This is a genomic window from Pseudomonas sp. 313 (assembly GCF_000316965.1).
Taxonomy (GTDB): Bacteria; Pseudomonadota; Gammaproteobacteria; order Pseudomonadales; family Pseudomonadaceae; genus Chryseomonas; species Chryseomonas benzopyrenica.
The window spans coordinates 1-54,407 of the sequence record NZ_ANBZ01000046.1 but is presented as its reverse complement, the minus strand read 5'-3'; the positions used below and the strand labels follow the sequence as shown (position 1 = coordinate 54,407).

Below are 54,407 nucleotides of genomic sequence, written 5' to 3'. Positions count from 1 at the left end.
GGTGGCGAGCAACGATGCGGCCGACTCCGGCCGCATCAACCCTTTCGGGAGGTCGGTGGCGGGTGCTGGCGACGGCGCGGCAGCGACCGGGGGCCGTTTTCGCTGGAACAGGGAGAGCATGTCGGTGTCCTGATGGCGGGCCGGGCGGGAGGCCTTTTGGCCTTTTCAAGGTAGGGCCTTTCCCCTTGCACCCCATTCCCTTGCCGTTTCGACCCTTTGGCCTTTAACCGTTTCGGTATAGCGGGGCCTGGGCTGCGGCTCCAGCGTCAATGCGGAACCCGCACGAATGGATTAGACGGCGACCTGGCGCTGGGCCCCGGCCTATGCTGCCGGGGCGCTACACCGCCAGGTAGGCTCCCACCCGGGCGACTAAGTTGACAAATGCGACAAAGGAGACTAGAGTGAATCCTGTCTCAAACCTACCTGGGAGCTGACCATGCCCACTGCGATCGAATTCATTGCCGACCGGCTGCCGCGAGTCACGGTGGAGGATGTGCGACGCTTCGCCGATACCGTCGAAATCCGGGATGCACCGGCGTTCGCGGCTGAGTTGCAGGCGTTCATCCACGAGCGCGTGGAGGCGGTGACGCTGCCCGCCAACCTGGAAGGTGAAACGGTGGCGCAGGCCTTGCAGCGCAAGGCGGCCGCGTTGCGCTCCGACACGCGCTGGACACCGGCTGAAACCGATGTCCAGCGAGGCCGCGCCTTGCTGCTGGAAGCCTTCAACCAGCCGGACAACCTGCCGCCTGCCGAGTTCGCCAAGCTGGCGGACAAGTCGCGCCAGCAAATCTACAAGGACATCCTCGCCCGTCGGCTGCTGGCGCTGAACGTGGGGCCGCGCGGCCAGAAGCTGCCCGACTGGCAGCTCGACCCGGTGAAGCAGCAGTTGACCCAAACCGTGCTCCAGGAGGTCGAGGGCATCGACCACTGGACGATCTACCGCGCGCTGTCCGAACCCCTCGAAGGCCTGGGTGGTCGCTCGCCCGTGGATGCGGTGACGCATGGCACGATCGATGACGTGGCCGAGGCCGTGTTCAACGTGCTGGGCGTCCAGGTGCATTGAAGCGAGACCGCCATGAGCCACGAGCTGCCTTCGTTCCTGATCGATGCCGGTGAACTGCTCCAGCATGTGAGCCGCGTCGTCTATCGGGGCAGCCCGCTGTACTATGGCCGCAGCAGCACGAATCGCTACGATGACCCAGCGGGGGCCTACGGCGTGCTCTACCTGGGGCGCGACCTGCCCACGGCGCTGATGGAGTCGGTGTTTCACAAGCACCAGTGGCTTGCGGACACGCAACGCTCGATCGCGCTGAAAGAAGTCCAAGCCCGGATGGTGCGCGCAGTAGGCGTGATGGACGACGTGTTTCTGGCCGATCTCACGGCGCAGGGCGTCATGGCGGGCTACTTCGGCCTGAACCTGGAGCAGTTGGCCAGCCGCGACTACACGCACACGCAGCGGGTGTCCGCCCAGGTGCATGCGATGCTCGGAGATGATGGCCAGGCGCTGTTCGACGGGGTGCTCTATCCGTCGCGCAACAACTATCCCGCCAAGAGCATCGCCCTGTTCGAGCGTGCGGGAGCGAAGGTTGGCGTCATCGAGGACATCGACCTGGTGGACCATGTGGACTGGCCGCGTTTCGTTGTTACCTACCGCATCGGCGTTGAACCCGACCCCGGCCCGGTGGGGCCGGATGACGAAGCGTCCTGAAGCAGCAAGAAAACACATTGAAGCCGCAAACCGAATGAAGTGGAGCAAACTGGAATAGGCATTCCTCAACAGCAGGAGACGACCATGAACACGACGACCCGCACCAGCACCGCAGAACGCCTCGGCCGCGCCTTTGGCCGCGGATGGCGTGCCTATGCGCGACGCGAACGGCGGGCGTCGAACTGGTTGGTGTCCAAGGGCATGCCGCGAGCTGGCGCTACCGCGCTCGTGTGGGTAGCCAAGCTGGCTGTACTGGGGGTGCTGCTCTACGTTGCGTTTTGGTTTGCACTCGTGATGCTGGGCGTTGCGGCGGCGGGATGGGCTGCTGCTGCAAATACTTCGGATGAGGACGAGTGGCCTTTCACCGACCTCACCGAGCTGCGCAAGACGCCGGGCTACGATCCCAACCTGTACAACGACACGTCGCACGAGTTGTACACCGACGACTGACCGGCCTCGCGCTATTTCAGTTTTCCTCCGGTGAGCGCCCCGGCACCCTTGCCGCCAGCTTGGCCGGCGCTCTTGCTGCCATCGGAAAGTCCCTGGATGACGTGCCCGGCCCGAATCCCAACCCAGGTAAGGCTCGCCAGCCAGAATCCCGGCAGAACCAGGAACATCGTGCCCATGACGAACATCAGGAGCATGTCGCCGAAGGCGTTGTTCAACCCTACCAGCGGGTCAAAGTTGGTGTGCGGCCGGTTCCAGCCAAAGCCCCAGCCATAAAGCGCGTCCAGAATCGTTGAATCGATCCAGCGTGCGAGCTGGAACCAGAAGTCCGTGAAGAACAGCGCGAACTGCACGACGCTGACGGTGACGACCGTCTTCAGGTCGTAGGTGCCCACAACCAGCACGAGCGGGATGCAGATGACCAGCGCCATCTTCAGTAAGGCGAGGATCATGGGCAGGGATTGGCGCACGACATCCATGGCAGGAAACGCGGCAATCGCGCCGACTGCCATCCCCACGTCGCCCGTGGCGCGCGTCACGATGTTCGGCAGGGTCTTGTCGATCTGGCCGCCGTAGTCCGTATAGACGCTGCCCTGGTTCAGTTTCTGCTGCCGCGGTGACGCGATGGCGCGGATCACCGAATCGTCCACCTCGGCCCGGCTGAGGAACCCGGCCCAGCCCGCCAGGCGATTCAGCAGGGTCGGGTCCACTTGCCCCAGCAGCCGCGCGCGCAGGCCGTTGCTGCCGTCTGACCACCACTGCCTGCAGGTCGGGTAGCCGCCACCATTGGCAACCTGCGCGAGGCCTGCATCGCGGGTGTCGTCATAGGGCCATGCCTCGCGCGCCGTGCTGGAGCGGTAGCTGTCGTAGTAGCCACCCGTGTCCGTGAAAAAGCGCGAGCCGATCCAGGTTACGTCGTGCATCTGCTGCTCATCGAGATCCGGGCGCTGCATGAACAATTTGGCCCGCGCAGGCCCATAGCAATCCCGCGAGAAGTCCGCGACCTCCTGAGCCAGTACCGGGTCGTCAATGCGGGTCGCGTCGATCTCCATCCTCATCTGCCGCAGGTCCGTACCGCACGGGATCGCCGCTACCGAGGCGCTCGTGACGGCGCGCGAGAGCGCGTGCATGAAAGCCCACCAGACCGGCACCTTCGCCGACTGGTTGTTGATGGTGCTGAAGGACTGCGACCAGCCGGTTTCCGTGGGCTGCGGCACGCTGACCTGGCACTGCGCCGAGCGCGAGCTGTCGTACTGGATGGTGCTGAGGTCCACGTCGATGAACGGAATGCCCGCGAACATCACCACCACGATCGCGACGAACACCCGGTTCTCGATACGGGCGGCACTCAGAACGCCTTTGTTGCCCTCGTCAGCGCCTTCCGCGCGGGCCTTCAGCCACTCCTGCACGACGATGGCGACGAAAGGCAGCGCGAACACCCCGCTGGACACCAGCACGGCCCAGATACCGTTGTTGACGATCCAGGACACGAGGGTGAGGTAGTACTCCAGATAGTCGGTCGTGAAGAGCGTCATGGCCCCGATCTCCCCTCAAGCGGCCTGCATCAACAGGCTGGCTTCCAGCGCGACGATGGCGACGACGCCGGCGACCTCGGTACGGATCAGCCGGCGCCGCGCCTGCCCATCTGTCCCGCTTTGGTCTTCGCGGGCCAGCACCCGGCGGCGCATCCAGAACCATCCATAGGCCGTTGCCGCGTACACGCACAGCCGCCAGATGAAGAAATACCCTGCGGAGGCCGCCAGCCACCGTTCCCAGCCTGCAACGCTGCCGACCAGGTTGATGCCCGCGACGTTCGCCCCCACTGCGGCGGCAACGATAAGCACCAGCCACAGCAGCGTCTTCGCCGCGCGCCGGCTGAACAACCAGCGCAGCGGCCGCCAGGCCATGCGCGCCGGGCTCATGGCCGACTCCCCGGATTGCCCTTCTGGAGCTGGTCGAGACGGTCCGGCACAGGATCGCCCTCGTAGATGCCGCGCGAACCGGCCGCGCGCGCGCCGTGGCGCTGGATGATCGCCATGGGCGAGTTGTTCGCCAGTTCGCGCCGCAGCTCCAGTTCGGTCTTGAGGTTGCGAATCTCACGGTCGAGCGTGTCGCTCTCGTGGTTCACCGCCTCCACGGCAAGTTCGTTCGCCGCGACGTTGGGCTCCTTCTTGCCCGTGAGCAGCGTGCGCTGCAGCAGCAGCGCTTTCTCCAGCACGGATGCCAGCGCGACCTCGGACGCGAGGCGCTGCGACAGCAGGTGCTGGTCGGGCTCGTCGCGCAGCGCCTCGATCACGCCGCGCGTGATCGGCAGCGACGCACTGCCAGCTTCGCGCAGGTTCTCCGGCGTCGTGTTCTTGGCCTTGGTTACCAGGTCCTGGAGCGCCTGCAGCTTGGCGTCGTACTCCTCCTGGATCAGCGGCGTGAGCCCGACGCCCGGCGTCGTCTCGGTCTTGGTGCAGGCATCGCACGTGCGCTGCTCCTTCTCGCCGAGCACGCGCGTGGCCCACTCGACGGCAGCCTGCGGCGAGGTCCAGGTCTGGCACGAGAGACTGCTGCAACTGGCCGGCGCAATGGACGAGGTGTCGGTCACGCCGCGGCCGTTGACCAGGTTGTAGCCAGCGCGGGTGACATCGCCGACGACCTTGATCGCGGGCTGGCCGGAGCCGCCCGCGTTGCTGCCCCCGACCCACGGCACGCCGTCATTGCCGCGGCGCGTCTCGGCCTGCTCGATGGCCGAGACCGCATCCGTGCTCGACACGGCATCGCGCAGCGCCAGCCCTTCGGCCATCTGGCTCCAGCCGAGTTGGCCGCCCGCCGTTTCGGCCATCTTCTCGGCCATGGCACGGCACGTCAGCTTGCTGCGGTCGAAATCCAGCCGCGCCTGCAGCACGCCATTGGTGAGCAGGTTGTACAGACCGGGATCGGCCCGCTGGATGATCAGTGCGGGCAACGATGCCACCGCACTGGTGGCACTCTGGATCACCGACGACATGATTTGCTGGAAGCCGTTGGTAATGCCGTTAAGTTGGTTCTTCAACGTGGTCTGGATGCTCATGTCGCCGCAGATCAAGTTGCTGTTCCAACCCACGCCGACACCGATGGAGCGCATGCCGGCTGCACGTCCCATCGACACGGCGTTGCCGCCACCGATCGAGTACATGACGTCATCGCCGATGACGCTGCCGCTGGTCTGGTATCCCAGTTGACCCCAGGCCACGCCGCTGCCCAGCGCGAGCGCGCCGGCCAGTGCCAGGACGATCTCCGTGCGACGTACCCGGCGGGAGAACGGATTGAATGCAGGACGGAACTTCATGGCACCCCCTCAGAGGAAATCGACGCTGCCCAGGAACACCTGGCCCCGGCGCTCGCAGCAGGCATACGGCCGCCACAGCGCCCATGCGTAGTCGCCTTGCTGCGCCTGGGTAAGAAAGCCGCTGCGCGGGAAGACCGTGCAGGACGACGACAGGACGGGCGTGAGTTCTTGCCACTTTCCGGTCGAGGCATCGCCCTCCATCAGCGCGCCTGCCGGCCAGTAGCCGTCGCGGGAGTTGGCAAGCAACGGCTGATAGACGTGGATCTGCCCCCGGCGCGTGACCACATCGCCTGCACGCTGGGCCACCACTGCGCCGGCCTTGAAGTCGTCGGTCTGGTGCAGGAAGCCGCCACGGGGATACACGTTGCCCCACAGGTTCATCGTGGTGCGTGCGCCGACCTCACGCCGGCCCGGAATCAGCGCTTCCGGGTAGGCCATCTCGGGCACGTTGTAGCGCCAGGCCAGCGTGTCCAAGGTGCTGAGCAAGTACGGCATGAACGCCGTGCCCGCGCCCTCGCAGAAGTAACCCGACGACGAGACGAACTGGTTGAACACCTCGACGCCGGGGTGGCCGATAACGTCCGAGTTTTTGAACTTGGCGAGGTTGTTTTCGTGATCCTCGTTCGTGGTTCCATCGCCGCCCGCTTGGGCGGACGGGTTGGGCGTGCTCATTGCCCGGACCTCGACCCAGGGGTTTTCGCCGGTATTCGAGTACGACGACACCACCGCATCGGGGATGTAGTGGCGCACCTTGATGGACGTGCGCACCGTGCAGCCGGTCCAGGTGCAATAGAGCCAGTAGCAGATGCCAACGACGCGGTATTCGAGGCAGTCGGGTGACGCTACCGAGCCGACGATGGTGGCAGTGTTGAGGGCGTAGCTGCCCGTGGCGCTGAGCAGCAGCAACGAAGCCACGCCAGCATGCAGACGGCGCATCAGGTCGAATGGTCGGGTCACGGCTGGGTCCTCCGGTGCTGCTCGATGCGCGCGACAGCGCGAGCCACATCCGACTCGCCATAGACCACATAGCGCCTGTCCACCACCACGGCCGGGAGGCTGGTGATGCCGAGACTCCATGCGTCGGTAACGCTTTGGTATGCGGAAGCGATGCGTCGCTGCAGATCGGCACCGCCGCCATTCAGCCGGCGCTTGACGATGGCCGTCGCCTGTTCGGGGTCGGTGGGCAGTCCCGCGGAAAGCTCCGCTTCAATCCTGTGGGCTTCGTTCAGTTCGATCAGCCGCTCGCCGCCCATGGTCTTGACCGGGTGGCGGCTGTCGGTGACGACCACCACGTCGGCGGCGAAGGTGGCCGGGCTGAAAACGGCCAGGGCTGCCGGCAGCGCCACGGCCAGGCCGAGGGTTCGCCAGCCCGGCGCGAACCTGGAAAGAGATGCTGGCATGTCGCGTGCCCTTGAAGTTGATCAGAGCAGTAGTCAAACGCGAAGCCGACGCGGCCCCAACAAACAATGCGCATCGCGCACTGCCCGCATACCTGCTTGTCTCGCGCCCATGAAAAAGCGGAGGCCGAAGCCTCCGCGTGGATCAAGGAGCGGGCTACAGCAGACCGGATTCCGCGAACGAGTATGGAGCGCCTTGGCCGACGATGATGTGGTCCAACACTCGCACATCGATGAGCGCCAACGCAGCCTTCAGTCGGTCGGTCAAAGCGCGATCCGAGCTCGACGGCTCAGTGCATCCCGAGGGATGCTGGTGCGAAAAAATCACCGCGCCGGCATTCAGCTCCAATGCACGCTGCACGACAGCGCGCGGATAAACTGCAGTCGAATCGAGCGTGCCCTTGAACATCGGCTCATAGGCCAACACCCGGTGCTGGCTGTTCATGAACACGATGGCGAACACTTCGTTCGGTTCTGCGACGAGTTTCAGACGCAGATAGTCCTTCACGGCCTGTGGCTGGCCAAGAAGCGGCCCGGCCTTGAAAACACGTTGTTCCAGCAGCGCGATGGCCTGCCGGATGATCCAATCATCAGATTGGGACGCTGGGGCAAAACGTGGCTCCACGCAGGAGTCATTTACGACGAGAGACATGGCGGACCTCCAGAATGTGAACGGAGGACGCCACCCCAGGAGGGCAAGCCCTCCTGGGGATGGAAACAGCGGAACAAGGTGCATCCACCACCGCGCAGCGGTGATTGTTCGCAGCCAGGATGCGAAGCGAACGGGTAGCGGTCAGTGCGGCAAGCCGCGCCGTAGCCTCCAAGACCGAGGGCTACCTGGGCATGTCGCCGACAACGTCGGCAGGCATTTCGGATGTGGGGATGGTGGGTGCGGCCGCCGTGTCGCTGGCCGAGTTCCCGGTCGCCAGCATGTCAATGGCCGACAGCAAGGCATCGCCCTCGATCGGCCCCTGCAGCAGGATGGTCTGACCCGTCTGGCGATCGAGCAGCCGCAGCGACGGCGTGGCGGTCACACCGCTCTTGGTGGCTTCAGCGGCCTGGGCGCGAATAAGCACATCTGGCCGCTCGCTCGCCAGGCACCGCTCGACGGCCGGCGTCGATGCGGGGTAGCGCAGGCCATCGGGCAAGCCCTGGCCGTCGCTGCGCGTGTGGGCATAGACCCATTCGATCGCCTGCCAGAACGCCGCATGCCCGCCACCTTCGGCGGCGCACTCGGCCAGACGCGCCTCGGCCGACGCGGCGGGCTCGTGTGCGGCCAGCGGCTGGTGGTGCCATTGCAGGGCCACGTCGGTGTTGTTGCCGACCCAGCGCTTGAGCTGCGGGAAATACTCCCGGCAGAACGGACATTCCAGGTCGGCATAGAGCGTCAGCGTGAAGCGGCCCTCTGGGTTGCCCATCTGCCAGGGTGACCCCGGCGTCTGCGTCATGCTGACCGGCGAGGGCGACGGCGCTGAGGATTCATCGGGCGACCGGGGGACGAGCCAGATCAACAGCAATGCGACCAATGCAGCGGCCAAGGCCCAGGGCCAGCGGGGACGCCCGTTGCGACGGCGGAACACCTGGACCTGCATCGGAATGGAAGGACGTTTCGGTTCCATGGCGTTCTCCGGCTTAGTAGGGCAGTTCCAGGGCTGGCGAATCGATGCCGCGTGCCTGGTCGATCTTCTCGGCCACCTTGAAGGCCGCCTCCAGTTCGGAGCAGCCGTATTGCTGCATGAGCTGGTAGCGCTCGGCCTTCTCTTCGGGTTCGGTCTGCGCGAGCGCGAGGTACAGGCTCGGCGGCACGGCACGGAACAGCACTTCCATGCTCTTGGAGAGGATGACGCCCTCGGTGAATTTCCCCGCCTCTTTGCGCGCCGACAACATTAGCGCCTTCTGTGCTGGGCTGAGTTCGCGGAACCGCGCGATCTTCTCCACCTCATCCGGGGGCATCGACAAGCAGATCCACCACTCGATCATGTTGAGCATGGGCTCAGCTGCGCGCGGCAGATCGTCGATGTTCTGCGTGGCCAACCAGAACCATGCGCCCAGCTTGCGCCACATCTTCGTGATCTTGACCACGTAGGGCGCGAGCAGTGGGTTCTTCGTGATGATGTGTCCTTCGTCGGTGACGTTGATGATCGGGCGTCCAAGGTATTGGTCGCGCTCGGCGATGTTGTTCACCGTGCTGATCAGGCTGATGTAAGCGATGGAGAGCTGCGCGTTGTAGCCCTCGCGGGCGTATGTCGCGAGGTCAACCAAGGTGATGTCGGCTTCGGGCCACGGCGTGCCGTCGCGGTCGAACATTTCGCCGTCCGTGCCTTGACAGAACATGTCCATCGCATCCGCCATCTCCAGCAGCCGCACGCGGCGCATTTCGGGCAGCGTCGGGTCCTGGCCGCGGGCGCGCAACGCGTTGCGCACGTCGCGCGTAAGCACCGTGCGTTTGTCGGCCACGCAGTGCTCGGCGGCGTCGAGGATGCACTGACGGATCAGCGAGCGGTCAGCCCGTGTCATCCGGGCTTCCTCCTTGTCCTCTCCGCCCGTGATCATCAGCCGCGCCGTGATCTCCAGTTCGCCGAGCACGTCGCGCTGCTCGTCCGCCTCCATGGCCGAGGCATCTGGTGGCGGGTCTTCATCCAGCGCGTCGGCGTCGAGCGTCTGCACGTCGCTGGGCGTCTCGATCAGCCGACGCGCGTCTGCGAATGGCGCGAGGCTGATGCCCGAACCTGGGGCCAGCTTGACCCGGTTTACCGTCAGCCCGAGCCTGCGTGCGAAGTCGCTGAACAGGCCGAAGCTGTTGCCAGCCTCCACGATGAACAGCCGCGGTCGGTAGATGGCCGTGACCTGATTCAAGAGGTTGTTGAGCGTGGCGCTCTTGCCGGAGCCGGTGGGGCCGAACAGGAACAGATGGGCGTTCATCTGCCGATCCAGGCGGCTGAGCGGGTCGAAGGTGATCGGCCCGCCACCGCGGTTGAACATCGTGATGCCCGGGTGCCCCGTACCTTGAGCGCGGCCCCACACCGGCGACAGGTTCGCCGCGTGCTGAGCGAACATCAGTTGGGTGTACCACTTGCGCCGATCCTGGCCGGGGTTGTAGCAGCATGGCAGCCACCGCAAGTAGCTGTTGAGCGGCGCCACCTCGTCGTCCTCGCGCACCGGCTGCAAGCCAGCATTGAGCATCACGTTCGCCAGGTCCAGGCCGCGCCGGTCCAGTTCCGCTTCGTCGCGTCCGCGCAGGTAGAATGCCAGCGTCCCCCGGTAGAGCTTGTGCGCGCTGCCGATGAGGGAGCGGGCTTCCTGCACGTCCTTCAACGTCTGCTCCGACGCCAGCGTCTCGCCCACGGCCTTCTTCGCCAGGTGGTTGAGATCCGCTTCCAGGACATCCTGCGGCGTGGCGACCATCGTGAGACACAGCAAGGTGTCTTCCGGCATCTGGTCGAACAGCGTGTTGATGGCATCCCCTTTGCGGGTCTCGCCGGTCAGGTGTCCGGTGCCGGGCGGCATGCGCAGCCGGTCGGTGATCAGCACGCGGTGCGGCATGCCGTCGAAATACCAGGTGCCGTGCTCCACGTCGGAGCGTGGCTGGCCGAAGAACAGCCGCTGACTGAAATCCCGCCCGCTCGCCAGCTCGATTTCGCCGGCCTCGCTTTCTTCGGTGCTGTCGGGGTAGCGCGCCAGTGCATAGAAGCGCTCCTGATCCTCGGCTCCAGGCCCGAGCATCGCGGGGCGCGGATTGAACCACCGCAGCAGCCAGTCGTGGACGTCGGCTGCGACCATGCGCCGTGCCTGGATGCCGGCGTTCGCCAGGCCGCCGCACAGGCGGTCGCAGACGATGTTCAGCATCTGCTCGGGCGTCTGGCCGCGGCGGCTTGCCTGCCCGGTGGCACGGCGATAGATCACCATGCGCACCCGCCGCGTCTGGCCGCGCCAGCGCAGCCGCGTGACCACCGTGTCCTCGAACAGGCCGCCCGGCTTGGCGACCGCGCGCAGATGGTGGCCGAAGAAGCGCAGGTAGAACTCGGTGAACGCAGTATCGCGGGCGCGCGGCTGCACATAGTCGCGCAGGGTCTGCATGTACTGGTCGAAGCTGGGCTCGTCCTGGGCGTAGAGCTGGAGCACCCAGGGGTTCTCGTCCAGCTCATCGAACGAGTCCTGGAGCGCGTTCTCCAAGGCATCGCGGGCATGCGCGAGCCAGCCGGGCTCCCGCCCCTCGGTGCCCAGCGGCACCAGCTCGTAGAAGGCAGCGACCGACTGCCCATCCTCCAGCAGCATGGACTTCGACTGCGGCAAGAACTCCACCCAAGGCAGCAGTTCCGCGAACGACGGCGCGACGTCGTACAGCGCCTGCTCGTCGGCTACCGTCGCCGGCCTGCGGCCCTGGACCGCTGCGCCGGGTTCAGGGACGCCGGCCTGGCGCAAGGCCTCGACGTGGCGCTGCCAGCCGTCCGGCTTCTCTTCGTCGCCGGTGCCGGATGCGGCCAGCTTCGGCCAGGGAAGTTTCCAGCGCATCAATAGTCCTCCAGCCGTTCACCGGGCATGGCGTACTGCACGCGCTGGTACAGCGGGAAGACCGTCGTGTAGCCCGGAACCGGCACGGGGTCCGTGCCCGCTAGGTGCGGGTACACATACATGACGAGATCGGGGTTGGGCAGGCGCTGGAACTGGCGATAAACCTCGTTGCGCGCCAAGCGCGTGTAGCGCATCTGCTCGACGGGCGCAGCCTGCACATCGGCGTCGGTCAGCGGCCGGCGCAGGCTCTGGCGCGCGTCGAGCAACTGCCGGCGCGCGACCTGGCCGGTGCCACTGCCGCCGCCACCCGTTTCCTGCTGCCAGATGTCCATCATGGTGCGGTCGCTATGGGTCAGCAGTTCTTCCTTGCTGGTGGCGCAACCGCCGAGCACGGCGACGGCCGCGGCCAGCGCGAGGCCCTTAATCGAGTTCGAGCGCATGGCTTTCTCCTGCACGGTGATCGACGCGCCGGCCTTCGGGGTCGTGATCGATGGCCAGCGGCTTTTCGAGGTGGACGGCAACCGTGGCACCAGGCTGGACATAGACGGAGGCGAAGGCCTGGCCGTAGAGCTTGTTGACCCAGGCCGACATGTCCCGGACGCCGCCCGCGAGGATCTGGCCGACTGCTTCCTTGCCGCTGATGCCCACGGTGCCGATGGCGCCGTCCGAGCCGACGTAGGACATGCGGCCGCTGTCGCTCTCGATGAGCGAGGCCACGCCGGCACCGGCCGCCGTGATCAGGGCCTGCGAGCCGAGGTACTGCTGGGCGTTGCTGCGCCGTTCGCCACTGACGCAGGGGATGCCGTGCGGATCGCTGATCCAGCCCAGGCCGTCGCGCTGCTGGTTGTTCTGCTGGTTGCCTTCGCGGTCTTCGGGGATGGTGCGGATCGTGCCGTCGTTGAAGACGAAGGTGATGCTGCGTACCTGGCCGCGCACGCACGAGAGCGTCCAGTCACCCGATGCGGTTCCGCTGAACACGGCGCCGGCCACGTCGGGAATATCAATCCCGTTGGCCGTGAGGTTGTCCGGGCCGACCAGCACCTTGAAGGGGTACGGATCGTTCACCGTCCCGTCGATCGGCACACGACCGATCAGCGCGGTCATCGCGACCGACCCCATCAGCGTTGAGTTGGTTGGCACGGTATAGACCGGCTTGGCGCTCTTGACGCCTGCCGCACGTGCGCCGGCGTTCGCCACGGTTTCCGCGGTCGTTTCCAGCGTGCTTTGCGCCGGGCCGAAGCTCGTCGGGAAGCTCATGCCGCTGCCCGTGCCACGACTGCCGTTGCGTCCCTCGGCCTTCTTCGCGTCGTCCGGTTCGACCCAGCGCATGCCGCCTTCCATGTCGGCCTCGTCGCCATCGCGCAGCCCCAGGCCCACGGGCAGATCGGCATGGCCGCCGCCGCGCCCGCCGATGCTGTCCAGACGCCGCTGCAGGTCGGCGAGCAGCCCTTCGGTCTGCTGGCGCGCGCTGGCCGCCTGTTCCTGGTCGCGGCGCAGGTTGGAGCGCTCGGATTCGAGGGCCGAATTGATGCGCTGATCGATGGAGTTCTCGCGCTGGCGCAGCCGCTGGTTTTCCTCGCGCTGCGACTTGTTGTCGGTCAGCGCGGTCTGAAGCTCGGTGCGCAACTGCTTTACCTGGGCGACGAGCGTTGCCACTGTATCGCGGGGGGTATCGCCTTCGATGCCCAACGCCTTCATTTCCTCGGGTGTGAGCTTGGCGCCGGCATCCGGGGCGAGCGGCGCCGACGAGCTTCCACCCGAAAACAACCGGATGGCGACGAACAGCACTAGCAAGGCGACCGGGATCATCAGCCACTTGAGCAAGCCGTTACTGCGCATGGCGGGCCTCCTTGCCGTCGCCGGCTTCAGCTTCCGGTTGCGGCAGATGCACGGCCGGGTCGAAGCGGTGGATCGCCGGCAGCAGCGACTGCGCCAGGCCGTGCCCTCGCGTCACCAGGTACAGGACGGTCGTGTCCTCGGGCGTTCCGCGCGGGCCGAGCGCCTCGTGCTGGAAGGTGGCGGTGAGGAAGTCGCCTTGCAGCACGCGCGGGTCGAGCGTGATCCTGCCCGCGCCGGTGTTGGTCAAGCGCACGGCAGTGACCCACTGGTCTTCCAGACGCCACGACGCGAGCGCGACCGCGCGCACCGGCAGCGTCGGCATCAGCGTGCCGAGGTCGAGGTCACGGCGCAGGTTGACCCGCATGACACCCGGCAGCGGCTCCACGGTGCGCAGCGGCGCATAGAGGTTCTGCGCAGCGAAGCGCGTCAGGACGACCGGCACGGGGGTTTCGCGCCGCGCCGCTTGAGCGCCTGTCTGATCCTGGGCGCGTGCCGGGGCCTCATCGGCACCGCCTGCCTGATCGCCGTAGCGCGCCGGGGTGCTGCTGCCCTCGACGATGCGCACCGGCTCCAGCTCGGCCTCGCCGTCCTTGGGCGGCTCGGCCGCGATGTCGAGCAGGATCAGCGCGCCCGTGTCGGCGTCCTGCAGTTGCAGCCGCGTGGGCTCGATCGGTTCGCTGGCGCGCAGGTACACCGCGCCGCCCGCGCTCTGCACGCGCAGGCGTTCGCCCGCGCCCGCAGGCACGCCCACGCGGACGTTCCGGTCGATGAACACGATGCGCTCTTGGCCCACCCTCAGCGGCACCGCGAGCGGCATGCGTTCCCAGCGCAGAATTTCGACCGCCTGGACAGCGGCGGGCATGGTGGCCGAGGCAGCCACGGCTAACAGCCCAAGCAGCGTGAATACAGGATGCTTCATGGGGTGTTTCCTCCTTGGGGCGCTTGCGGAGACAGGCCGCCAGGCGCCGGGCGCGACGGCTCCGGGGCGCTGATGCGCTGGGGGGCACCGTCGTAGCAGTCAAGCGCCAGACCGAACGGGTTGCGGGCGGGATCAACGTCCACCCGCGTGACCTTCACCGGGTAGCGCACCAAGGCCCGCTTGACCTGCTCGGCGCCGTAGTACTCGTCGGCGGTGATGTCCAGCCTCACCACCCAGTCGCGGTCGGAGACCACGCGCACGCGCGCCGTGGGGTCGTCGCCGTAGCCGCGGCCGGGGATTTCGTAGATACCGCGCACGCGCTGGCGCAGCTCGCCCGTGCTGCGGCGATAGTCGTAGTCCGCCCGCAGGAAGGCCTGGCAGGACGGGGTGAGGTACGGCGAGAGCGTGTGGAGGTTGCGCGCGTAGTCCTCTTCGCCGTTCGTCGGCCAGCGGTTGAGGGTCTGGAACACGTAGAACGTGAACGCATAGACCGATTCGGGCGGAACTTCCCACCACTTGCGGGTACTGCCGGAGCGCAGGTCGGGCGGGACGTGGATGGTTAGGTCGCGCGGCGCGCTCCACCAGCCGCCGCCCATGACCAGAGCGACGATGACCAGCGCGCCGGCACCCAGGCGGAGCGTCTTGATGTGCGCCTGCAGATGGGTGATCTCGTTCTTGAAGCGGCTCATCGTGCCCCCCTTGCAACAGACCTTCGGGTGGTCCAGAAGCCGGAGCGTGAGATCAGCACATGGCCGCCCACCCAGCCCGCCGCCAGCGGGTGGCGCGTGGCGATGCGCCATTGCAGTTGCCGGTACAGCCAGGTGTCGGGGCGCCCGCGCTTGAGGCGACGCAGGATGCCGCCCCCGATGAAGACGCCGAAGGCCACGCCCAGCACGACGAACGTGGGCGCGAGCGCGATCGTGCGGAACACCCAGGACAGCGGCGCACCGACCAGCAGGCCGGCGGCGCCGGACAGGCCGCAGCAGATCCACAGCTCGTCGGCGGTGAGGCCGCGCACAACAACGGGATGGCGGTTGAGCCGGTGCGGAAGGAACGTGACCGTCCCGTCCGCACGGACGTGCTGCTGCTCGGACATACCAGCCTCGCCTTACAGGATGCCGGTGGCTTCGGTGAGCAGCCAGATGCCGATCACGAGCAGCACGGCGCCGATGGCGACCGTGAGGCCGAACTGGCCCCACGTCTTGCGGCCGGTGTGGATCTCCGCGTAGGTGCCGTAGGCGTGGTAGCAGACGCCGATAAACATCGACGCCACGACCAGCAGGGCCACGAGCATGATGATGTCGTAGCCGTAGTTGCGGATCGTTTCCATGATGCCGTTGCCGGTGCCGCGGGTCGGGTTCTCCAGTTGCGGCAGCCCCTGCGCGAACGACAGCGCGGGCAGCGCGGCGGCGCCCAGGGCCACGGCGGCACGCTGGGAAAAACGGGACGTGAGGATGCGGTTTTGCATGGTCAGGCCTTTCAGGTCAGGAGAGGAGGAAGAAACTCAGGACGAGGTACATCGCGACAAAGCGGATGCAGACGCCGAGGAACTGGCGCTGGTTGAGGCGGCTCTCTGACCACCCCACGTAGGCCGTTCGGATGGCCCAGACGCCCCAGACGAGCAGGACCGCGAACACGACGCCGACCAGGACGGTCGCCATCGCCGAAGGCGCGATGCCGCTGTTGGCTTGAAATGCCGAGACCTGGGCGCCGTTCATGGCTTGGCCTCCGCGGTCGTCGGCGATGGAGCGACGGTCCGCTCGGTGCGGTAGTCGCCAGCCAGTTCAGCGGGGTCGCGCGGCTGGGCACGCGACGGTGTGAGGTGGGCCTGGATGCCGGCGCGCACGCGCGCCAAGTCAGCCAGCAGCCGCGGGTAATCGAAGTGGTAGCGCTCGCCCGGCTGGATGGGGGCATGCGCGGCGCTGTTGGTGACGGTGCGCTCCAGCGCGTCGAGTTGACGCAGCGCGGCGACCAGCTCCTGGCGCTGCGCGGGGGGCTCGGCCAATGTCATCGGGGACTGGCCCAGCAGGAGGGCCGTCACGAAAAAAGTGGGCACGCCGCGATGCGCGGCGCGCTGCCAGATCGGAGCCAACATCGCGCCATTCCTGTGTGATCAGCAATGGGTTGATCGTGGGCAACGAGGGGCTTTTAGGCCGCAAACAATAGGAACCTGCGGATGACCGGATTGATGGTCTAGAGGTACTTCTTGAAGCTGCCTGCGGTCAGGCTCACGGCCAGTCCCAGCAAGGCGGCGCTCGGCAGCAGGATCAGGAGTGGATGCACCGAGATCGGCAAGGCCAGGTACGTGACCCACGGCAACACGGCCAGCGGCATCAGGCTCGCCTTCGCCCGGTGGTAGATGAAACCGGATTCCCGGCCCGCGCCGAACCGGCGCACGTCCCGCCGTACCAGGCCGTCGATCAGACCGACGAATGCCGCGGTGAAGATCAGCGGCAGCGTGAGCACCAGGACCAGCAGGCGCACCAGGAAAGTGAGCGTCGTGAAGGCCGCAGCGATCAGGTAGCTCTCGGTCCAGACATAGACCTGGCTGATGTAGTACCGGAAGTTGCGGGTCTGCCCATGGCTGGGCGCGCGGGCGCGCTCGGCGGTCTGGCTCATGCGCTCCAGCAGCCCCGAGCGCACGAACACCCATTCGTAGCCGGTATCCACCAGCTCGTGCGCCGTTCGGCCCGGCTCCTGCACGACGACGCTGCGCGTGAAATGGTTGGACAAATGCCCCAGCTCGTACTGCAACATCTGCTGGGAGTGGCGCCAGCCTTGGTCCTTCCAGAACAGGTGCATGCCGACGCACTCGACCACGATCGAGAACAGCAGCGAGCCGATCAGCACCCCGAGCAGCCGGAACGGCAAGGTGATGGTGCCGACGATCAGGCCCTGGCGCTGGTTCTGCTCCCGCTGCGCGGTCGAGGCGGCGTCCTTCATGACGAGGCCTCGTTGCCGGCGCTGTCGTCGGTGGCTGCCGGGCCAGCTTCGGTCGGCGTAGCCTCATCCAGCAGGTCCTTGGGCAAAGCCCCGTCCTGCGGGGCCGGAGAACTGGTGAACTCCCACCACTGCGTGGCTTCGCTGTAGCTCTGGCGCATGTACCCGGCCAGTTGCTGCAAGTCCGCCGGCATCACCTCGTCCGGGTCCGGCGCCGGCAGCGGCATGCGCACTTTCCAAAGCTGACCACCCTGCAACAACGCGAAGCACTGGCCCTTGGGCAAGCCGACGACGTGCGACGGCTCGATCATCGGCACGCTGGACATGCTGATGCGGTCCTGGGTGTTCGACGTGAAATCCGTCGCCCCGCGAATGTCCGAGCTGTCGGTCGCGCCGCTGACGATGGTGGTCGTATAGACCTCGACCTTCGGTAGTTGCCGGGTCAGCAGTTCAGCGGTCGCGGTCTCGCGCACGCGCAGCATGAACAGGTTGTTGAAGTTGCCGATCACCTGACCGGCCTTGGCGCGGTTGCCAATGCGGGCCTCGATGTCCGAGAGGGTCTGCGTGTACGCGGTGACCTGGAGGCCTGCGCCACCGCCCTTGTTGATCAATGGGATGAACTCATCGCCCATCAATTCGTTGAACTCGTCGGCGTGGACATTGATCGGCACGCGCGCACCGGCTGAAGCGCCCGGCAAGCCATCGTCAATCCCGTGCTTGTAGATGTGGCCTGCGACCGAAACCAGGTCGGAGAACATGGAATTGCCGACCGCTGCGGCGACCTCGGCGTCGGACAGCGCGTCCAGGCCCACGTAGACGACGGCGCGCTTTCGGATGACCTGCATCCAATCGAAGATCGGGCGCGGGTCGGCCAGGTCGGAATAATTCGGGGCCAGAAGCTGGGAAATCTTCCCGCTGGTGAGCTTCTCCAGCAGCGGCAGCAGGCTGGCGACGATCTTGTCGAAGTACGTCTTGTCGTAGCGGACGGCAGAGCGCAGGCCGTCCAGCACCGGGTCGTAGTTGCGGGCCTGGGAGAGGTACTGCTCCAGCGCCACCACGCGCTTCTCGCGCCCGATCATGTTGCGCGGGATGTTCTTCTCATTGAGCTTGGCCTCGATCTGAACGATCACCTCCCAGGCCTTGGGCTCGGTCTTGGCGAAGTAGTGCTGGGCGTACTCGATGAACAGCGCGTCGATGTTGATGACGTGCCGCTGGATCAGCATGTAGTCCGGGCGCTGCCCCAGTTCCACCAGGGCGCGGGCGATGATGTTGACGAAGCGCCACGCGAACTCCCTGAAGGCTGCGCTGTTGCCTTCGCCGGAGAGCTGGCCCGCGATGCGGGTGGCGACTTCCGAGATGCGACCGAAGCGGCCTACGGCGTTGTAGCGCGCGGAAATGTCCGGCCAGCCCAAATGGAAGACATAGAACTCGCCTTCGCGGCCCGCGCGCTTGGCCTCGACATACATCCGCTTCAGGAGATCGGCATCTCCTTTGGGGTCGATGAAGATCACGACCTCGTGCTCGCCCGCAGAGTTCGTGCGCCGGATGTCCTGCGTGACGAACAACTCGGCCAACCGGGTCTTGCCCACGCGCGTGGTGCCCAGTACCAGCGAGTGCCCGACGCGCTCGCCCAGCGGCAGGCTGACGTCCACCTCCTCCGGTTCGATTCCGTGCAGGCGCGGCAGGCCGCCCACTGGCGGCAGCGGCCGCACCGGGTTGCAAGGTACGTCCCAGCCGGTGAGTTTCGACAGCCGGGACAGCGGGAACGGCGCGAACTCCAGCCGTTCCTCCAGCCTGCGCGCCAGCCGATAGGCCGGCGTCGGCTCGACGTAGCGCCGAAACTCCGGCCGGTACGTCTGCATGAGCCTATGGGTGTGTTTCTGCTCCCACAGGAACCCGCGCCCCACGAACAGACGCTGCTGGCTGACCGGCACGTCCTTGCTGGTCATCACGTACCGAGGCAACCTGCGGATGTTGCGCCGGTAGCGCAGGATGACGCGGGCATCGCGGTAGCGGATCGCGCCATAGGCCCCGAACGCCAGCGCGCTGCCGACGCCCATGGCGGGGCTCAGCGCGAGCGACCACGAGGCCACCAGGGACAGAAACGCGGCGCCTGCACACGCCGCGACGGTATATAGCTCCACCGCTGGGCGAAGCAGAACCTCGACCGGCTGTTTCCCCGACATGGCTTCATTGCTCGATGCCGGTGGCCGTGATCAGCGCCGGGTAGTGCCGCAGGCCCAGGCGCTCGGCCAGGTCGTCGCCGGACACGGGCGCGAGGGGCACGCCATGCACCAGGGCGCGCAGCCGCGCCAGGCCTTGCACGGTCTCGACGTTGACCACCAGACCGACCGCGCCGCGCTCGCGCAATGAGGCTGCATGGCGGCGCAACCAGGCCTGGGAAGTCTCGTCGTCGCCCACGACCACGAAGGGACGCAGGCCCGGCGCCTCGATCACCCGCCGCGCGACGGTGCCGGACGTGAGCTTGGCGCTGCGCACCGGCAGCATCGCGGCCTCGTCCGCCGGTGTGGCAGGGATCTGAGGCGTCAGGATGGGCGACCGGGCCGGCGCGTTGGCGCGCGGCTGAAGGTTCAGGGCTTCGTAGTACGGCAGCGCCGACGTGCCGCCACGGTCTTCGACCACGATCAGCGGCTCGCCGGCACGCGAGGCCAGCGGCAGACCCGCCAACAGCACGAGCAGGCCTTTCGCCGCGAGATGAGCCAGATGGGATTTCGTCATGGTGAGGTCTCCTGGCGCGCGGCGAGGACCGCCGGGGTTGAGCGCGTGCCTTGCACGCGCGCGAGGTGGCGCGACACGCTGCGTCGATAGCGGGCGGCGGGCTCGCCTCCCGCGGGGCGGTGGTAACGGCCGATCGCCACCAACCAATCCTCCCCGGGGCTGTGCTGCTCTTTCAGGATCTCGGCGGCGATGGCGAGGTTGCGGTACGGGTCAAGCAGGTCGCACGCGGTGCTGTAGCGCTGCTGGTGGTAGCCGAGGTTGATCTGGCCCAGGCCCGCGTCGATGCGCGTGTGCGGCGTGGAGCGCATCGCCTGGTGCAAACCGGCACAGGCGTCGGATCGGGTCGCGTAGCGGCGCGACTGGCCGGCGACGTTGAGGGACCACGGCCACGGGACGATGCGCCCGTTGCGCCGGATGCCGCTCTCTTGCAGGGCTACGGCATAGAGCACCGTCGAGGGAATGCCCGCGCGCTGGGCGGCAAGCTGATAGGCCGGTGGTGGAACTTCCTGGGCCTGGGCAACGAAGGCGCAAAGGCCAGCAACGAGTACCAGTGCGCGCAACGGCGCCGTCAGGGTTGGCGTTGCCATTGGCCATTCACCTCGCGCACGACCGCAGGCAAATCGCCGGGCAGGCCCAGCGACAGCCAGCGGCCGCCGTCATGGTTGAGAGTGATGCTGCCGCTGCGCACCCGTGCGGGGTCGATCTGTGCGCGCTTGGCCCAGTCGCGGATGCGCGCGTCGTCCTGGCGGCTGCCGACCATGTACAGGTCGAACTCGGCCCCCGAGGATTGCAGGCGCTGCACGAGCTGTCCGCAGGCTGCGCAGCCGTCCTTGACGAATACCGCCGTGCGGCCGCTGCCGCGCGTGGCTCCGGCGACCGGCTTGTCGTCCGGCAAGTTCACCCGCTGCATGCCGGGGTTCAGGCGCTGCCAGGCCTCGTCGTAGGCCCTCTGGTAGGCGAGCAGCTTCTCGACGCGGCGCGCCTCAACCTGCACCTGCAGCTCTGCGTAGCGGCGCCTTTCCTCGTCGGTGCGGGCTTCGATGCCCAGGGCCGACAACGGGTCCAGATTGGGCGAGTAGATGCCCAGCGGCCCGTCCATCAGTTCGCGGTAGCGCGCCCACTCCTGCGGTTGCAGGCCCCAGTCGCTCGCCACCCGGTCGTCCAGAACGCGAGCGGCCAGCGAGCGCTCCTGGCTCTGCGCATTGCGGACGGGAGCCGCAGGCGGCTGCTGCGCCAAGGCGGGCCACTGGGCGGACGCCAGCAGGAGCGCGGAAAGGATGATCGGCGGCTTCATGCGCTGTACTCCAGTCAGGGAATCGCCATGCGACGGGTCTGGTCGCCGGTCTGGAACAGCGCGGTGTTGCCCTCGACCGCCTGCAAGCGCCACGGGCCGACCGCATCACCTGGCAGCAGCACCTGAAGTTGGTCGGGCGTGAAGTCGCCACTGCTGGGCGCGACAGACACGCTGCGCTCGCCGGCGCGCAGTTCGGCACCGACGACCCGGAACGGCAGCGGCGGAGGTTCGGGCTTGGCGGATGACTTGCTCGGTGCGCGCGGCTGGGCGGGTACTGCGGCGCGTGCGGTGGTCTGGCGCGCCTTGACCTGCTCGACTTCGGCGCGCAGTGCCTGAAGGTCGTCGGCAGCGGCATAGGCGCTCAGCGATTTCTCGACCTGGGCCGCGCGTGCTTCCAGGATTTGGCGGGTGTCTTTGAGGTCTGCCGCCGTGGCAACGGCCGGCCGCTGCTGGATGGCCTCGACGGTCTCGGCCAGGCCTGTCGCCTGCGCTTCGAGGCGTTGCAGCCGGGAATCGAGGCGATCCTGGTCGGCTTGGTCGTTCATGGCCTGGTAGCCCAGGGCCAAGAGGACACTGAGGCCAAGCAGCCAGAGCCACATCAGGCTCTGCACCACCACGGCGGCGGTTGAACGCTGGGCGGATTGCGGAGCGTTCATGGCTGGCCTCCCGAAACTGCGGGTGCCAGCGGGAACGTCTGCACCGCCTCGATGGGGGGCGGCGCGGGTGTGTTGTCGGCGGTCATGCTCTCGCCGGGCCGCTCAAAGCAAATCTGTCGTGTGAGGTCATCCGCGTGCAGTTCCCAGGCCGGGCCAGCCAGCGTGAGCAGCGCATCGCGCAAGGTCATTGGGCCGAGGTGCAGGTGCGCCGCCGGCAGCGGCAGCGCGTACAGCTCGATCACCGCATGCGCTGTCTGGCACAGGCCGTAACCGCTGCGCTTGAGCACATGCCGCAGCCCATCGCCGACGGTGGCGCGCGCATCCTCGGGGATGGACACGTCGATGGTCTGCAACAGCAGGTCGCGCTGCGCCACCGTGGGCGCCAACTCGACCAGGGTGTAGCGGCCGTAGCGCACGACGGGGATGTACTCGGGAGCCTCGGGCTCGGACGCGGGCGAGACTTCCTCGAAGGCATCGGGTGCGTGCGGCGAAGTCGTGGTCGCGCAGCCGCTAGCCAGCACCGTCCAGAGCAGACCGAGGATTCCCGCCAGCAGGCGGCGTTCGGGGTGGTGAAACCAGGGTGGAGAGGGGCACATAGCTCGGCGTCCTGAAACATCGAGCCCTCACCATCGCCTCTAACGCCCCGGGGCAGCAGCAAACAATGCGAACCACGCTGTGTCCGATTTGCCGGCAGCGGTCTAGTCGAACAAAAGCGGCCTTGAGGGGGCCGTAACGGAAAAGCTCAGTCGCGGTCGGCGGATGGAGGCCGGCTGCTTGACTGCTACTATTTGTTAAAACACCAGTGGACGGGGGCGTAAATGAGGGTTTCTCGGGTCAGGTTGATCAATTTCGCCAATTTCTCGGATGTTGATGTCGAGACGGGGGAAAGCATCGTCATCGTGGGAGAGAACAAGGTTGGCAAGAGCAATTTCATTCGCGGCCTGCAGTTGATCCTTGATCCGGGCTTGTCTGAACGCGATCGACAACTGGGGCTTGAACATTTCTGGGACGGACTTGGCGAAGACAAGGTTGGTGCGACCATTGAGGTCTCTGTGGATCTAACGGACTTCACAAACGATCCCCGGCTGATGGCTCACCTCAACGATTGCGTGATTGATCCTGGCCCACCCATGGTGGCCCGACTCACCTACCGCTTCCAGCCTAAGGCGGGCCTGGGGCGCGCCCCGGAATCGTTGAAGGACTATGAGTATGTGATCTTCGGTGGCAACGATCCCGAAATGCGTATCGGCGGCGGACTTCGCCGGATGTTGCCAATAGATGTTCAGGTAGCCCTGCGTGACGCTGAGAAGGACCTTGCGAGCTGGCGCAATTCGCCATTGAGGCCGCTCATTGAGGATCTTGCCGCGTCGTTGGATGATGACGCCCGTGAGGAGATTCAGAATCAGGTCGACCAAGCACAGCGAGAGCTGGCTGGACACGAGGAAGTGGTAGCGACAGCAGAACGGATCAGCGAACGGCTGATCGCAATCGCCGGGGGGCAACATGCTGTCCCGGTATCGCTCGGACTTGCACCTACACGAGTGGATGCATTGCTGCGTAGCCTTCGGCTGCTCATCGACAACGGTGTTCGCGGTGTCGGCGATGCCAGCCTAGGAACGGCGAATCTGATCTTCCTGGCCTTGAAGAGCCTCGAACTCGACCGTCTCGTCTCCGAGGGGGAGCGCGACCACACATTCTTCGTCGTCGAGGAGCCCGAAGCGCACCTGCATCCGCATGTCCAGCGTCTTGTCTATCGCTACTTTCTCGGCACAAGTGCGGAAGATGAGGACGAAGCCCCTCCGCTGACGACAATTCTCACTACTCACTCGCCGCAAATCGCAAGCGTTACACCGATTAGGTCCATCGTTCTCCTGCGTCATAACGCAACGGACGGGAAAACCGTCGCGGTTTCGACCGCGAACGCACCTTTCACACAGAGGGATGAAGACGACCTCCAGCGCTACATCGACGTCACTCGCGGAGAAATATTATTTTCCCGGGGAGTGATTCTGGTTGAAGGGGACGCCGAGCGCTTCATCATCCCCGCGTTCGCCGACGCCCTCGGGATTCCTTTCGACATACTTGGAATCACTGTGTGCTCGGTCGGGGGGACGAACTTCACTCCTTATGTGAAGCTTTTGGGCCCTAAAGGGCTAAATATTCCACATGTAATTTTGACAGATCGCGACCCGGTCAATGGCAAACCTCCACTAGCCCACAGGCGGTTAATTAATCTCTTAAACGAGGTCGATGACGAATATGGTTACGATGACCTGGATATAGATGATGTGCTCAAATACGCCGCAGAGTTTGGATACTTCGTCAACGAGAGCACGCTGGAATCCGACCTATTTGCCGCCGGAATGACCGAGGCGATGAAGTCGGTAATCGAGCAGGAGTTGCCGCTGAGGCAAGTCACCCGGGACGCACTGCAAGAGTGGGTGGATGATCCGGATCAGGTCGATGAAGACCGGCTGCTGAAGTTGATTGAACGGATTGGCAAGGGGAGATTTGCACAGGCACTTGCGCCGTCGGTGTCTGAGGACGTTTGCCCGGCCTACATTCGCTCTGCGCTGGAGCATATCCGCGATGCCGTCGCGTAACGTCGGTACAGCCTACCTGGCGCAGGCTGCCGAGTTGGCTGGAAATCCAGGGCAGTTGGCAGCTTACAACTCTCAAGGACATTGTGTGGTACTCGCTGGTCCCGGGAGCGGTAAGACCAAGACACTCGTCCTAAAGCTCGCCCGCATTCTGGCCGAAGACGTCGAGGCCCCACGTGGCGTTGCGTGCATCACTTATAGCCAGGAGTGCGCTCGCGAACTCGCTCGCCGAATTGAAAGCTTGGGACTTCAGCAGGCACCTAATCTTTTCATTGGTACGGTCCATGGGTTCTGTCTGCGTCATCTCTTGATGCCGTATGGACGCCTGGCCGGCCTGCCCATATCTTTCCCACTCTCGGTGGCCACTCAACGAGTCAGTGATCGGTTGTTGAAGCAAACTGGAGATGCGCTTTTCGGCCAGAACCATCCGTACAAAGTTATTGACCTCGGGCGGCATCGCCGTTCCGTGCTCAATCGAAATAGCGTCGCTTGGCGTAGCGAGGAGGAACTCGCTGCCTGGGCCGAGGCCTACGAGGCCGCTCTGCGCGACGATGGGCTGATTGACTACGATGACATGGTTGTCTTCGGCCAACGTTTGATCGCCGAGCACGACTGGGTACTACCTCTGGTTCAGGCAAAATTCCCCGTGCTCGCGGTGGATGAGTACCAGGATTTAGGCGTGGCACTGCATCGCATCGTCAAACGCCTTGCCTTCGACGGGGGTGTCCGACTTTTCGCTGTCGGGGATGCGGATCAGTCGATATATGGATTTACGGGAGCTGATGGCGCGTTGCTCATGGAATTGGCGGCTCGCAGAGACATTGAGCCTGTCCAGCTTCAGTTAAATTACCGTTCTGGTGCAGGGATCGTGACTGCGTCAGAGATGGCGCTTGGAGAAGCCCGAGGCTATCAAGCGAGCGATCCTGCGCGACAAACGACCATCGAATTTGTCCTGCGCCCGGGTGGTATGGCGGACCAGGCTGCGCACGCCGTCGCGCAGATCATTCCGGCGGCCTTAGCCTCCAAGCCGGGACGAACACTGGGCGATATCGCGATCCTATACAAAGACTATCGCGCAGGCGATATCGTGGCTGAAGCTGTGGCAACCGGTGGTCTCGATTACATCCGTGTGGATACCGCAGCACCTTACCGCAAGGTTGCCCTAACAAGTTGGGTAGAAGATTGTGCGGCGTGGTGCGCGGGTGGCTGGCGTGTTGGACGCCCACAATTGCGCGGACTACTCGACCGCTATCGCGCATTTCATCGGGCGAGCTTGGACGATTCACAGGCCAAGCGCGAAGAGCAAGAGCTAACCGCCTTGCTATGGGAGCTGCGTGCTGACCAGCAACCTGCGCGAGAATTTGTTGCTTCGCTGCGCAACGGTGTAGTGGATCATCTGCTGGCGGCTGAATTGGCGCTCGCTGATCAGAAGGAGCAACTGGATCGCATGACGGCAGCGCTCGCTGAAGGAGGTGCACTGGCTTCGCTAGACATCACGAGTTTGGGCGGCCGGGACGGTTCGCCCGATCACCTGAATCTGCTGACACTGCATTCCGCAAAGGGCTGTGAGTACGACGTCGTCATCATGGTTGGACTCGACCTCGGAAATCTGCCGTGGCGCAATGAAACTCCAGAGAAGTTGCGCGAAAGTCGCCGGCTCTTCTATGTGGGACTCACACGTGCTCGCGACGAGGTCCACATGCTGTATTCGGGCTTCGTTGATGGCCGCTATGGCCCTATGCGCTTTGGGCGCTCGCCATTCCTTGATGAGCTGGAGGCGCGAATGCGTGCCGCTGGCATTTGAGTGTGAACCCGAGAATCTGGAGTGTCGGTGCTGCGTCGGCGCATGTCGAGCAACACCACAGTCGAGCTACATCTTTGCAGCCAAGCGATTGGCTGCGAAACGCTCGCGCGAGAGTCTGGCGGCGTTATTCATCGAGTCTAGGTTATCGATACACCATAGACCGTTGATGCAAAGAAAGCGCTCACTAAGCACTGCTTCAAGTATGTTTGGAAGGGTTGCGTTGAAGAATCCGGCACCCTTGACCGTTGGGGCCGGATCTAGCTCAAGCATCGCGACCGGCAGGTCAGAAAGGCACGGGCCGAAGTGGCCAGCCGAAGGGAACTTGCCCCCAAACTCGGTGCGCAGACGCTCCTTTCCCATGCTCTTGGTGAGAGTGCTATATCGCTCCTGCCGCAGCAACCAAAGAGACTTGATGCCCGCCTCGCGGTACCGCTCTTGGCGTTTACGGTAGTCACGGAGCGACTGATACGATCTTTGGATCTCGACAGCCAACCTAACCCCATTGCGCTCACCCCAGACATCAGCCTGCCAGCGACCTGCATCACCCGAACCCGGCATTTCAACCGAGGCACGGAATCCAAGATCTTCAAGCACGCTGCGCACAAGTATCTTGGCCGCCAGGTGCCATTGGCTTTCTTCGGAAGTACTGCACGCACCTCCTAGATGCGCGAAGAAGGGGTACCCATTAGCACTAACCTTGGGAATCGCTGGAGCGTTGCAGCAAGGCATCAGCAGATCACCGATGCAGTACGCCCGTTGCAACTCTTCCCACTGCGCCTGAGACATATGCAGTGCGTTGGCTGCACCAGTACCATCTGCATATGCTGCTTCGATCACCATAGCCATAGTGCCTCCTTGAGTCTCGGTATTGTCTAATCAGTTTAGCCTTCCCCGCGCTGGGACCGGGGCGGTGATCGAATCCTCCGAACAGCAATTTCCTAGAAAAATGCCGGCACCCCCGAAAGGATGCCGGCAGACAGCAGATCACGCAGTTACCAATTGCCGGGCCAATGCGACCTCCACGGAATCACCATCCTGGTTCAGGACATCGAGCCCCGATTCGGGTACATCGCCCGAAGTGGACTGCGAGACCATGATCTTCTTGGCCATCAGCTCCAGGCAGGTCATCTGCGAGGAGCCGGCGTAGCCCAGGTAGATCACGCGCACGGACAGCTTCTGCCCGATACGCCAGGAGCGGCGTGCCGCCTGCTGGAGCGAGTACACGTTGTAGCCCGACTGCATGAACACGATCGTCGGAAACTCCAACAGGTCCAATCCCGTCTTGACAAGCTCGGGATTGGTGATGAGCACGTCGATGCCACGGTCCAACTGCTCGGCGATCCAGTCCTCGCGGCGGCTGGCATCCACGCTTGCGCGCAGTACCGCCACTTTGAAGCCTTCCTGCTCCAGCAATACCTTCAACCGGCTAGTCGTGTCGCGCGTGCCGGTATAGACCGTGTAGGCCAGAACCTTGCGGCCCTGTGCTTTCTCTTCCCTGCAGATGTCGATCAGCTCACGCTCCTTGGGGCTGATCTCGAACTCGTTGAACTGAGCCGGGACGAACGCCAAGGTATTGCGTGTACGCGGATGCACCACGGTCTCCGACCGGAAGCAGCAGTCCGGCCAGGCCAGCAGCACGTTGAGGACCACACCCAGCAAGGTCGTATCGCGTCGCGCCAGAGCCTGTTTCAGCTCCGCGGTCAGCCGACCCGCCAAATCGCGGTAGGCCGCGGCTTGCGCCGTGTCCATCGCGACTTCACGGAACTCCTCGTCATACGGTGGCAGAACGTTGCCGCCGATGTCTCTGAGCTTGAGGAAGATCGTGAACGGCAGGATGCAGCGCAGCACGCCCTTGGGGCCGAAGCCCGGAGCTTTGACCGTTCTGACACTGACTTTCGTGCCTTTCGCGGTCTTGTGCGCCGTGCCGGTGCTCTCGGAATAGATGTCCTTGAGGACTCCGTGATCGCGCATGAACGCCATCGCGGCCGAGGTCATGCTGCCGCTCGTGGTCGGGCGGTAGCCGTCTTCGATCATCCGCCCGGGAAGGGCTCGGAACAACAGGTAGAACAGATCGTCGCCGTAGCCGCCCATCAACGTGCCGGTCAGCAGCAAGGTCTTGCGAGCCTTCGCTGCCAGCACGCCCATGGCCTGGCCCTGGGCGCTGCCGCCGTTCTTGTACTCGTGCGCCTCGTCGGCGATGAGCAGGTCGAACGTGCCTTGCGGCAGGTAGCGCTTGATGAACTCGGACGGCTGATAGCCGCCCTCGCCAAAGCCGAACTCCATGTTGGCCATCGCACGTTCCATGCGTGTGGCCTGGCGGTCGGAAAACACCAGCTCGCCGTTGCCGTCCATGAGGTTGATGAACTCATGTACGTTGTCTCCCAACATGGAGGCGAGGAAACCATCACCGAAGCGTTTCATGAGCTTCTGCGCGGTGACTTCGCCGATCGTCGGGATGCGCTTCAAGGCTTTGAGAACGGCCGAAGACTGATCGCTGCCGGGCAGACTTCTCGGGCGGATCAACGTCCACAGGGGTGCGGCGCAATGGCTGCACTTCCTGCGGTACTCCTCGGCTTCGAGCGCGACCGGGTTGACCGGCTCGCCGTCGAGGTCGGTGATGACCGTGCCGCAGTCAGGGCACGCTGCCACGTCGCCATGGCGGTTGCGCCGCGTGGTGAAGACGGGCTTCCAGTGGAATCCCATCCGCATCCTGACGCGCCCCAGGACAAAGAACTCCTGGCCCGTGGGCTGCACACCTAGCTGCTCGCGCAGCTTGATGAGCTTGACCAGCGTATCCGGCCCGTTGAGCACCCACACCTTGGCGCCTGCCACCGTTTCCTGGATCTCGCGCCGCCACTTGTAAACAAGGTGTGGGGGCGAAAGAACCAGGGTGCGGCGGTAGCCTTCGGCGTTGAGCACGGCGGCCGTGGCGATGCCGACGGTCGTTTTGCCGCAGCCCATTTCGCCATTGACGATCGCGGCGCGTTCGCCATGATCAATCAGCAGCTCGGCAGCGGCATGGACGACTTCGGTCTGGGCCTCAAACAGCTTGCGCTTGAGGCTGGCGACGACGAGTTGCCGGTGCGCCTGTGGCTGACCGGTATAAACCGGCGGGTTGGCACGGTTGAGGGAGTCGAGCAGTTCGTCGCCGAACTCACCGACGAAATCCTGAAGGCTCTGGGTCAGAGGGGAAGATTCCGCATCGAGCAGTTCGCCCTGTACGGGCGTTGCTTCTTTGGCAGTGGTATCGAGATCGAGGGACATGGTGATGCTCCAAGGAAAATGGGGCATCACCACCCCAGCGGGCAATGGGATGCCCCGAGGTGGGAAGAAAGATGCGACGCGAGGCCGCTGGATGAGGATCAGTACTCGCTCGGAAGCAGCAACGTTGTGACGCTGCGATCCCATTCGGTGATGATCCAGAGCTTCAGGTCAGGCGCGACCTGGTAGGACGAAAACAGGCGATCCTCGCCGGACTGCAATGCCACGTCGTTCTGGCGCCGGTCGTTGTCGAAAAGGTCGCCCCAGTCGCCGCTGAGGTGGCGGCGCAAGTACTCGGTCGGATTGAGCCGGCCTTGCCGGATAAGCGCATCGACGCCGGCCGTCGCGACCAGATGTCCGGTCGGGAATAGAGGCCGAGGAACGACGCTGGCGAAAACAACTTCTTGTGCCATGGGTTTTTCCTAAAGAAATGGAAAGGCCACGGCCCCACGGGGCGCGTGACCCCGGTTGGGTGGATGAATGCAGGAACAGGCGCTGGCGGCCTGCCTGAAGGAAACGGCTACGCGGCCGGAGGACAGTCCTCGGACGGCAGCACGATGTGGGTGGCGCTGCGATTCGCTTCGGTGACGACGCGGATGGTCAGCTCGCGGGTGACGATGAAGAGCGAGTCGAGGCAATCGCCGGACAGCAAGGCGGCATTGTTCTGTTGCCACTTGTCGTCGGTGACGTCGCCCCAGTCGCCCCTGACATGGCGCTGGAAGTACGGTATCGGGTCGAGCCGGCCTTCACGCATCAGGCGGTCGATGCTTTCGCTGAAGATCAGTGCGCCGATCGGGAACAACAGATTGCGGCGGTTGCGGTCAGGAACGTCGTGGGCCATGGGTTCTACTCCTTTGCAGGTTAGTCGGGCCACGGGCCCACCGGGGCAGCGTGACCCCGTTGGGTGGATGAGAACGACGGCGAACCGTCATCGATAAACAGCGATCAGCGGATGGTTAACACCTCGCCCCGCGTTGCGGAGCCAGGCGTCATGTCCCACGCGCGGATGACAGGCACGAACTTGTCGGTGAGGATGCGGGTCTCGGCGATGGAGCCGTCTTCGCGTTCGGTGAATTCCCGCTGGAGCGTCTTGTCCTTGTGGGTGTCACCTTTGACGATGAGCACGCGCCCGGTCTTGGAGCGCACAACCCCCGAGATCGCGCCCGCGGCCAGAGCCAGGGCGAGATGCCAGTGGGACAAGGCACGCGCGGGCGGACGCAGCGACTGCTGCGCGGCTCCCAGGTGCGTATCCAGCGACGGCCAGAGGCCTTGGAGCCGACCAACCTCATCGGCGAACTGCTCCGGCTCCATCGTCACGCGGAAGAAATGCTCCGGCTCGGCCGGACTGGCGGGGATGATGTACGGCAGGAACGGCCATTCGCTCGGCAGTTCCTCGGCTTCGACTTCGCCAAGCCCAACCTGCAGCAGCAGATTGCGCACGGCCTTGACGCCATCGGGTGCCTGCTCGCGCTGACGCACCCTGCGACCGAAGATCACCACCTGCTTGAACTGCGTTTCCACCGCTCGGTAGATCCGCAGGTCGGTGTAGTGGCGCGTCAGCCAGCCGACCAGCTCCGCGTCGAGCACGTAGCCGGGGACGATGAAGACCAGCACGCCGCCGTACTGCAACAGCGACAGGCTGCGCTGATAGAACAGTTTTTCGAGGCGGGCACGGCCCTGTCCCTGATAACCGATATTGCCGTTGACGTCCTTGGACAGGTCGCCATACGGTGGGTTGAGCCAGAGCAGCCCGAACGACTGCTTGGAGATCATCGCGTCCATGAGGTCCGCATGCAGGCAATGATCGACCAGGCCGCGGGCATGGCGTGCCCGCTCGGCGTCGAACTCGACCGCGAACGCCTTTACCTGCTCGCGCCCGAGGGCATGAGCAGCTTCGGCGATCGCCACGCCTTCGCCTGCGCAGGGATCGAGGATGCACATCGACCCGTCGCTGGGCATCATTGCGTTGAGGGCTCTTTCGAGCGTGGGTTCATCCGTGGGGAAGTATCCGTTTTTCACGAAATTGCGGGCGAGCCGCGGGAACATGAGGGCCATGGAAGTCTCCTGGTTGGCGGGGATGAAAGGCGGAAGCACGCAGAGGCGTGCTTCCGCGGGTGGGTCAAGCCGCTACCGCTTCCGGCGTCCAAATCTTGGCCGGAAAGGATAGGCGGTGAGTACGTCACTGCGGATCAAGGAGCCCAGCGCCAGGGTCAGCGCCGGCACGTCGATGGCGAGCCGATGACCTTCCAGTGGCCCGAGGGCGAACGGAAGGCGGGCCAGCATCTCGCGGGTTTGCAGCAGTTCCAGCACGGTCTCGCGCCAGTGATCGAGCAGCGGCAACGGGCAGGTGTCCCGCACCAGCGTCCACATGCGGTCAAGCCGGTGGGCGTTGCCGCGTGGCAGCAGTGCGAGCGCGCTGGCGTTGGCCTTGTCGGGCTTCACGCAGCGGCGATCGAACAGCCACACGTTGGAGAGCGATCCGAACAGCGTTCGTCGGTAGGCGCGAGTCATGCGCTTTTCCAGACGATCGACGTTGCCGATGAACACCGGGACGCTGCCGCCCTGGTCGGTGATGACGTGGAACTGGTCCAGTTCCTGCTCGTCGCGCCCGAGGGTCAGGCGAGCGAGGAACTGCTGGACGGCGGTGTCCCGCGCCCAGATCGAGAGGAAGACGAGGTTGCCTTGGTCATCGCCGACGCAAGCGTCGGCCATCACGTCGGAGCATTCGTCGATGCGGTAAAGCGTGGTGGAAGAAGTGTCTGCGGGCATGGTGGTGTCCTCGGATGAACGGGAACAGCACCGCCCGCTGGGGCAAGTACTGCCCCAAGGGGTGGAAGAAAACCGCTCAGTCCGGCTCGAACTGCCGGGTGTGCGGGTTGAAGTGAAGTGCCTCGTCCACCGCGGTAATCGGCGTGAAGCCGTCCAGGTAGATGTTGTTGAGGTACTGGTCGCGGTAGGTCAGTGCCCGCCGCGCCTGATCCTCGGTGAGGCCGTCGCTGATGAAGTACGCCAGCATTTCCTCGTCGGAAGAAACTTCGTCGTTGGACAGACTCCCTTCGACGAGCTTCAACAACGCGGGCGGGAGCGCAGCCAGGATCGGGTCCATGTCGGTTCCTCCTGGCTCAGACCAACAGCGCTGCGGCGGGTGCCGTGGAAGCCGTCGGTGTGCGCCGCTGCGCGTGGTGGGCGCGAACGCCTGCACGCCATTCGGCGGACTGCTCCGGTGCGAGATCCAGATAGGACAGCGGGCACGAGTAGTAGTACGGGTGCATGGACTCTTCCAGCGGCTTGTAACCCCACTGGCTTCCACTGCGTTCAAGCAGATCGCAGCGGATGTAGCGCAGGGATTGACCCGGTGCGAGATCACGATGCACGCCTTCGACCTTGGCCGTCACTTCCGCGACGGACCAGAGGACGTTGCCACGCAGCGCGTGGGCGATGACCTTGACGCTGGCGCGCTCGGTCTCCTGCGGTGTGATCAGTTCCGCGATCAGTTCAGATCGCGATTGGGGGGAGAAATACCTGCCCATGAAAGGCCTCCTGAAAAGTGGAGCCGGAGGCCTCCCCGCGGGGGAGAACCCCCAGCGGGTGATGGAATGCCGCGTTAGCAGCGATGAAGTCGCGTGTCAGTACTCAAGATCACCGCAACCGGCCGGGCAGCAATCCCGATCGATGCCGTGCATGCAAATGCCGTTTTCGGCATTCCAGTCCTGAGTCTCATGCCTTTCGGCGGGTGTTGCGTAGTCCCCGTATTCCTCTGCTATCTGCAGGGCATATGCCTGCTGATGCTCGGGTAACCGATGTACTTGCGCGTCAACTTCTGAACTGAACCGTTCCACGTACCAGTCGTGAGACTGTCCGCAGCCATGGATGGCTTGCTTGGCAGCCGTCTCGCAGACAGCCCGCCACGCGGTTTCATCCAGTGCGGAACGGTGGGTATCTGAAGCGATGTTGGACATGATGGAGACCTCCAAAGAAAAGGCCGGGGTCTCCCCCGCATGGGGAAAGAACCCCGGCGGGTGGATGAAGAACACCGCGGATGCGGCGTCCGCGATCACGCAGGTTGCAGTTCGGCCTGGCGGCCCCACTCCTGCGTCTTGAAGTCCAGCGCGTAGCCAAGTTCGCCCAGGCGGACGATCTGCGCGCGCAGGGTGAGGCGGTCGATGGTCGAATCCAGTTTCACGGACTCTCCCAGCGGCCAGAGCAGCCTGAACAGTGCGGCGTCGCCATCTTCGGTGCTGCCGGGGGCAGCAGCCACAGCGGGCGTCGGCGCATCCATGCCGAAAGGCGTGGTATCGACCAGCGGGTCCGCGGACGCCTGCACGGATGCGGGCTTGGCGGGCCTGGATGCCTTGGTGGGCTTGGCCGGCGTTGCCGCAGGCTGCGCCCCCAGTTCTTCATCGAGCGGATCAATATCCTGGGTTGAAAAGCCGCGAATATCCTCGCGGCTCAGTTTGTCAACGCCGAAGAGCGTCATGCCATCGAGGTTGCAACGAATCTCGAACTTGATACCGCCCCGCATGGGGATCGGATTCGGAAAGATGTAGCGGATCACGAACTCCCCGTCGTACTTGCCTTCAGGGTATTGCTCCAGTTCCGCGTCCTTCACCGCGAAGTTTCCGATAGGGGTGACGAGGTAGCCGACGCAGAACGGACCATTGCGGCCGTGGATTGTGCGGATCGAAAGCTGGCCCGATACGACGATGGGTGGGACTGACCTTGCGGATGCCGATGTGGCTGTCATGATGGTTCTCCTTGGGGAGCAGGGAAAAGGCAGGGCCCCGTGAGGGGCCATGCCGGATCAGAACGAAGCAGCCAATGCCGGCTCCTGCTCTTCGGCTTCACCTGCGGGCTCGCGCTCGGCGGACTCGATAAGCTGGTCGGTAGCGGTGTCGGCAGCAACCTCGGCTTCGGGCGCGGATGCGTCCTCGGCCTGCGGCGCCTCGGCTTGCGCCTGGCTCGTCGGATAGACCTGGGTGCCGTCGATCTTGATGAGACCGATGTGGACCAGCGTCGATTCCAGGCTCGCTCCCGGTTCCCCGGCGCGCTCGCCCTTGGTGCGGATGTACGGATCGATCTTCATGTCGTTCAGACGGAAGGCGATCAGCACCTTGCGGTCCCCTTCGATGGCCTGCACGCATCGGCGAACCAGATGCTCGGCTTCAGGGGTGGAGACGATGGTGTCGATGTACCGATAGTCCGGCTCATCGACGGGGCCGGCCAGTGCGGCGATCGAGCACGACAGGAAGGGGTCGCCATCCTTCGGGGTGACGTCCTTCGGACGGTTGAGGTAGCCGATGCCGTGGGTGACCAGTTCATGCTTCTCGATCGAGGCCAGTTCGGCCTGGTCGATCAGCTCGGCCTTGAGCAGTCGCGCCTTGAGGGACGCGGCGGCCTGGCCTTTCTGCTCACCCTTGTCGCGGATGTACGCATCGCCCCACAGATCGCCGAGGCGGAAACGCACCAGCGGGCGCTGCTTGGGATCGTCAACGCCGATGTAGCGCTGAACGAGCTTCTTGGCCTCGGCACCCGAGACCTTGACGTCGAAGTAGCGGTAGCTGGGGTCCTTAGCGGAGCCGACCAACGCGGCGATGGTGCATGCCAGGAAGGGCTGCGCACGGCGGCCGCCCCGGACGGGAACCTCGCGGGCACGTTGGACATAGCCGATGCCCGAGGTGTGGAGGTCGAAATATGATTTCTCGTTGGAAGTGGTGTTCATGGTGAATCTCCATTGGAAGAAGCGGAGACACACCAGGCCCACACATGCGGGGAAAGGTGCGTAACCCCGCGGTGGGTTGATAAGGCGAAAGCATCCGCCACCAGAGACTGGTGGCCGCTCGCGGACGGATGCGGTGCGAGCTGGCTCGGTCACACAGTGGAAACTGCGCCGCAACCTCGAAGACCGATGGTTGCCTGGCATGTCGCTGACAACGTCAGCAGGCATGGGGTCAGCATGGCCGGGCCTCGCGCGCGCGACAGCAATCAATCGGCATCCGGGTGTTTCCCTTTGCCCGTGCCGCCCGGCGCTGCCAAAAAGAAAGCCCCCAAACGGGGGCTGCGAGGGCCGAGCGGTGAATGCCGCGTCAGGCGGGAGGTACCACTTCCAAGGACAGATGCGTGTCAGAAGCGAAGAGCATCAGGTCATCCGTGCTGTGCAGAATGCAAGTAAAGACGCTATCGGCCGGATCGAAGAACTCGGCAAAGTCGTCGGCACCTAGCATATGCTTGGCCAGGTACCACCAACCCTCGAATGGATCGGAATCCGGGTTGCAGCCGACGGCATATGCTAGAAGCTTCATTCGGCCATCGGGATAGCGCTCCCCGCGCTCGGCGAGGAAGTACACGCCCTGATCCTTGGCGAGGACGACGCGGCATTGGTTGGCGACGGCCTCGGCCAGCACGGGGCGAAGGTCGGAACCTTTGAATCGCAGTGACATAGTTGAAATCTCCTGTATGGATAAGAAAAAAGGCCCTCCATCCAAATGGATGGAAGGCCTGTGGGGTAGGCTGCTCACTCAGCCGTAATACCGCTGGGCTTCCTGAGATGGAACGAAGCGCGCGTTGCGACCAGTGGAGATCGGAAGCTGCAAGCGCCCGGTCTCTTCCGTCGAGAAGCGCGTCGCCGGGCCGAACTCGTTGGACCAGAAGCCAGCGCGGTCGCTGATGGCCGACGCTTTGGGCGAATACACCACCCAGCAGCCGTTTGCCTTGGACGTCATGCCGGCACCGCCTGGCGCCGCTTGGTGGCCTTGGTGTCGATCACACTCACGTCGATCAGGCGCCAGCGCCCGTCGTCGATAAGCCGCTCCAGCACTTCACCGAGCATGTCGAAATACACCTCGTCGTGCCGATCGACCAGCTCACCGTCGTGGCGCAGCTCCACCACGTAGGTGTCGCCGCCGCGGTCGTAGAGGATCGTCACCTGGCCCTCGAACTTCGCGGTCGAAACCGTGAAGCTGATCGCCGGAGGCGTTTCGATGATCTTGGACGGCGTGGGATCGACCCAGGTGAAGTCGCGGGCGCCCGCATCGACCAGCATGTGGGTGATGCGACGGAACCCGTCTGGCGCCGGCATTTCCTCCAACTGCTGGATGAGCTGGCCCAGTTCCATGCACTGCGGCTCGGGGATGGGCAGCTTGGCAGGCGCGGAGCCGAGGATGTGCTTGGTGATGGTGTAGGGAACACCGTCCGCGGTCTTCTCGGTGATCACCTCCGGGGTGTCCGCGCGCAGGCCGTCGAAGCGGCGGCGGGCATACGGTTGGACATGCACCTTGGCGCCTTCGCTGGGAACGGTAGTCACCAGGTCGGGATCGAGCACCGCAAACTCGCTGGGCTTGAGCTTGACGACAATGGCGTCGTCGTTGGCCGAGACAACCTTGCCGTCGAAGGGCTTGGGGTCTATGGCGAAGCCAAGCGTCGAGGACTGCGGCTGATCATCGAACACGCGGTACTTGAACGACCGCACGTTGCGAGGCACATGGCCTGCGACAAGCGAAGGCATCATGGATTTGATGAGGGTACGATCCATGGGAATCTCCTTGAGGAAGAACAAGGGATTCCCGCCCGCAAGGGAGAGATCCCTTGTGGGTGGCGTGGATGGACGCGGAACGTCCGATAAGAAAAAAGACCAGCACGGTTTCCCGCACTTGCAGCCTTGAAGGTCTCGGCTGCCTGGGCATGTGTCGGCAACGCCGACGAACATGGGGCAAGAATGGCCCTGGGCCGCGCTACCCGCCCGCATGAAACGGCACTGCGCCGCGCCCAGTTTCCTGCGCTACGGGCAAGAAAAAGCCCCTCGAAAGGGGCTGGATGGATCAGGCTTCGTACACGAAATAGTGTTCGCGCTGACGTGGAAAGAACACGTGCTTCCACGTGTCGCCGCTGGTGTTGCCACCGTCGAAGACGACCATTTCGTAGTCGTCAATGTCGCTGTCCACCAGGTCGGCGCTGGCGATATGGCGCATGTGTAGCATGCCTCTCGTGCGCTCGAATACCAGGATCTGGCCGATGGCGTCGTCCTGGCTCATGGCGTTGACGCAGGCTCCGAGCTGGTGCTCGAAGTCGGGTGCATGCGAGATGAGGTCGGGGAACATGAGGTTGCTCCTATGAAAATGGATCAGCCCAGCTCCGGGTGGGAGACGGGCTGACATGGGGAAGAACAAAGAGGAAGAATGGTGCGTGGCGCGACTGCTAGGACTCGGCCAGCGGCAAGCCCAGTAGCGCGGGCGCATCAGCGTCGAGGATGAGAATGCGCACATCGGCCTGGCCAGCCAGTTCAAGGATGTTCGCCAGGTCGTCCGGCATGCCCTTGTTCCGGTGCTCTTGTCGAAGCTGCTCCGCGCCGATGCCCTCGGCATGCTCCAGGTTCTGGTCCGTCCAGGGCGTGGAAATCAGCTTGACGCCGATCGCCGGGCTGTACGGAACCCGGAAGGCGATGAACAGAAAGGCCTCCGGCGTGGCGAGGTCTGCCAGGTTGGCGAGGTACTGGCCGGTTTTCCGGCTGATGTGCGCGCTGCTGATTTCCCAGCATCGGCTGTAATAGCCGGTCTCGAAACTCAACCGCTGCACCACGTCTCGCGCGGCTTCGGCCGAATAGGTGTCACCGACGTGGATCGGGCGGCCGTCGAAGTCGTCCCCGTGAATGGCATAGACCACGGCACCAACTACGCCTTCGCCGCTGACGCCTTCAACAGCATTGCATTCGGCCATCAGTTCGGCGCTGACAGGTTCAGTGCCATTCCTGACCACCGCGAACTCGCTGGTGACGATGCAGGGGGAAGAAACCAGTTCCTCATCGGAGAGATGCTGTTGGCTCACGTGGATGGCTCGCCAGACATGCGGGCTTCCGTCCTCGTAGCTGATGGACAGCGTGCGGACGATTTTCAGATTCCAGTAGCCGCGGACAAAGGGATTGGGATTTTGGGACATGGGATTTCTCCAGATTGAATAATGGAGCCAATCCCCGCCACCGGGAATTGGACCCGGTGGGTTGAAAAGAGAAAATGCGTCAGTCGGCACTGATCGTTGGCGTCTGGGCCAGCCGTTCGGCGATGCGATGGCGCACATTCAGGCGGAAATGCTCGTCGTTGATGCCCGCGAGCAGATTGGCGGCCTCCAGTGCGATCAACGCCGAGGCCTCTTCGATGTCGCTGGCCTTAATGGCTTTGCGCAGTTGGTCGCCGAGTTGGAGTGCCTGCGAGGACGTTCTGAAGACCTGGACCTCGCGGCTCAGGTAGCAGCCGCTGCCGCCGAACTCGAACAGCCTTGGCTTGCTGCAATACCAGCAGCCCTCGAACTGGATGGCGGTCAGGTCATGGCCGTCGTCGAAGCAGGTTGCGATCAGAAGTAAGGCCTCCAGATCGGCGCTGTCCTCGAACTGGTGTTGTTCGATCAGGTTCTGCAGTTCCTGATCCTGGTCGGCTCCGAAGTGCACGGCCAGCAGTTCGAGCAGTGGAGGAATCGACAAGCCTTCGTCGTCGGGCATGGGTATGCCGAGTTGCGCTGCGAGGTCTTCCAGACCGCCCAGCACATTTGACCATTGCGGATCATTGGTCTCGGCGATCCTGGCGATGTAGGCATGCCCGTTGCCGGGATAGCTTTCATCCAATGCGAAGACGCCGAACAGCGCCTGGATGACGGGGGTAACACGATCAAGCATGAGAACGCCCGTGCCCTCGTAGTAGTTGTTTGCCATGGTGGCTCCTTTCGAGAAGTGAGCGGAGCCAGCCCATGCGGACGGTGGCATCCGCAAGTAATAGCCCGAGGCCGTTGGCGCTGGGCGATGGCGAAGAAATTGAGGGACATGGCTTTGTGGGCGCATGTCCCTCTCGGGGGGAACGAAAAGCAGTGGTGCGCCGGGGACCGGCTCACCAGCCGTTGTAGTTCACCAGCAGGTCGGCGATGACCTTGCGGCGTTGCAGATCGAGACCGTCGAAGTCCGACAGTCCGTTGAAGTGGCAGCGCTTGAGCATGGCACCGCCCTCGCGCGCGTTGTAGAAGCTGACCATGGCGGACAGGAACATGCGTTCGCCGCTGCTCAGGACGCCGAGGGCATCGTTGAGCTGCAGCATGTTGGGACGCAGATCCCACTTGCTCTTGGCCTGGTTCAGACCTTCACGGGTGCCGTCACCGAACCATTCGGGGCCAGCGATCTCGACACCGCGCTTCCAGGCCTCGAAGAAGGCTTGGGGCGCGGCAGCGAAATGCTGTTCTTCCCGCATGATCTGATCGACAACTTCCCGGGGCAGTAGCTGGTTCATGACGTGATTCCTCCAGTTGGATCAGGGAATGGCGAGCTGGGACCAGCCGCCTCTTTCGAGGGCACGTTGAGCCGCGGCATAGCTGCGGAAGTACTCGCGGGATTCCCGCGAAACAGGGCCTTCGGTATCGCGCGTGCCGATGTAGTGACCGGCGGCGCTTTGCAGGACTTCGAGCGGCAGGAACTTGCCGCAGTAGGTCGAGGCTAATTCGCCAAAAGAGGCTTGCTGGGACATGGACGGGCTCCTTGGAAAAGCGGGGCCTTGTCCCTCACGGGATGGCAGCTCCCGCACGCGGTGGATAAAAAGCATCGACGTCACGGGGACGCGCGTCCGCAGACCTGATGCGATGCGGACTGGTGGGCAACGCGGGAGAGACCCGCGGCAGCCTGGAACCCTGGCTGCTGGCATGTGCTGACCGGAATCAGCGAACATGCGGGCAGCTTCGTGCGCGGGCCGTGCCGCGTCAGTTGGAAAACGGCATCCGGTCCAGCCCCGATTGCTGGGCTCGGAGAAAGAAAAAGCCCTGCACGAGTGCAGGGCTGTCAGGAGGGTGCGGTGGCGCTGGGTCAGTCGGGCTTGTCGCCCAGGACATGCTGCTTCCACAGGTCAAATGCCTGCTCGGGCGAAAGCTCGGCGAGGATGACGATGGGCTGGGCCTGCCTGGCGCGCAGCGAAGCGAAGTACGCCTTGCGGTCGGCGATGGCCTTGAGCTTGATGCCTTTGATGAACAGCAGTTTGCCGTCCTTGATGAACAGCACCTTGTTGCCGATGTCGCGGTTGAACGCGGCTCGCACCTTGCGTTCTGCGTGCATGGCATCGGCCAGTTCATCGACCAGGAAGTCGAGCGTCATGTCGATGTAGTGAGGGTCTTCACCCTCCTGGCCGAGGTCGAGCGGCGCAGGCGGCAGTCCCTTGGCGAAGGTTTCGGCCTGAGCCAGCAGCGCCGCCTTGCCATTGAGCGCGCGCAGGAACGTCGAGCCGCCGTGGCCGTCGTTGCGGGCCTCGGCGATGGGAGTACCGTCGAACACGACGGTGGCGCTGAAGCACATCGTTTCCTCGCTGGCAAAGTCGGCCACCTTGAGGTTCTTCAGCGTGATGCGGTCTTGCTTGGTGATGTTGTCCATGGGAAGTCCTGAAATCGACCGGGTGGCGACATGCCCCTGACGGGACGTGGCGGCCATCCCGTGGGTTGGAGAAAAAAGAGGCATCAATGCCCCGGTGGGCAGCGTTCGCCGGTGAGATGCCGAGGCGAACTGGCGGGTGGCGCGGTTGGAACCCGCGGCAGCCTTGACACCCTGGCTGCGGGCGGCTGCCGGTACATCGGCAGTGCAGGAGGAAGAATGGCGCGGGCCGCAGGCTGCGTCGCCGATCAATCCGAAGCGGTTGAGCCCGTCTTGTGTAGGCACTGCACCAGCCGCTGGCCCAGCCATGCCATGCACGGGACGGCCATGGAGTTGCCGATCGCCTTGTAGCGCGGCGCATCCGCGGCGGGCTTGCCGCGGTACGGGATCAGCGTGTAGTCGTCGGGCATGCCTTGCAGCCGCTCGCACTCCACGGGCATCAGCCGCCGCACGCGCCAATGCGACCAGTCGCCGGGGCCGGGGTCGTTCCAGTCGTAGCGGAAATGCGCCTCGAAGTCGGGGGTCAGCACATGGGGCTTGTCCGCGCCCCCGCCGCTGGTGCGCAGGGCGGCCGATACGTTGCCGCCCAACTCGGCGGCAAGACCCTGCTCCCGGCCGCGCAGGGACACGCAGGCCACCATCGGCACCCCGTAGCCCGGCTTGCCGTTGGACAGGACGGTGCAAGCGACCTGGCCATGACCTGACTCGAAGCGCACTTCACCGCGATTGTTCTGCGCGAAGGCAATCGCGGGCACGACACCCGCGTTCGCATGGCTGTTGCGGTGGCCGCCAGCGCGCAGCGTCGGCGTCAGGTCGAGCGTGGCATCGGCGCCGCTGCCCTGAGCGGTGAAGGCGATGATCGGAACTCCCTTGCCGGTGCCATCCTCGCTGCTGCCCTTGCCGTTGTTGGCGGTGTCGAGGGTGTGGGCGATGCTGCCAGCGACCGACTGCACCATGAACGTCTCGGTGCGAATGTCGTGCTTAGGGCCAGCGGCTATGAGGCATGCCGCCACATCGACGGGGCCAATGCCGCCGCTGAATCCGAACGTCGTCGTGACCTTGCCGTAGAACTGCTTCAGTCCTGCGAATCCTGCGAGGCCTGCGCCTGCTGATTCAGTACCCGGTCCAGCAGCGCTGGCAACTTCTTGCCACGGCGCGCGGCCCGCACAAGAATCCCCGAGCAGGCCTGCGCGCTCAAAAAGTACTTCTGCGGGATCGAGGTCATCTCCACCACTTGCCACAAGAAACACGCGCTTGCGGCGTTGGGCGACGCCGAAATATTGAGCGTCGAGCACGCGCCAGGCGATGCGGCGGCGGGGTCCAGACACACAACCAGCGTGCGCCCATTTTTCCCCTGGCGGCTGGAGCGCACGGCTTTCTCCGGCCAATGCGCCCAGGAAATGCCCGAAGGCATTGCTGCGGTCGTTGAGGACGCCTGGGACGTTTTCCCAGACGAGCGTTGCCGCCGGGCGGCGGTCTTGATGGCGGGTTTGGTCGATGGCATTTGCAAGCTCCACATAGGCAAGGGAAAGGGCTCCGCGCGGGTCATCCAGCCCGCGGCGGCTACCTGCAACGCTGAACGACTGGCACGGCGTGCCGCCGACCAGGATGTCGGGCGCCGGCACGGTGCCGGCACGCACCTGGCGGGCGATCGCGGTCATGCCGCCCAAATTGGGCACGCGGGGGTAACGGTGGGCGAGCACGGCGCTCGGGAACGGCTCGATCTCGGCAAACCATGCGGCTTCGAGGCCGAGGGGTTGCCAGGCGAGGCTCACGGCCTCGATGCCGCTGCACACGCTGCCGTACAGCAGTGGCGCGGGCTGGGGCGCACCGCGTGGGGTGCGAGGTTGCGGGTTCATGGCGTGTCTCCTGTTCGTGTGGCCCTGGACCGTTTGGCCGGGCCGGGACGTTGATCGGCAGGAGAAAGGCGCCGAAGGCCCAGCGGCCTTCGGCTCGGGAGGACAGAACCACCCGTGGGCTGATTGGCAGGCCCGGTCGTCGCTAGAACCGTCTGCTGTCAGCAATCGCACCCGGCGCATGTCGTGGTTGGCGCCGGTATCTTCTGGCGCACATCCGCGCACAAAAGGAGCCCAGTTTTTCGCCGTTGGGCACGGCATCGAATACCGCTGACCGTGAAGGGTCTCCGGGTGGCTCGCAGCCTGGCAAGCCATCGGGGGACCCTTCGCAGGGGCGGAAAAATGCAGATCAACAGAAGGCGCCGGGAAACCCCGAGCATGGTTCGCGGAGAAGCTACCTTCAGGTCCCGCAGCCGGGTACGGCTGGGCGGGACGCGCACACGGACAAGAGAAGGCGTTGCGCGCTGGGCATCCCGCAGGGCGTGCGGGACATTGGCCACGCCGCCGATGGCGGGCACGGCTCTCGGGAAACGGGGTCGGTCAAGAGCCTTTGCGGCCGCTACTGCGCGGGCGCGAGGCACCGCGCTTGGACGCGCCGGTTTCGACCGGCAGCGTGCCTTTGCAGTCGGGGTAGCGACTGCACGACCAGAAGGGGCCGGTCTTGCCGGTGCGTTGGCGCGTCGGTGCGCCGCACTGCGGACAAGCAGGCCCCTGGGGAACCTTGATGGACAGCGAGGTGCTGCCGTACTGCGCGATCAGTTGCGAAATCCATGCGGCCTGCTTGCCGATGAACACGTCCAGGGTGAGTTGTCCGGCCTCGATCATGTCGAGCGCCTGTTCCCACACGGCGGTGGTTCCGGGGTCGGCAATCGCCGCGGGTACGGCATCGATTAAGGTGAACGCCGCATCCGATGCGCGAATGGAGCGCCCCTTCTTCACGATGTAGCCGCGGGTGATCAGCCCGCTGATGATGTTGGCCCGTGTCGCCTCGGTGCCGATGCCGACCGTATCCTTGAGCTTCTGCTTCAGGCGCGGGTCTGTCACCAGCTTGGCGACCCCCTTCATGGATTTGACCAGTTCGCCTTGCGTGTAGGGCTTGGGCGGCATCGTCTTGAGCGCCTTGATCTCGGCCTCGGCCACCTGGCACGCCATGCCCTGGCGCAGCGCGGGGAGTACCTGGCTGCGCGCGGTGGTTTCCCTGTCCTCGTCCGCTTGCGGCTCGGCCAGCACCAGGCGCCAACCCTGGGCGGCCACCTGCTTTCCGGTGGCCACCAGCTTCTGCTGGCCGCAGGACAGCTCGGCGATCGTGCGGTCGAACTCGTGGTGAGGGAGGAACTGCGCCAGGTAGTGCGCGCGGATCAGCCGGTACACCGCCAGTTCCTTCTCGCTCATGGCCGAGAGGTTCGCGGGTTCCAAGGTGGGAATGATGCCGTGGTGCGCCGTCACTTTGCCGTCGTTCCAGGCGCGCGAGCGCTGGGAGCGGTCGAGCTGGTCCATGATCGGGCGCAGCGAAGGATCGGTCTTGAGCAGACTGTCGAGAACCGTGGGCACCTCGGCGAACATGCTTTCGGGCAGGTAACCGGAATCCGAACGCGGGTACGTCGTGGCCTTGTGGGTCTCGTACAGGGCCTGGGCGATCTCCAGCGTCTCTTGAACATCCAGCCCAAGCTGCTTGGAACAAACCTCCTGGAGCGTTCCCAGGTCGAACAGCAGCGGCGGGCCTTCGCGCACGCGCTCGGTTTCGACCGACACCACCTGGGCAGCACCTGCGGCGCGGATCTGCTGCGCGGCCTGCTGGGCGATGGGCTGGTGCAAGCAGCGGCCGGCGTCGTCGGTGCAGCCATCGGGCGGAACCCACTGCGCGCTGAAAGCCTGACCGCCCGCGGACAGGGACACGTCGATGGCCCAGAACGGCACCGACTTGAAGGCCGCGATCTCGCGGTCGCGGTCCACGACGAGCTTGAGCGTCGGCGTCTGGACGCGCCCGACCGAGAGCACGCCGTCATAGCCCGCCTGCCGCCCGAGCACGGTGAACAACCGGCTGAGGTTCATGCCCACCAGCCAGTCGGCGCGTGAGCGCGCCAGCGCCGAGTAGTACATCGGCAGCGTGTCGGACGATGGCCGCAGCTTGCCGAGCGCGGTGCGGATGGACGCATCGTTGAGCGCGGACAGCCACAGGCGTTCAATGGAACCGCGGTAGCCGCACAGGTCGATGATCTCGCGGGCGATCAGCTCGCCCTCGCGGTCGGCATCGGTGGCGATGACCAGATGGGTCGCCTTTGCCAGAAGCGCCTTGACGACCTTGAATTGCGTGGCAGTCTTCGGTTTGACCTCGACCCGCCATTGCTGGGGAATGATGGGCAACTGCTCCAGCGACCAGCGCTTGAGGGCCGCGTCATAGACCTCGGGGGTTGCCGCTTCCACGAGATGGCCGATGCACCAGGTGACGGTGACGCCGGAGCCGCTGAGACAGCCTTCACCGCGCTGCGTCGCGCCGAAAATCCGGCCTATGTCCTTGCCCTGGGAGGGCTTCTCGCACAAAAACAGCCGCATGTCCGTCCATCCGAATTCCGTGGTTCATGGAGTTGCTGGAATCGAGGATGCCGAGCGCCACCAGGGGCAGCAGCAAACAAGCCGCATGCGGTGGCGACCACTTTCACGGGGTGGGATGGCTGGGAGGGGAGTAGCGTGCGGCCGGGGGTACGTGGGCCGGGAGTCGCGATTTTCGGGGGCGCGTGGAAGTTGGTGGACGTTGATGGAGCTATCCCCTGGGGATAGCTCGCGAGGGCATGGGGCGACGGACAACCGCCGCCGCCCCATGTCGGGTCACTTCCTGCGCTTCGGCTCCTTCGGCGCGGTCGGTTCCTGGGCGGGCTGGGGTTTCGGCTGCACGTCCTGTGCGGTCTCCTGCTGCCTGGGGCTGAGGGTCACGGACTCGATGCGGAACGGCAGGATGCCGACGCTGCGCGCGTTGATCTGCCAGGTCTCGCGCGGCTGATCCTCGTTGTCCGTCCAGGGTTCGCGCTCCATGCGGCCGACGACCAGCACGCGCATGCCTTTCTGGTACAGGTCCTTCCAGTGCGCGGCGTCGCGGTGCCAGATTTCCACCGGCGCCCAGAAACCGCCGCGGTCCTCGAAGTCGCCGCCCTTGGTGGGGACGGGGTTGTCGAAATAAACGTTCAGCCGCAATAAGCGCCGCGGCTCGTCGTTGCCGTTGGGGAATTCGCGGTACTCCGGTGGCGAGCCGATGTTGCCCTCGCCAGAAAAATGCGTGCTCATGGTGTGATCTCCGTGGTGGTTGAAATACCCGCACCTGGTCGGCGTCGGGCGCGTGCTGGGATACCTGGCGCAATCACCGATCGCGCATGGCGGCGGGAATGGACTTGAGCCGGCGCAGGTAGGCGCCTTCCGCCTCGGCCGCCTTGCTGGCGCACTCCTGCGCCTGCCTGCCCAAGGTGTGCAACAGGCTGATCTGCATGTTCAGCGTGATGCGCTGAAGCTCGATCGCGTGCAGGTCTGCCAGCAGGTTGACCGGCGTGCTGGTGCTGGCCATCAGCTCCTGCCACAGGGCCACGCCCATGGCCGACCTGTCGTGCTTGCGCCAGCGCAAAAACGCCGTGCCTGCGCCAGTGGTCTGCAGGGCCAGTTCGATGGGCAGCAGGTGGAAGGGATGCCCGGCGGCCTGTGGCAGCACCTGTCGCTGCGCCAAGCCAATCAACTCGTCGCGCATGGCGAAGCACTGGCTGGCCCAGGCCTCCAAGTCCCCTTTACCTTTAAAGGGCTTTAAAAGGCCTTTTAGAGAGGCGGCGTGTTCCAGCCGCATGAAGGCGGTCTGTTGCAGCGGACGGAAGTAGCGGGTGTCGCAGTTCGGGTCGCTCATGCCTGCGCGTCCTCGCCCGCAGTGGTCTCGGGTGCCTCGGTGGTGGTGGCCTCGTCGGTGGGGGCATCGGCTGCGGCAGGAGCCTCACCGCGCTGCTGCAGGCCACGGCGCACGATGGGCGGCGCGAACTTCGAGCGGCGCGTGCCTTCCAGCACGTCCTGCGGCAGCTCGCCGAACTTCTCCAGCGCCGCGCGTGCTGCTGCGTTCTTCTCCGCGAAGTCGTCGCGGGTGCAGCCCGAATAGCGGTACTGCTGGGCCAACGAGAACAGGCTGCGCAGTGCATGCGCGCCTTCGTTGAGCCAGCGTTCGAGCGTCGAGCGATCGATCAGCGCGGTGTGGTGCGCGAGGATCAGCTTGCGGGCGATATCGTCGTAGTCGGCGAGCAGGTACACGGCGGCAAAGCCGAGCTGCGCATTGACGAACAGCGGCAGCTTGACCGGCTGGACGTTGAGATTTTCGCCCAGGGTGAGTGCCGGCGGCACGCTCGCCAGGGCCTGGTCCACCTGTTCGCGCAGCGATTGCAGCGTGGCCTTGGTCTGGTCGAGCTTGTCCTCGATGCGGAGCATCCAGAAGTCGCTGTACGGGTCGTCCTGCTCCGAGCCGCGCCGCATCTTGTTCATCTGGGCGATGTAGCCGTTCAGGCCGACGATGCCCGGTCGCCCTTCGGCGGCGGCGCGGCCGTGCCAGATGCGCGAGGCGTGGTGCGTGTGCAGCGTCAGCGACATCGCGCTGCGCAAGGAGCCGAGATTCAGTTGCAGGGGTTCGTTGGTGGTTGCCATGGTGTCCGCTCGTTGTTGGAAAAGAGCGGACAGCTTCGGCAGGTAGCGGAAGGCAGTCAGTCAACAAACCGAAACCCGCCCGTCCCCGGTTCACGGCGCGGTGGGTGCATGCGTCGCGAGCTATCCCCTGGGGATAGCGCCATGGAGCGCCAAGGAACGCTGCACACCCGGATCAGCGCGAACAAGGCCGATCCCGCTGCAGGCGATCGAGGCCTGGCGTGCAGCGGTTCGACGTGTAGCCGTCAGTGGAACTATCCCCAGGGGATAGCTCTACTGGAAGCCACCGGCATCCACTTCACCACCTTGCAGGCCCGCTCACTTGCTGGCGAGCAGGTTGCGCAGCCGCTCGATGTGCTGCCTGGCGACTTCTGGCGGCACAGGCTTGCCCTGCGGCTGGGATGGTGGCGGTGCTGGTGGTAGCGGCCGCTCGTTCGGCGCAACGGGCGCCGATGGCGCGTCCTTCTTGGCCCAGGCGTTGAACTCGCCATGGATGGCCCGCTGGATGATGCCGAACAGATACCCTGCAGGATTGCGGATGCCATGGTTGCTGCATCGTGCAGCCCATTCGTCCAGCACGGCCTGCCTCAGCGCAGCATCGACCTGCTGTAGTGCCACCCTCGCACCTGTCTGCTGCTCTGCCTTCAGTTCCGCGAAGCGTTTGGGCCATTGCAGGTCGCCCAGCGCGCGCGCATGCGCTTGTGCCTGCGCGGTAGTACGTACTTCATTAATACGACTACTACGTACTGTACGGGCCTGCTTCGGATTCCGAAGAGAGGCCTCTGGCGCGGGTTTCGACCCTGCTTCGTATTCCGAAGTGGGATCGTCAGGATTCCGAAGAAGGCTCGTCGCCCCTTCTTCGGATTCGTGCGTGGCGTCCTCCTGTGGATAACTTTCGTGCGCCCCGACGCCCTGGCTGGCGAGGCGTTCGGCCAGGACTTGCAGCCTCGATGGCAGGGTGCGCCCGGCCAGCATCGGGTCTTCGCCGATTTCCTTGAGGGTGTGCAGGCCTACGATCTGCACGGCTTTGGCCGAATGGCCGAGAGCCTGGCTGACGAGTTGCAGGTAGTCCGGGTCGAGCTGCATCGCTTCAAAGGGGGTCAGCGGCTCGTCGTGCAGGACATAGAGGTTGCCGAGGATGCGGCCGGTCTTGGCGTCGCGCCGTCGCCGCACCAGGCTCAGCCATCGAGTCAGCCGCAGCAGCGTCAGTGCTCGCGCCACGGTTTCGTGCGAGGCTTGCCCGGCGCAGGGCATCGACGCCAGCCAGGGCCGAAGCTGTTCATACGTCGGGAACGCCGTCACGCCATCGTCGTTGAGCATCAGCCGGAAGACCTGCCAGGCATTGCGCTCCAGCGGCGTCAGGCGACGGTCGAGGAACAGCCGTCGCGGTACGGTCTCGTGCCGGTTGCCGCTGAACAGGAAGGCATCGCCAGACGCCGGACCAGTGGGCATCGCGACAGGTGTAGGTGTGGGCGGGGGCGCGTCGGCGTTGGGCTTGGGCACAAGGTCTTTCAGCGCAGCGTCGAACAGGTCTGCGAGTGCGATGGGGCCACGACGTGGTGCGGTGTCGTCCACGGCCATGGTTACCCCAATCCTTGATCGACCCAGCTCTTGATCGAAGCCCAGACCACCGACAGAGGCAGCGACATGCCTTCGGCGAGGTCCATGGCGGCATCGAGGATGGAGGTTTCGTCTTCGAGATCGACGTTCCTGCTGCTGGTCACGGCCTTCCATTGCCGCCACAGCTCCGTGTCCTGCTTCTCGTCCAGCACGGGATGGCGACCCTTGCGCTTGGGCAGGCCGAGGATTTCGCGGCGAAGCGCCACTTCCTGGTGGGTCAGGCCGTAGAAGCGGCTGACCATTTCGGTGCTCGCGCCGAGGCGCAGCATGCGATCGACCGTGGCGATCTCCTTCTCCACATCCTGCGCCTGCCTGAGCAGACGCCGGAGCACTTCGCGGTTGACCGTCACCGAGCACCACGAGACGTTGGCGTTGGCCAGCACGCTGATCAGCGCGGGATGCTTGAGGGCGTCCAGCTCTTCCTCGCCAAACCCCATCAGCTTGCAGCGGCGCAGTTGCCCATTGCGCAGGTCATAGAGGGCCTGGGCGATGACGGCCTGGTTGAGTGGGTGTGGTGCGGACATGCTGGTCTCCCTCGGTCACGTTCCAGGGTCCGCAGCGCCGGCGTCCAGGTCGAGCAGACGGCGGGCCAGCCGCAGCAGCCGGAACAGCTTGACCAGTGCGGTGTCGCTCAGGCGCCGGGTTGCGTCGCCTTGTCCGTGCAGCAACGCCGACAGGTCGATGACGAATTGCCTGTTATCCAAGCCGACGTCGGCGAGCTGCTGACCGGCCATGCATGCCAGCAGCGCCAGGACGGCACGGCCCAGCGGCTCCAGGTCTTGGGCGTGGGCACGGCAGGCGAAACCGATGCCGTCTGGACGGTCATCGATGCACTCGTCCAGGCGAGCCTCGCCCGCGATCTCGCGGGCGAACTGCGCGACGTGGATGCGCAGGCGCTCGGGCGTGTCCAGGCTCGCGTCGATGTGCCAGACGTCGGAAATCGGGTAGAGACCGCCTGCTTGGACGGGAATGGACTGCAAGACGTTGGCCGAGAAATCGGGCAGCGCATCCCCCAGCTCGTCGGCGACCATCCGCTGAATGGATTGCAGCCGCTCCGTCGTCGGTGCAGGCGAAACGATGTGCCCCTGCAGCCGATCACCAGGAGCAGCCATGGGGCTTCCTGCGGGTGAGCCGTCCGACCCTGAGCCGCCCTCGCGCTCGCGCGACCCAGGTGTGGCTGCCGGCGTCGGGGCCGATGGGGCCGGCGCCGCGGGCGGGCGTGCCATGGTGTCAGGCTCAGGCAGCGTGGGCGGTGCCGTTGGTGGGGTCGGATCGCTGACCAGGGCGCGATGGCGGCTTTCGGATTCGGTGAGGTCGAGCGCCAGTACGTCGTAGTCGATGCCGAGCAGTTCGGACATTTGGCCGATCAGCTCGTCCTGCACGCGCTGGGGGGCGAACTCGTCGGCCTGCGTGTCGAACTGCGACAGCACCTCCTGAAAGAAGTCATCGAAGTCCTGTACCAGTAGTGTGCGGCCTTTGGCGTAGCGCTCCCACGCGAGCATGCAGGCCTTGCGCATGACCGACAGGCGTTCGACCTGGTGGCGGCCGAGCCCGCCATAGAGCACGGTCGGGATCGCCGGCAGGAGGTAGCGCACCGCGTCGTTCATCCGGCTGATGTGCGACTGCTGGACCGGGAAACCATCGGCGGCGAGGCGGCGTGCCAGTTCGGACTGGCTCAGGGCGGCGCCGCTTTCCTGCTCGTAGAACTCGCGCGCCTTCTCGACGCCGAGGGCGCGCTCGATGAACGTCAGGCCTCCACGCAATTCGTTCTCGGCCAGGTGGCCGGTCAGCATGACGACTTCGCCGCGGCTAGGCCACGGCCGGAACAGGCACGATATGCGAAAGAACCGCTCGTCCTTGGTCTCCGACCACAGTTCGCGCAGGATCGCTAGGCGCGTGTTGCCGCCGTTGCGAATGATGTAGTGGTCCTCGCCCGGGCGCCGGGTGATCGCCGGGGCTGCGTCCAGGCCGCGCTCGCGGATGGACGCCTTGATGTCCTCGTAGGCCGGGTTGCGCTTCTTCCTGGGATCGTGGTCGTAGGGGCGCAACTGGTCCAGGGTCACGACCATGGGCGTGTCGGCGATCGGGTCGCTCAAGGCCGAGGTGGACGGGCCGCTGCGCTCGAACCCGGCCGCGAGCAGCTTGCCGGCCATCTGCTGGGAGGTCATTTCAGCCATGGCGGCCTCCCTGCACTGGGGACCGGGCCTCGCGCTCGGCGCGGCGGATTTGCGCGCGGGCGTTGAGGGCGGCCCGGTGGTCACTGGCCGTCGAACTGGTGTAGATCGCGGCGCAGCCGGCCTTGGTGAATTTGAGGTGGCCGCCCGGCGTGCGCTTGACGTGCCAGCCCTCGCCGACGGCGAATTCGATCAGGGCGCGCAGCCGCTTATGGCCTCGGGCCAGTTCATGTGCGCTCGCCATGGGGCCTCCCGGTATCCAGAGGAAATGGCGGGCGGCCGGACACCGTGGCAAATCGGTGCTGCCATTGCGGGAACAGTTCGCCGGCGAGGCCGCGGATGGTGTCGAGTGCGGCGGGGGCGACTCTGCCCGGTGGCTGGCGGTATTCGACCCGATGCACTGGCAGGCCGCGCGTCGCGGCGCGCGGATAGGCTTCGATGGCCGGCACGTCGGTGGTCAGCACGCGGATGCCGGCGTGGTCCTGGAACAGTTCGCGCAAGGCCTGTTGGATCAGCCGGGCGTTCGCCGACACCGGGTGGACCCGGTTGATGAGCAGATGCAGCGGCGGCGGCTCGATGCCCAGGTGCCGGTACGGAGCGATGTCCTCCAGCAACTGCATGGTGCCGCGCCGCAGTTCGCGGGCGGCGAGGATTTCCGGGGTCACGGGTGACAGCGCGAGATCGGAAGCGAGCACCGCCATCTCCAGCGTCACCGAACGCGCGCCCTGGGTGTCGATCAGCACCAGGTCGTAGAGAGGAGCCAGCATGGGCAGCAGGTGCCGCAGCCGCAGGCGCCCATCCGGCGCGTGCAGCAACAAGGTGCTCAGCTCGCCCCGGTGGTCGTTGGACAGCACCAGGTCCAGGCCCGTAATGATCGTGCGGGACACGAGCTGGCCGAGGTCGCGCTCGTTGAAGGCCAGCAGCTCATAGATGCCACCAGGCGCACGGTGTCCCAGTTCGTAGTAGGACGACAAGGTGGGCTGCACGTCGAGATCGAGCAGCAGCACGCGCAGCCCCGCGTCGGCGACGAGCCCGCCCAGGTTCGCGGCAGTGGTGGTCTTGCCGACGCCACCTTTCGTTGAAATGATGGATACAACCTGCATGGCGTTCTCCGTGTGAGGATGGAAGGTCCGCGGGAGAATGGGTCAGGCCCGGTTGTTGACGCGCTCGGCGATCCACTGATCGATTTCGATGGAATCCCAGCCGACGGCGCGCACACCCAGGCGCAGCGCCTTGGGGAACTTGCCCGCGCGCATCAGGTTGTAGAGGTGGGCGCGCTTGAAGCCGGACTTCGATTCGACTTCTTCCAGGCGCAGGATGCGGCGCTCGTTGGGCGGCAGAACAGGTGTTTGCGACATGGCGGTCACTCCTGAACGCTCAGTGGCGTTTGTTGGCGTGACCTCTATTCAATAGACATGGCTACGGAAAGACATTGCAAATGCAATCTCCGCGACTGCACATACAAGCTGGCAATCCTCAGAGGGTGGCGCTATGCAGCCGGCGTCTGGCCGTGGCGAACTTGCCGTTCAACGTCCGCTCGGCGATCCCCATGACGCCATGGTGATGGGCGACCAATGCGCTTACGACAGCCTCTTGCGTTTTGAAGCTGGAGTACGGTGTGCCCGAGGGCGATTGGCCGAGCATCAGCTCCAATATGCCGCCGATGATGTTCAGGTAGGTGGCTTCGGCCCGATCACTGATTGGGTACTGCGCGCAGGCCGGGATGATTTTGGACTGTTTGAGCAGTGCGTCGTGCTTGTCTTGCAGCTCGCGGAGTTGGCGCTTGGACTGCTCCAGGGCAGATTTGAGGGCCAAGCGCTCGACCAGCATGGCCTGCCCGGTTTCCAGAGAGATGGAGGGATGGGCGATGCGCTCGCTGCGCGAGAAGAGAAAGCCGGGGCGCTGTTCGGGGTAGTGCTGGCGCATCCAACGCTTCAGATCGACGTGACGGACAGTGAGATCAGGGGAGTCGATCAGCGCGGTGTCGTGCGTCGTGATGCCGTTCCTCCCGAAAGGAAGTTCCGCATTGAGGATGCCATCGTAGATGCGTTCGGTATACAGCCTCAGCTCACCCCAACGTGGGCAATCCAACGACTGTGGCAGGTTCCTTGACGACGAGACCGAAGTGAGGATGACATGCTCAAACCGCAGAAGCCCAGCCCACCGGAGGGAGGCTTCGATCGGACGATAGAACACCTTCGATGCTGGTGCATTGTGGTTCATGCTCCCATCTCCTTCCAGGAGAACTACATGGCCGACTCCTTTGGCGCCAACCTCATGGCCGGGCAGTTGTCTGTGGATGAAGCGAGTCCCGAGTCTCGCTTCTCCATGAGCCGCGAGCACTTTTCAGTAGCTCAAGTCAGTGGTAGCCGCCATGTGCTCAATGTGTAAGAATCCGTGAGTGGTAGGTTGATCGGTCCTGTCGCTGATCAACACGAAGAATGGCGCTCACACTGGCAGCGTCATGCGTTACCGCAATCTCATCAAGAGCAATTTGTCATGGTGTGATACCCCTGCGGTTTCACAGGGCGCAATAGGCGCGCAGTGGCTTCTAGATGCCAAGGCAGGCGTACTGATCCCGAGCCTGTCATGCGTTCCCAGGTATCCTGATATACCGATAAAGAATCGCGCATCCAGTCCCAGTGACTAGCGTATGGGTTCTTCCCGCGCAACTCGCGCAGACGGGTATGGGTGGTCGCTTCTGCAGCGAGCCGGTGTGCCGAACAGCCCAGGCACGGCGAGAGCCATGCAGTCCAACCTTGGTCGCCGGGAGGCGCTAACGACGACAGGCGTCTGCCGCCAGACAACAACCGCGTCGAGAGGCAAATTCGTCCAGTGGCACTTCAAAGGGCGAACCAGTTGTTCGTCGGTAGCTTGCGTGCCGGTCAGCGCGCTGTTTCGGTGATGAGCCTGGTGCGCTCGGCTCGGCCCAACGGGCATGACCTCTATGCGGACTTGCGTGACGTGCTCGAATGCCTTTCGACGCAGCTAGCCAAGCATATGGAAAGGTGATCATTGGTGAGTTCGAGACCACCGTAGCCGGCGATGAACGAGGTGTGGGGACGATGCGCTGAGGAGGTGTCCTTGGACCTTACTGGAAGTTTCTGGACGAACTTGTTGCCGAGGGTGAAAAATGAGGCTACAATTAAGGTCTTCGCTAGTCAAGCCAGCGAAGAAAGTGATTGGGAAACAACGGCTTACGGTCTTAGTAAACGTCTCGTTTCCCGCTCCAAATACAGTCCGGTTGCCTTTGGGCGGGCGGATGCAGGGTGAAAGGCCTTGCGGAAAG

The 54,407-nt window shown here is 64.8% G+C and carries 62 protein-coding genes and 1 pseudogene (1 of these 63 running past the window's edge); 7 read left to right on the top strand and 56 right to left on the bottom strand.

Features of this window, described 5'->3' with window-relative positions; genetic code table 11:
* Positions 1-120: the 5' end (the start) of a MobH family relaxase gene (gene mobH, locus C722_RS0110440; protein WP_003821130.1), read on the bottom strand. The gene continues 1,752 nt to the left of window position 1, outside the view; only the first 120 of its 1,872 coding nucleotides appear in the window; it begins with the start codon at positions 118-120; its stop codon lies beyond the left edge, outside the window.
* A 316-nt stretch (positions 121-436) separates the two neighbouring features.
* Here mobH and C722_RS0110435 point away from each other — a divergent pair, with 316 nt between their 5' ends.
* The 3 genes from C722_RS0110435 to C722_RS0110425 all read left to right on the top strand — a co-directional run bounded on the left by C722_RS0110435 (position 437) and on the right by C722_RS0110425 (position 2,158).
* Positions 437-1,063 (top strand): integrase, encoded by a 627-nt coding sequence (locus tag C722_RS0110435; RefSeq protein WP_003821129.1) that lies wholly within the window; start codon positions 437-439, stop codon positions 1,061-1,063.
* A gap of 12 nt (positions 1,064-1,075) precedes the next feature.
* Positions 1,076-1,708: an RES family NAD+ phosphorylase gene (locus C722_RS0110430; RefSeq protein WP_012614066.1), complete on the top strand. Its 633-nt coding sequence runs from the start codon at positions 1,076-1,078 to the stop codon at positions 1,706-1,708.
* 84 nt (positions 1,709-1,792) lie between these two features.
* The gene (locus tag C722_RS0110425) at positions 1,793-2,158 is read left to right on the top strand and encodes a DUF3742 family protein (RefSeq protein ID WP_003821127.1); all 366 of its coding nucleotides are present in this window, start codon (positions 1,793-1,795) and stop codon (positions 2,156-2,158) included.
* A gap of 11 nt (positions 2,159-2,169) precedes the next feature.
* On the opposite strand, the gene C722_RS0110420 is transcribed toward C722_RS0110425, so the two are convergent.
* From C722_RS0110420 to C722_RS0110310, 23 genes are all read right to left on the bottom strand, one after another.
* Positions 2,170-3,690 carry a conjugal transfer protein TraG N-terminal domain-containing protein gene (locus C722_RS0110420; RefSeq protein ID WP_003821126.1) on the bottom strand — a complete coding sequence of 507 codons (1,521 nt, stop codon included), beginning with the start codon at positions 3,688-3,690 and terminating at the stop codon, positions 2,170-2,172.
* 15 nt (positions 3,691-3,705) lie between these two features.
* Positions 3,706-4,077, bottom strand: a complete 372-nt coding sequence (locus tag C722_RS0110415; protein ID WP_003821125.1) for a hypothetical protein — start codon at positions 4,075-4,077, stop codon at positions 3,706-3,708.
* Entirely contained in the window at positions 4,074-5,471 is a 1,398-nt protein-coding gene (locus C722_RS0110410; RefSeq protein WP_003821123.1) for an integrating conjugative element protein, read from the bottom strand. Before C722_RS0110410 ends, C722_RS0110415 begins: the two co-directional genes overlap by 4 nt.
* A 9-nt stretch (positions 5,472-5,480) precedes the next feature.
* Positions 5,481-6,428 (bottom strand): TIGR03756 family integrating conjugative element protein, encoded by a 948-nt coding sequence (locus C722_RS0110405; RefSeq protein ID WP_017640439.1) that lies wholly within the window; start codon positions 6,426-6,428, stop codon positions 5,481-5,483.
* Positions 6,425-6,871: a TIGR03757 family integrating conjugative element protein gene (locus tag C722_RS0110400; protein WP_026083770.1), complete on the bottom strand. Its 447-nt coding sequence runs from the start codon at positions 6,869-6,871 to the stop codon at positions 6,425-6,427. Before C722_RS0110400 ends, C722_RS0110405 begins: the two co-directional genes overlap by 4 nt.
* A gap of 154 nt (positions 6,872-7,025) precedes the next feature.
* Positions 7,026-7,520 carry a DNA repair protein RadC gene (radC, locus tag C722_RS0110395; protein WP_017640437.1) on the bottom strand — a complete coding sequence of 165 codons (495 nt, stop codon included), beginning with the start codon at positions 7,518-7,520 and terminating at the stop codon, positions 7,026-7,028.
* 181 nt (positions 7,521-7,701) lie between these two features.
* Entirely contained in the window at positions 7,702-8,487 is a 786-nt protein-coding gene (locus C722_RS0110390; protein ID WP_017640436.1) for a thioredoxin domain-containing protein, read from the bottom strand.
* 13 nt (positions 8,488-8,500) lie between these two features.
* Positions 8,501-11,380 carry a conjugative transfer ATPase gene (locus tag C722_RS0110385; protein WP_017640435.1) on the bottom strand — a complete coding sequence of 960 codons (2,880 nt, stop codon included), beginning with the start codon at positions 11,378-11,380 and terminating at the stop codon, positions 8,501-8,503.
* Complete coding sequence (locus C722_RS0110380) at positions 11,380-11,820, bottom strand: TIGR03751 family conjugal transfer lipoprotein (RefSeq protein WP_017640434.1); 441 nt, start codon at positions 11,818-11,820, stop codon at positions 11,380-11,382. The genes C722_RS0110385 and C722_RS0110380 overlap by 1 nt, the downstream gene beginning before the upstream one ends.
* Positions 11,801-13,219 carry a TIGR03752 family integrating conjugative element protein gene (locus tag C722_RS0110375; RefSeq protein ID WP_017640433.1) on the bottom strand — a complete coding sequence of 473 codons (1,419 nt, stop codon included), beginning with the start codon at positions 13,217-13,219 and terminating at the stop codon, positions 11,801-11,803. Before C722_RS0110375 ends, C722_RS0110380 begins: the two co-directional genes overlap by 20 nt.
* Positions 13,209-14,138 (bottom strand): TIGR03749 family integrating conjugative element protein, encoded by a 930-nt coding sequence (locus C722_RS0110370; protein WP_017640432.1) that lies wholly within the window; start codon positions 14,136-14,138, stop codon positions 13,209-13,211. The genes C722_RS0110375 and C722_RS0110370 overlap by 11 nt, the downstream gene beginning before the upstream one ends.
* On the bottom strand, positions 14,135-14,827 hold the full coding sequence (locus tag C722_RS0110365; RefSeq protein ID WP_017640431.1) for a PFL_4703 family integrating conjugative element protein: 693 nt from the start codon (positions 14,825-14,827) through the stop codon (positions 14,135-14,137). The genes C722_RS0110370 and C722_RS0110365 overlap by 4 nt, the downstream gene beginning before the upstream one ends.
* Positions 14,824-15,234, bottom strand: a complete 411-nt coding sequence (locus tag C722_RS0110360; RefSeq protein ID WP_004566561.1) for a TIGR03750 family conjugal transfer protein — start codon at positions 15,232-15,234, stop codon at positions 14,824-14,826. The genes C722_RS0110365 and C722_RS0110360 overlap by 4 nt, the downstream gene beginning before the upstream one ends.
* A gap of 12 nt (positions 15,235-15,246) precedes the next feature.
* Positions 15,247-15,606, bottom strand: coding sequence for a TIGR03745 family integrating conjugative element membrane protein (locus C722_RS0110355; RefSeq protein WP_017640430.1), 360 nt, complete (start codon positions 15,604-15,606; stop codon positions 15,247-15,249).
* 16 nt (positions 15,607-15,622) lie between these two features.
* Entirely contained in the window at positions 15,623-15,856 is a 234-nt protein-coding gene (locus C722_RS0110350; RefSeq protein WP_003050225.1) for a TIGR03758 family integrating conjugative element protein, read from the bottom strand.
* Complete coding sequence (locus C722_RS0110345) at positions 15,853-16,233, bottom strand: RAQPRD family integrative conjugative element protein (protein WP_017640429.1); 381 nt, start codon at positions 16,231-16,233, stop codon at positions 15,853-15,855. The genes C722_RS0110350 and C722_RS0110345 overlap by 4 nt, the downstream gene beginning before the upstream one ends.
* Before the next feature lie 98 nt (positions 16,234-16,331).
* Positions 16,332-17,081, bottom strand: a complete 750-nt coding sequence (locus C722_RS0110340) for a TIGR03747 family integrating conjugative element membrane protein (RefSeq protein ID WP_017640428.1) — start codon at positions 17,079-17,081, stop codon at positions 16,332-16,334.
* Positions 17,078-19,264: a type IV conjugative transfer system coupling protein TraD gene (traD, locus tag C722_RS0110335; protein ID WP_026083769.1), complete on the bottom strand. Its 2,187-nt coding sequence runs from the start codon at positions 19,262-19,264 to the stop codon at positions 17,078-17,080. The genes C722_RS0110340 and traD overlap by 4 nt, the downstream gene beginning before the upstream one ends.
* Before the next feature lie 4 nt (positions 19,265-19,268).
* Positions 19,269-19,817, bottom strand: a complete 549-nt coding sequence (locus C722_RS0110330) for an integrating conjugative element protein (protein WP_017640426.1) — start codon at positions 19,815-19,817, stop codon at positions 19,269-19,271.
* Complete coding sequence (locus C722_RS0110325) at positions 19,814-20,404, bottom strand: transglycosylase SLT domain-containing protein (protein WP_017640425.1); 591 nt, start codon at positions 20,402-20,404, stop codon at positions 19,814-19,816. The genes C722_RS0110330 and C722_RS0110325 overlap by 4 nt, the downstream gene beginning before the upstream one ends.
* A complete protein-coding gene (locus C722_RS0110320; protein WP_017640424.1) occupies positions 20,386-21,111 on the bottom strand; it encodes a TIGR03759 family integrating conjugative element protein in 726 nt (241 codons plus the stop codon). Before C722_RS0110320 ends, C722_RS0110325 begins: the two co-directional genes overlap by 19 nt.
* 14 nt (positions 21,112-21,125) lie before the next feature.
* Positions 21,126-21,767: a hypothetical protein gene (locus C722_RS0110315; protein ID WP_017640423.1), complete on the bottom strand. Its 642-nt coding sequence runs from the start codon at positions 21,765-21,767 to the stop codon at positions 21,126-21,128.
* A complete protein-coding gene (locus C722_RS0110310) occupies positions 21,764-22,363 on the bottom strand; it encodes a PilL N-terminal domain-containing protein (RefSeq protein WP_017640422.1) in 600 nt (199 codons plus the stop codon). The genes C722_RS0110315 and C722_RS0110310 overlap by 4 nt, the downstream gene beginning before the upstream one ends.
* 222 nt (positions 22,364-22,585) lie before the next feature.
* Between C722_RS0110310 and C722_RS0110305 the strand changes: the two genes are divergently transcribed.
* Positions 22,586-24,370: an ATP-dependent endonuclease gene (locus C722_RS0110305; protein ID WP_017640421.1), complete on the top strand. Its 1,785-nt coding sequence runs from the start codon at positions 22,586-22,588 to the stop codon at positions 24,368-24,370.
* Entirely contained in the window at positions 24,357-26,171 is a 1,815-nt protein-coding gene (locus C722_RS24820) for an ATP-dependent helicase (RefSeq protein ID WP_026083768.1), read from the top strand. The genes C722_RS0110305 and C722_RS24820 overlap by 14 nt, the downstream gene beginning before the upstream one ends.
* A 66-nt stretch (positions 26,172-26,237) precedes the next feature.
* Here the strand turns inward: C722_RS24820 and C722_RS0110295 are convergent, their stop codons facing one another.
* The 32 genes and pseudogenes from C722_RS0110295 to C722_RS0110140 all read right to left on the bottom strand — a co-directional run bounded on the left by C722_RS0110295 (position 26,238) and on the right by C722_RS0110140 (position 53,341).
* Entirely contained in the window at positions 26,238-27,017 is a 780-nt protein-coding gene (locus C722_RS0110295) for a competence protein CoiA (protein WP_017640418.1), read from the bottom strand.
* 138 nt (positions 27,018-27,155) lie between these two features.
* Positions 27,156-29,435 (bottom strand): helicase-related protein, encoded by a 2,280-nt coding sequence (locus C722_RS0110290; protein ID WP_017640417.1) that lies wholly within the window; start codon positions 29,433-29,435, stop codon positions 27,156-27,158.
* Between the two features lie 98 nt (positions 29,436-29,533).
* Positions 29,534-29,845 carry a hypothetical protein gene (locus C722_RS0110285; protein WP_017640416.1) on the bottom strand — a complete coding sequence of 104 codons (312 nt, stop codon included), beginning with the start codon at positions 29,843-29,845 and terminating at the stop codon, positions 29,534-29,536.
* A 107-nt stretch (positions 29,846-29,952) separates the two neighbouring features.
* Positions 29,953-30,273 (bottom strand): hypothetical protein, encoded by a 321-nt coding sequence (locus C722_RS0110280; RefSeq protein ID WP_017640415.1) that lies wholly within the window; start codon positions 30,271-30,273, stop codon positions 29,953-29,955.
* Between the two features lie 104 nt (positions 30,274-30,377).
* Positions 30,378-31,487: a DUF6094 domain-containing protein gene (locus C722_RS0110275; RefSeq protein ID WP_017640414.1), complete on the bottom strand. Its 1,110-nt coding sequence runs from the start codon at positions 31,485-31,487 to the stop codon at positions 30,378-30,380.
* A gap of 64 nt (positions 31,488-31,551) precedes the next feature.
* Positions 31,552-32,201, bottom strand: a pseudogene (locus tag C722_RS24815) (hypothetical protein).
* A gap of 76 nt (positions 32,202-32,277) precedes the next feature.
* Positions 32,278-32,538, bottom strand: a complete 261-nt coding sequence (locus C722_RS0110265) for a hypothetical protein (RefSeq protein ID WP_003290203.1) — start codon at positions 32,536-32,538, stop codon at positions 32,278-32,280.
* A gap of 16 nt (positions 32,539-32,554) precedes the next feature.
* Entirely contained in the window at positions 32,555-32,962 is a 408-nt protein-coding gene (locus C722_RS0110260) for a hypothetical protein (RefSeq protein WP_017640413.1), read from the bottom strand.
* A gap of 96 nt (positions 32,963-33,058) precedes the next feature.
* Positions 33,059-33,391 carry a hypothetical protein gene (locus C722_RS0110255; protein WP_026083767.1) on the bottom strand — a complete coding sequence of 111 codons (333 nt, stop codon included), beginning with the start codon at positions 33,389-33,391 and terminating at the stop codon, positions 33,059-33,061.
* Positions 33,392-33,486: 95 nt separating this feature from the next.
* Positions 33,487-34,176: a DUF3275 family protein gene (locus C722_RS0110250; RefSeq protein ID WP_017640411.1), complete on the bottom strand. Its 690-nt coding sequence runs from the start codon at positions 34,174-34,176 to the stop codon at positions 33,487-33,489.
* A gap of 57 nt (positions 34,177-34,233) precedes the next feature.
* On the bottom strand, positions 34,234-35,151 hold the full coding sequence (locus C722_RS0110245; RefSeq protein WP_017640410.1) for a DUF3577 domain-containing protein: 918 nt from the start codon (positions 35,149-35,151) through the stop codon (positions 34,234-34,236).
* Positions 35,152-35,515: 364 nt separating this feature from the next.
* Positions 35,516-35,869: a DUF3085 domain-containing protein gene (locus C722_RS0110240; protein WP_017640409.1), complete on the bottom strand. Its 354-nt coding sequence runs from the start codon at positions 35,867-35,869 to the stop codon at positions 35,516-35,518.
* A gap of 78 nt (positions 35,870-35,947) precedes the next feature.
* Positions 35,948-36,151, bottom strand: a complete 204-nt coding sequence (locus tag C722_RS0110235) for a hypothetical protein (protein ID WP_017640408.1) — start codon at positions 36,149-36,151, stop codon at positions 35,948-35,950.
* The gene (locus C722_RS0110230) at positions 36,148-36,960 is read right to left on the bottom strand and encodes a hypothetical protein (protein ID WP_017640407.1); all 813 of its coding nucleotides are present in this window, start codon (positions 36,958-36,960) and stop codon (positions 36,148-36,150) included. Before C722_RS0110230 ends, C722_RS0110235 begins: the two co-directional genes overlap by 4 nt.
* 286 nt (positions 36,961-37,246) lie before the next feature.
* On the bottom strand, positions 37,247-37,525 hold the full coding sequence (locus C722_RS0110225; RefSeq protein ID WP_003290191.1) for a hypothetical protein: 279 nt from the start codon (positions 37,523-37,525) through the stop codon (positions 37,247-37,249).
* A 97-nt stretch (positions 37,526-37,622) separates the two neighbouring features.
* Complete coding sequence (locus C722_RS0110220; protein ID WP_011489289.1) at positions 37,623-38,360, bottom strand: hypothetical protein; 738 nt, start codon at positions 38,358-38,360, stop codon at positions 37,623-37,625.
* Positions 38,361-38,439: 79 nt separating this feature from the next.
* Entirely contained in the window at positions 38,440-39,126 is a 687-nt protein-coding gene (locus C722_RS0110215) for a hypothetical protein (RefSeq protein WP_017640406.1), read from the bottom strand.
* A 172-nt stretch (positions 39,127-39,298) separates the two neighbouring features.
* Positions 39,299-39,691, bottom strand: a complete 393-nt coding sequence (locus tag C722_RS0110210; RefSeq protein WP_003290188.1) for a hypothetical protein — start codon at positions 39,689-39,691, stop codon at positions 39,299-39,301.
* Between the two features lie 21 nt (positions 39,692-39,712).
* Positions 39,713-39,925, bottom strand: coding sequence for a hypothetical protein (locus C722_RS0110205; RefSeq protein ID WP_017640405.1), 213 nt, complete (start codon positions 39,923-39,925; stop codon positions 39,713-39,715).
* A gap of 332 nt (positions 39,926-40,257) precedes the next feature.
* Positions 40,258-40,815, bottom strand: a complete 558-nt coding sequence (locus tag C722_RS0110200) for a hypothetical protein (RefSeq protein ID WP_017640404.1) — start codon at positions 40,813-40,815, stop codon at positions 40,258-40,260.
* Between the two features lie 245 nt (positions 40,816-41,060).
* Complete coding sequence (locus C722_RS0110195; RefSeq protein ID WP_017640403.1) at positions 41,061-42,671, bottom strand: DNA cytosine methyltransferase; 1,611 nt, start codon at positions 42,669-42,671, stop codon at positions 41,061-41,063.
* A gap of 537 nt (positions 42,672-43,208) precedes the next feature.
* Complete coding sequence (locus tag C722_RS0110190; protein ID WP_017640402.1) at positions 43,209-45,221, bottom strand: DNA topoisomerase III; 2,013 nt, start codon at positions 45,219-45,221, stop codon at positions 43,209-43,211.
* A 273-nt stretch (positions 45,222-45,494) separates the two neighbouring features.
* A complete protein-coding gene (locus tag C722_RS0110185) occupies positions 45,495-45,947 on the bottom strand; it encodes a single-stranded DNA-binding protein (RefSeq protein ID WP_017640401.1) in 453 nt (150 codons plus the stop codon).
* A gap of 73 nt (positions 45,948-46,020) precedes the next feature.
* Positions 46,021-46,548 (bottom strand): DUF3158 family protein, encoded by a 528-nt coding sequence (locus tag C722_RS0110180; RefSeq protein WP_026083766.1) that lies wholly within the window; start codon positions 46,546-46,548, stop codon positions 46,021-46,023.
* Complete coding sequence (locus tag C722_RS0110175; RefSeq protein WP_017640399.1) at positions 46,545-47,327, bottom strand: PFL_4669 family integrating conjugative element protein; 783 nt, start codon at positions 47,325-47,327, stop codon at positions 46,545-46,547. The genes C722_RS0110180 and C722_RS0110175 overlap by 4 nt, the downstream gene beginning before the upstream one ends.
* A gap of 315 nt (positions 47,328-47,642) precedes the next feature.
* Positions 47,643-48,905: an STY4528 family pathogenicity island replication protein gene (locus C722_RS0110170; RefSeq protein ID WP_017640398.1), complete on the bottom strand. Its 1,263-nt coding sequence runs from the start codon at positions 48,903-48,905 to the stop codon at positions 47,643-47,645.
* A gap of 2 nt (positions 48,906-48,907) precedes the next feature.
* The gene (locus C722_RS0110165) at positions 48,908-49,468 is read right to left on the bottom strand and encodes a DUF2857 domain-containing protein (RefSeq protein WP_003821054.1); all 561 of its coding nucleotides are present in this window, start codon (positions 49,466-49,468) and stop codon (positions 48,908-48,910) included.
* Positions 49,469-49,483: 15 nt separating this feature from the next.
* Positions 49,484-51,121 carry a ParB family protein gene (locus tag C722_RS0110160; RefSeq protein ID WP_017640397.1) on the bottom strand — a complete coding sequence of 546 codons (1,638 nt, stop codon included), beginning with the start codon at positions 51,119-51,121 and terminating at the stop codon, positions 49,484-49,486.
* On the bottom strand, positions 51,114-51,362 hold the full coding sequence (locus tag C722_RS0110155) for a hypothetical protein (protein ID WP_003821044.1): 249 nt from the start codon (positions 51,360-51,362) through the stop codon (positions 51,114-51,116). The genes C722_RS0110160 and C722_RS0110155 overlap by 8 nt, the downstream gene beginning before the upstream one ends.
* Positions 51,346-52,221, bottom strand: a complete 876-nt coding sequence (locus C722_RS0110150; protein WP_017640396.1) for a ParA family protein — start codon at positions 52,219-52,221, stop codon at positions 51,346-51,348. The genes C722_RS0110155 and C722_RS0110150 overlap by 17 nt, the downstream gene beginning before the upstream one ends.
* Before the next feature lie 42 nt (positions 52,222-52,263).
* Entirely contained in the window at positions 52,264-52,476 is a 213-nt protein-coding gene (locus C722_RS0110145) for an AlpA family transcriptional regulator (RefSeq protein WP_003821041.1), read from the bottom strand.
* 118 nt (positions 52,477-52,594) lie between these two features.
* Positions 52,595-53,341, bottom strand: a complete 747-nt coding sequence (locus C722_RS0110140) for a hypothetical protein (protein ID WP_003821040.1) — start codon at positions 53,339-53,341, stop codon at positions 52,595-52,597.
* A 27-nt stretch (positions 53,342-53,368) separates the two neighbouring features.
* On the opposite strand from C722_RS0110140, the gene C722_RS26180 reads away from it, so the two are divergent.
* Complete coding sequence (locus tag C722_RS26180; RefSeq protein ID WP_017640395.1) at positions 53,369-53,509, top strand: hypothetical protein; 141 nt, start codon at positions 53,369-53,371, stop codon at positions 53,507-53,509.
* A gap of 300 nt (positions 53,510-53,809) precedes the next feature.
* Entirely contained in the window at positions 53,810-54,130 is a 321-nt protein-coding gene (locus C722_RS25725; protein WP_071577144.1) for a transposase, read from the top strand.
* Positions 54,131-54,407: the final 277 nt, after the last annotated feature.

Bases quoted from the DNA above. Each gene is read 5' to 3' on its own strand.
- C722_RS0110435 (WP_003821129.1), top strand. From the start codon at position 437: ATGCCCACTGCGATCGAATTCATTGCCGACCGGCTGCCGCGAGTCACG.
- C722_RS0110430 (WP_012614066.1), top strand. From the start codon at position 1,076: ATGAGCCACGAGCTGCCTTCGTTCCTGATCGATGCCGGTGAACTGCTC.
- C722_RS0110425 (WP_003821127.1), top strand. From the start codon at position 1,793: ATGAACACGACGACCCGCACCAGCACCGCAGAACGCCTCGGCCGCGCC.
- C722_RS0110420 (WP_003821126.1), bottom strand. From the start codon at position 3,690: ATGACGCTCTTCACGACCGACTATCTGGAGTACTACCTCACCCTCGTG.
- C722_RS0110415 (WP_003821125.1), bottom strand. From the start codon at position 4,077: ATGAGCCCGGCGCGCATGGCCTGGCGGCCGCTGCGCTGGTTGTTCAGC.
- C722_RS0110410 (WP_003821123.1), bottom strand. From the start codon at position 5,471: ATGAAGTTCCGTCCTGCATTCAATCCGTTCTCCCGCCGGGTACGTCGC.
- C722_RS0110400 (WP_026083770.1), bottom strand. From the start codon at position 6,871: ATGCCAGCATCTCTTTCCAGGTTCGCGCCGGGCTGGCGAACCCTCGGC.
- radC (WP_017640437.1), bottom strand. From the start codon at position 7,520: ATGTCTCTCGTCGTAAATGACTCCTGCGTGGAGCCACGTTTTGCCCCA.
- C722_RS0110390 (WP_017640436.1), bottom strand. From the start codon at position 8,487: ATGGAACCGAAACGTCCTTCCATTCCGATGCAGGTCCAGGTGTTCCGC.
- C722_RS0110385 (WP_017640435.1), bottom strand. From the start codon at position 11,380: ATGCGCTGGAAACTTCCCTGGCCGAAGCTGGCCGCATCCGGCACCGGC.
- C722_RS0110380 (WP_017640434.1), bottom strand. From the start codon at position 11,820: ATGCGCTCGAACTCGATTAAGGGCCTCGCGCTGGCCGCGGCCGTCGCC.
- C722_RS0110375 (WP_017640433.1), bottom strand. From the start codon at position 13,219: ATGCGCAGTAACGGCTTGCTCAAGTGGCTGATGATCCCGGTCGCCTTG.
- C722_RS0110370 (WP_017640432.1), bottom strand. From the start codon at position 14,138: ATGAAGCATCCTGTATTCACGCTGCTTGGGCTGTTAGCCGTGGCTGCC.
- C722_RS0110365 (WP_017640431.1), bottom strand. From the start codon at position 14,827: ATGAGCCGCTTCAAGAACGAGATCACCCATCTGCAGGCGCACATCAAG.
- C722_RS0110360 (WP_004566561.1), bottom strand. From the start codon at position 15,234: ATGTCCGAGCAGCAGCACGTCCGTGCGGACGGGACGGTCACGTTCCTT.
- C722_RS0110355 (WP_017640430.1), bottom strand. From the start codon at position 15,606: ATGCAAAACCGCATCCTCACGTCCCGTTTTTCCCAGCGTGCCGCCGTG.
- C722_RS0110350 (WP_003050225.1), bottom strand. From the start codon at position 15,856: ATGAACGGCGCCCAGGTCTCGGCATTTCAAGCCAACAGCGGCATCGCG.
- C722_RS0110345 (WP_017640429.1), bottom strand. From the start codon at position 16,233: ATGTTGGCTCCGATCTGGCAGCGCGCCGCGCATCGCGGCGTGCCCACT.
- C722_RS0110340 (WP_017640428.1), bottom strand. From the start codon at position 17,081: ATGAAGGACGCCGCCTCGACCGCGCAGCGGGAGCAGAACCAGCGCCAG.
- traD (WP_026083769.1), bottom strand. From the start codon at position 19,264: ATGTCGGGGAAACAGCCGGTCGAGGTTCTGCTTCGCCCAGCGGTGGAG.
- C722_RS0110330 (WP_017640426.1), bottom strand. From the start codon at position 19,817: ATGACGAAATCCCATCTGGCTCATCTCGCGGCGAAAGGCCTGCTCGTG.
- C722_RS0110325 (WP_017640425.1), bottom strand. From the start codon at position 20,404: ATGGCAACGCCAACCCTGACGGCGCCGTTGCGCGCACTGGTACTCGTT.
- C722_RS0110320 (WP_017640424.1), bottom strand. From the start codon at position 21,111: ATGAAGCCGCCGATCATCCTTTCCGCGCTCCTGCTGGCGTCCGCCCAG.
- C722_RS0110315 (WP_017640423.1), bottom strand. From the start codon at position 21,767: ATGAACGCTCCGCAATCCGCCCAGCGTTCAACCGCCGCCGTGGTGGTG.
- C722_RS0110310 (WP_017640422.1), bottom strand. From the start codon at position 22,363: ATGTGCCCCTCTCCACCCTGGTTTCACCACCCCGAACGCCGCCTGCTG.
- C722_RS0110305 (WP_017640421.1), top strand. From the start codon at position 22,586: ATGAGGGTTTCTCGGGTCAGGTTGATCAATTTCGCCAATTTCTCGGAT.
- C722_RS24820 (WP_026083768.1), top strand. From the start codon at position 24,357: ATGCCGTCGCGTAACGTCGGTACAGCCTACCTGGCGCAGGCTGCCGAG.
- C722_RS0110295 (WP_017640418.1), bottom strand. From the start codon at position 27,017: ATGGCTATGGTGATCGAAGCAGCATATGCAGATGGTACTGGTGCAGCC.
- C722_RS0110290 (WP_017640417.1), bottom strand. From the start codon at position 29,435: ATGTCCCTCGATCTCGATACCACTGCCAAAGAAGCAACGCCCGTACAG.
- C722_RS0110285 (WP_017640416.1), bottom strand. From the start codon at position 29,845: ATGGCACAAGAAGTTGTTTTCGCCAGCGTCGTTCCTCGGCCTCTATTC.
- C722_RS0110280 (WP_017640415.1), bottom strand. From the start codon at position 30,273: ATGGCCCACGACGTTCCTGACCGCAACCGCCGCAATCTGTTGTTCCCG.
- C722_RS0110275 (WP_017640414.1), bottom strand. From the start codon at position 31,487: ATGGCCCTCATGTTCCCGCGGCTCGCCCGCAATTTCGTGAAAAACGGA.
- C722_RS0110265 (WP_003290203.1), bottom strand. From the start codon at position 32,538: ATGGACCCGATCCTGGCTGCGCTCCCGCCCGCGTTGTTGAAGCTCGTC.
- C722_RS0110260 (WP_017640413.1), bottom strand. From the start codon at position 32,962: ATGGGCAGGTATTTCTCCCCCCAATCGCGATCTGAACTGATCGCGGAA.
- C722_RS0110255 (WP_026083767.1), bottom strand. From the start codon at position 33,391: ATGTCCAACATCGCTTCAGATACCCACCGTTCCGCACTGGATGAAACC.
- C722_RS0110250 (WP_017640411.1), bottom strand. From the start codon at position 34,176: ATGACAGCCACATCGGCATCCGCAAGGTCAGTCCCACCCATCGTCGTA.
- C722_RS0110245 (WP_017640410.1), bottom strand. From the start codon at position 35,151: ATGAACACCACTTCCAACGAGAAATCATATTTCGACCTCCACACCTCG.
- C722_RS0110240 (WP_017640409.1), bottom strand. From the start codon at position 35,869: ATGTCACTGCGATTCAAAGGTTCCGACCTTCGCCCCGTGCTGGCCGAG.
- C722_RS0110235 (WP_017640408.1), bottom strand. From the start codon at position 36,151: ATGACGTCCAAGGCAAACGGCTGCTGGGTGGTGTATTCGCCCAAAGCG.
- C722_RS0110230 (WP_017640407.1), bottom strand. From the start codon at position 36,960: ATGGATCGTACCCTCATCAAATCCATGATGCCTTCGCTTGTCGCAGGC.
- C722_RS0110225 (WP_003290191.1), bottom strand. From the start codon at position 37,525: ATGTTCCCCGACCTCATCTCGCATGCACCCGACTTCGAGCACCAGCTC.
- C722_RS0110220 (WP_011489289.1), bottom strand. From the start codon at position 38,360: ATGTCCCAAAATCCCAATCCCTTTGTCCGCGGCTACTGGAATCTGAAA.
- C722_RS0110215 (WP_017640406.1), bottom strand. From the start codon at position 39,126: ATGGCAAACAACTACTACGAGGGCACGGGCGTTCTCATGCTTGATCGT.
- C722_RS0110210 (WP_003290188.1), bottom strand. From the start codon at position 39,691: ATGAACCAGCTACTGCCCCGGGAAGTTGTCGATCAGATCATGCGGGAA.
- C722_RS0110205 (WP_017640405.1), bottom strand. From the start codon at position 39,925: ATGTCCCAGCAAGCCTCTTTTGGCGAATTAGCCTCGACCTACTGCGGC.
- C722_RS0110200 (WP_017640404.1), bottom strand. From the start codon at position 40,815: ATGGACAACATCACCAAGCAAGACCGCATCACGCTGAAGAACCTCAAG.
- C722_RS0110195 (WP_017640403.1), bottom strand. From the start codon at position 42,671: ATGAACCCGCAACCTCGCACCCCACGCGGTGCGCCCCAGCCCGCGCCA.
- C722_RS0110190 (WP_017640402.1), bottom strand. From the start codon at position 45,221: ATGCGGCTGTTTTTGTGCGAGAAGCCCTCCCAGGGCAAGGACATAGGC.
- C722_RS0110185 (WP_017640401.1), bottom strand. From the start codon at position 45,947: ATGAGCACGCATTTTTCTGGCGAGGGCAACATCGGCTCGCCACCGGAG.
- C722_RS0110180 (WP_026083766.1), bottom strand. From the start codon at position 46,548: ATGAGCGACCCGAACTGCGACACCCGCTACTTCCGTCCGCTGCAACAG.
- C722_RS0110175 (WP_017640399.1), bottom strand. From the start codon at position 47,327: ATGGCAACCACCAACGAACCCCTGCAACTGAATCTCGGCTCCTTGCGC.
- C722_RS0110170 (WP_017640398.1), bottom strand. From the start codon at position 48,905: ATGGCCGTGGACGACACCGCACCACGTCGTGGCCCCATCGCACTCGCA.
- C722_RS0110165 (WP_003821054.1), bottom strand. From the start codon at position 49,468: ATGTCCGCACCACACCCACTCAACCAGGCCGTCATCGCCCAGGCCCTC.
- C722_RS0110160 (WP_017640397.1), bottom strand. From the start codon at position 51,121: ATGGCTGAAATGACCTCCCAGCAGATGGCCGGCAAGCTGCTCGCGGCC.
- C722_RS0110155 (WP_003821044.1), bottom strand. From the start codon at position 51,362: ATGGCGAGCGCACATGAACTGGCCCGAGGCCATAAGCGGCTGCGCGCC.
- C722_RS0110150 (WP_017640396.1), bottom strand. From the start codon at position 52,221: ATGCAGGTTGTATCCATCATTTCAACGAAAGGTGGCGTCGGCAAGACC.
- C722_RS0110145 (WP_003821041.1), bottom strand. From the start codon at position 52,476: ATGTCGCAAACACCTGTTCTGCCGCCCAACGAGCGCCGCATCCTGCGC.
- C722_RS0110140 (WP_003821040.1), bottom strand. From the start codon at position 53,341: ATGAACCACAATGCACCAGCATCGAAGGTGTTCTATCGTCCGATCGAA.
- C722_RS26180 (WP_017640395.1), top strand. From the start codon at position 53,369: ATGGCCGACTCCTTTGGCGCCAACCTCATGGCCGGGCAGTTGTCTGTG.